The organism is Streptomyces sp. NPDC031418 (assembly GCF_055581605.1).
The window spans coordinates 1-48,072 of record NZ_JBVIJC010000039.1 but is presented as its reverse complement, the minus strand read 5'-3'; the positions used below and the strand labels follow the sequence as shown (position 1 = coordinate 48,072).

The following is a 48,072-nucleotide window of genomic DNA, read 5'->3' as shown; positions in this document are numbered from 1 at the left end:
ATTAGTGTGTTCGGAGCCCTTCTCGAGAACCCCCCCCCACCCTCCCCCCCCCCCCCCCCCCCCCCCCCCCACACCCCCCCCCCCCCCCCCCCCCCCCCCCCCCCCCCGCCCCCCGCCGCTGTTCACGCGCTCAACGTGGTGCGGTGACAGCAGGCTCCCCGGCCGGGGTGTCCTCCTGCGCCCGGCGCAGCCCCCGCCTGATCAGCAGGTGGCCCGCCTCGCCGATGAGCAGGCCGACGACGACGATCGCCGCGGACGGCACACCCAGGTAGCGCATGTCCACCACGTGATCGAGCAGGAATCCGCCGATCACCGGGGCGAGGGAGACACCGACGTAGTTCGCGGAGGAACTCAGCGAGATGGACATCTGGGCGACCGCCGGGTTCACCCCGGCGAGCCGGTGCTGGATCGGGACGAGCATCGCCCAGCCACAGGCACCCCACAGCATCACGGCGATGAAGGCGGTCACCAGGTGGCGGCTGGTCCACGGGGTCGTGGCGAAGACGGCGATCGCGATGACGCCGGCCGTGTTGATCACGACGCGGTTGCCGAACTTGTCGGTCAGCCGTCCGGACGTCATGTTTCCGACCACCGCCGCGACACCCCAGGCGAACAGCAACCAGGCCAGCCTCCTGCCGCTGCCGTCCGTGGCGGGCGCGAAGATCTGGCTGACGTAGGTGTACAGGATGAACAGGCCGCTGTAGCCGACCAGGACCAGCAGCAGCGTCAGAGCGATCCGCGGATCGGTGAGCGGCGACAGCCGCTGCTTGAGCGTGGCCGCCGGCGGGCTGGGCACGGAGGGCAGCGCCACGGAGATGGCGATCGCGGCCAGCACGCCGACCGCGGCGACGAAGACCATGGTGCCGCGCCAGTCGGTGAATCCGCTGATCGCGGTGCCGATGGGAGATCCGAGGGCAGTCGCGGCACTCAGGCCGCCGAACAGGATGGACAGGGCCGTGCCCCGCCGCTCCGGCCCGGCGAGCGCGACGACGACTCCGGCCGCGGTGGGAGTGAACATGGCACCGCCGAGCGCGGCCACCACCCGGAAGCCCATGGCCACCTCGAACGTGGGCGCGAGCCCGGTGCCGATGTTGCCCGCGATGAACACCAGCAGGCCGCTGATCAGCAGGAGCCTGCGGGGCACTCGGGCGGCGACGGCCGCCACGACGGGCGAGAGGATCGCGTAGGACAGCGCATACGCCGTGATCAGCTCCGCGCTCGTGGGCACGCCGACGTCCAGGTCCTTGGCCACGCTGGGCAGGATGCCCGCGACCACGAAGCTGTCCGTGCCGATGGCGAACATGCCGATGGCCAGCGTGATGAACCGCAAGATGAGGCCTTTGTCTGACTTTGCCATAAGAGATTCCCCTGGGGACGCGAAGCCGAGGCACCTAACGGTAAAGCATTGAATTCTCCGTTAGACATCATCAGACCTTACGCCATCCTCACGGGAAACCTCAAGTGTTACCGTTACGACATGGACGCTGCCGAAACCTCCACAGCGACGCCGCCGGCGCAGGTGCCGGGCGAGGAACACCACCACGCCCTGGCCCTGGTCAACACGGAGTTCAACCGCCCGAACGGCCCGTACGACGGGCTCCAGGACGGCCACGCAGCGCTCGCCTGGCTGGCCGAGCGCGACATGCCTCTCACCAGGGATGCGCTCAGCGAGCGCGAGACGGGGCGACTGCGCGAGCTGCGCCACTCCCTGAGGGAACTGCTCGACGCGCACGTCAAGGGCGCCCACCCCGATACGGCCGCCCTGTCCACGCTGAACAGCGCGCTCGCGGCGGCCCCGGCCGTGCGCGAGGTGCGCTGGGAGGACTCGGGGGCCGTGGTGGCGACGCGCCATCCGGCCGACGACCCCCTCGGCACGGCCATCACCGCCATCGCCGAGGACGGCGTGGATCTCCTCACCGGCCCGTCGAGCCGGCGCCTGGCCATGTGCGGGGCGCCCGGCTGCACCCGCCTCTTCATCCGCACCCACGGCGCCCGCCGCTGGTGCTCGGACCGCTGCGGCAACCGCGTCCGCGCGGCGCGCCACTATCTCGACCGCTCGGCCCGGCACAAGCGGTCGTCCTGACCGCAGAAAACGGCGAGGGCCCCGACCATCAGGTCGGGGCCCTCGCTTCCGTATCGCTACGGTATGTGTCCGAGGGGGGACTTGAACCCCCACGCCCGATAAAGGGCACTAGCACCTCAAGCTAGCGCGTCTGCCATTCCGCCACCCGGACTAGGTGTCTGCCGCCTTGCGGGGGCTGTTCCCCGCGGCGACATGGACAACAATACCAAGGTTTCGGAGTGCGTTTCACCTGCGTATCCGCGTGCACCGGGCGTGAGGGCGGGTGGCCGTCCGCTCAGGGGCACCGGACGACCTGGCCGGCGTACGACAGGTTCCCGCCGAAGCCGAAGAGCAGCACCGGGTCGCCGCTGGAGAGCGCTCCCTGTTCGAGGAGCTTGGAGAAGGCGAGCGGGATGCTCGCGGCGGAGGTGTTGCCGGACTCGGTGACATCGCGGGCGACGACGGCGTTGACCGCGCCCAGCTTCTGCGCGAGGGGTTCGATGATCCGCAGGTTGGCCTGGTGCAGGACGACCCCGGCGAGATCCTCGGGGGCCACGCCGGACCGCTCGCAGGCGCGGCGGGCGATGGCGGGCAGCTGGGTCGTCGCCCAGCGGTAGACGCTCTGGCCCTCCTGGGCGAACCGCGGCGGCGTGCCCTCGATGCGCACCGCGTGCCCCATCTCCGGCACCGACCCCCACAGCACCGGTCCGATGCCGGGCCGCTCCCCCGGCGGGCAGGCCTCGACGACGGCGGCGCCGGCCCCGTCGCCGACCAGCACACAGGTGGTGCGGTCGGTCCAATCGGTGACCTCGGACATCTTGTCGGCGCCGATGACCAGGGCCCGGGTGGCGGCGCCCGCCCGGACGGTGTGGTCGGCGGTGGCCAGCGCATGGGTGAATCCGGCGCACACGACGTTGACGTCCATCGCGGCGGGCTGCGGGATGCCGAGCCGGGCGGCGACCCGGGCGGCGGTGTTCGGCGAGCGGTCGATCGCCGTGGAGGTGGCGACGAGGACCAGGTCGACGTCGGCGGGGGTGAGGCCGGCCGCGGCGAGCGCCTTGGCGGCGGCATGGGCGGCCAGCTCGTCCACCGGCTCGTCGGGGCCGGCGATGTGCCGGGTGCGGATGCCCACCCGGCTGCGGATCCACTCGTCGCTCGTGTCGACCATGCCGGCCAGGTCCTCGTTGGTGAGCACCTTGGCGGGCTGGTAGTGACCGATGGCGGCGATGCGCGAGCCGTTCATGTCGGGGATCCCCCTCGTGGCCGTGGGTAGCGGGATCCACCAGTCTGTTCAGTGACTCACCGGTACGACGGCAGGTGAAGCCACAGGAATCGGGCGTCGGGATTGTCGGCTCCCGTCAGACACTCGGACATCCGTGCACCGGGGCACCCGGGGCGGGCTGCGCCCGGCCTCGCGGGTGCAGGACAATGTGTGCTGCTGCCAGCACACAGAGAACCGGGGCTGATCGGAACATGGGACGGGTCACGGAACGCCGCAGGGTCCTCCGCATCCGGGACGGGGCGGTCTCCTCCCGCGCGGACACGCTCGTCGCCGAGGAGCCGCTGGAGATCCGGCTGAACGGCAAGCCGCTCGCGATCACCATGCGGACGCCGGGTGACGACTTCGCGCTGGCCGCGGGGTTCCTGGTGAGCGAGGGCGTGCTGGCGACCGCGGCCGACCTCCAGAACATCGTCTACTGCGCGGGAGCGACCGCCGACGGGTCGAACACCTACAACGTGGTCGACGTCCGGACCGCCCCGGACGTGGTCCTGCCCGAGGTCACGCTGGAGCGCAACGTCTACACCACCTCCTCCTGCGGGCTGTGCGGCAAGGCGAGCCTGGACGCCGTACGGACCACCGCGCGCTGGCCGATCGCCGACACTCCCCCGGTGCGGGTCACCCCGGAGCTGCTGGCGGGCCTTCCGGACCGGTTGCGGGCGGCGCAGCGGGTCTTCGACCGGACCGGCGGTCTGCACGCGGCGGCCCTGTTCACCGAGGACGGGGAGCTGGTGGACGTACGGGAGGACGTGGGCCGGCACAACGCGGTCGACAAGCTGGTCGGCCGGGCTCTGCAAGACGGCGGTCTGCCGCTGTCCCGGACGCTGCTCCTGGTCTCCGGCCGGGCCTCCTTCGAGCTGGCGCAGAAGGCGGTGATGGCGGGGATCCCGCTGCTGGCGGCGGTGTCGGCGCCGTCGTCGCTGGCGGTGGACCTGGCGGCGGAGACCGGGCTGACGCTGGTGGGCTTTCTGCGGGGCGGGTCGATGAACGTGTACGCGGGCGAGGACCGTATCGCGCTGGAGGAGCACGCCGCCTCCGAGTGAGGGCGGCCCTCAGCCCTGCGTCTCGTCCGCTCCGGCCGCCGCCGCGGCCGCAGCCTCGGCGAACGCGGTGACCAGGGGTGAGGGGCGGCCGGCCGCCCAGGCGAGCAGGATCCGGTCGGGCTCGGCGTCGAGGACGGGGACGTAGGCGACGTCCGGGCGGGAGTACTGCTCGGCGACCGAGCGGGGGACGAGGGTGATGGCGGTGCCCGTCGCGATGCACTCGAACTTCTCCTCGACGGTCCGCAGCGGCAGGTCGTCCGGCCCCGGCGTGCGGTAGCTGAGCCAGGTCTCGTCGGCGAGGTCGGCGAGGGTGAGTTCCGGCTTTCCGGCGAAGCGGTGGGCGGCCGGCAGCATCACCACGCGCGGCTCGGTGTAGAGGGGCCGCAGTTCGAGGCCGTCCTCGCGGAGCGGGGCGCGTACGTAGGCGATGTCGACGGTGCCGTCGAGGACGGACGGTTCCTGGTCGTCCCATTCCAGGCGGCGGGCCCGGGTGTCGACGTCCGGGTGGGCGGCCCGGAAGGCGCGCAGGGCCGGGGTGACGACGATGCCGGCGCGGAAGCCGATGACGAGCCGCCGGCGCCCGCCCGCGGCACGCCGCACCCTGCGCTGCGCCCCCTCGGCGGCGACGAGCAAGTGCCGTGCCTCCGCGAGGAGTTGGTCTCCCGCGTCGGTCAGGGTCACACCGTGGCTGTCGCGGACGAACAGCTCGGCGCCCAACTCCTTCTCGAAGGCGCGGATCTGACGGCTGAGCACCGGCTGGGCGATGTGCAGCCGCTCGGCGGCCCGCCCGAAGTGCAGCAGTTCCGCCACGGCGGTGAAGTAGCGCAGCTTGCGCAGGTCCAGGTCCATGGCTGCTTCCCCGTGGGGTCGTACCGGCGGTGATGCCCTCAGGGTATCGCCGTGGCCGGAAGAGGTCTTGGACGACAGCACGCCCGTGGCCACAGGCTGGAGCGGCAGCCGGGAACCCGGCGGCGAGAACCAACGACGGGCAGGAGAACCGGTCATGGGGTTGCGGGGACAGCGTGTGGTCGTCATCGGCGGTACGTCGGGCATCGGGCTGGCGGTCGCCGAGGGCGCGGGACGGGAGGGCGCCGAGGTGGTCGTCGTCTCGCGCCGGCAGGAGAGTGTGGACGCGGCGCTGAAGCAGCTGCCGGAGGGCACCGAGGGACACGTGCTGGATGTGACGGACGAGGACGCGATCCGCGCGTTCTTCGCCCGGATCGGCGCGTTCGACCACCTGGTCTGTACGGCGGGTGAGCCGCTGCTGCTGGGCGGTGCGGCGGAGACGGACCTCGGGGAGGCCCGGCGGTTCCTCGACACGCGGCTGTGGGGTGCGTACGCGCTGGCGAAGCACGGCGCCGGGTCGGTGCGCGCGGGCGGTTCGGTGGTGCTCACGACCGGCACGGCGGGACGCCGGCCGGCCCCGGGCACGTCGGTGCTGGCGGCGCTGTGCGGGGCGGTGGAGTCGCTGACCCGGGCGCTGGCGCTGGAGCTGGCGCCGGTGCGGGTGAACGCGGTGGCGCCCGGCATGGTGCGCACCGAGCTGTGGCGCGAGCTGCCGGAGGAGCAGCGCGAGGGGCTGTACCGCGCTTCCGCCGAGTCGCTGCCGGTGGGCCGGGTCGGCGAGCCGGCGGACGTGGCGGAGGCGTACCTGTACCTGATGCGGGGTGCCTACAGCACCGGCTCGGTGGTGGTCGCGGACGGCGGCGGAACCCTGGTCTGACAGCAGCCCCCGGCCGCCGTACCCGCCCCGCGGTGCGGCGGCCACTGCGCTGAGCCCCGGGGGGACCGAGCGCCGCACCCACCCCGGAGAGCGCCGGCCGCCGCAGGAACCCCGAGGACGCCGGCGGCCGGGGCAATCGGCTACCCCCTGGGGGCGCGGGCCACCGCACCCAGCCCGGGGAGACCGGCGCCCTCGCCCAACCCGGGGAAGAACCGACCGCCACACCCACCCGGCGGGCCACCGGACACCGCCCCAGCCCCGGGGGGACCGACCGCCTCACCCACACCGCAGGATGCCGACCGCCGCGCCCAGCCCGGAGGGACCGGCTGCCGCACCCGCGGGTCGGCCGCCGCGCACAGCGCCGGATGCCGGCCGTCGCACCCGCCCGCGCGGCACCGCCACCCCACTGCACCCCAGGGAGCACCGACCCCGGCAGCGTCAGTCGCGCGCCAGGCGCAGTCGGTCCGCGGTGGTGACCGTGCCGAGGCGGGGGAAGTCGAGCCGTACCGAGGCCTCGTGTTCGGCGGCTGTGAGGGCGGTCAGGGCGTCCTCCGCGAAGACGAGGTCGTAGCCGTGGTCGGCGGCGGCGCGGGCGGTGGACTCGACGCCGAGGTTGGTGGCGATGCCGCCGAGCACCAGGGTGGTGACGCCCCGTTCCCGCAGCGCCGCGTCGAGCCCGGTGTCGTGGAACGCGCCGACGGTCCGCTTGACCACTTCGAGGTCGCCGTCCTGGCGCAGGCCCGGCACCAGACCGCTGCCGGGCGGCTGTTCCGGGACGCCGGGGCGTTCGACCCGGACGAGGACGACGAGCGCGCCGGCGGAGCGGAAGGAGGCCGCCAGCTCCTCGGCGACCGCGAGGACTTCGGCACCTTTGCGGGGTTCCAGCGGGAGCGCGACGATGCGTTCCATCAGGTCGACGAGGACGAGGGCGGTGCGCTGCGGGTCCAGTACGTGAGCTGCGGTCATGACGGAACGTTAGCCGCCGTCAGCCGTCCGCACCGGAAATGCGGGTCAACAGGCCCATGAACTGCTCGCGTTCGGCCGCCGACAGCGGGGCGAGGAGCGCGTCGTTGGCCGCGCGGGCCGCCCGCTCGCAGCGGTCGAGGAGGCGCGCGCCCTCGTCGGTGAGGGAGACCGCGTTCTTGCGCCGGTCGCGCGGGTCGGGGGCGCGCAGCACGAGGCCGGCGGACTGGAGGTCGTTGAGGATGCCGACCAGGTCCTTGGGGTCGAGTCCGATGCCGCGGCCGAGGTCGGCCTGGGCGACCGGGCCGAGGTCGCGGACGGCGGAGAGGGTCACGTGGTGCCACATCTTCATGCCCTCGGCGGCGAGGGCGTCGGCGACCAGGGCGCGGCCGCGGGCGGCGGCCCTGCCCAGCAGCCAGCTGGGCAGGGAGCGGATCGCGGGCAGGGGTGCTTCGGCCATGCCGGAAGCCTATCGAAGAATCGTTGGACTTCCCCATGAACTCCCGTTACCGTTGGGATTCCCAACGAATTTCGTGGGTGTTCCCAACGAATGTGAGGTGTCGGCCATGCGCCGTGTCCGGTACGAGTCCACCGGCGGCCCGCTCTTCACGGAGGAGGTCCCGGTCCCCGAGCCCGGCCCCGGCGAGTTGCTGGTGCGCTGCGCGGCGATCGGGGTCACCCTGCCCGTGGTCCGCAAGGTCACCGAGTCCGCCGAGCCCATCCCGCTGGGCGGCGAACTGGCCGGCGAGGTGGTCGCGGTGGGCGCGGGGGTGGCCCGGTTCACCGTGGGCGACCGGGTGACCGGGCTGTGCTTCGGGCACGGCTACGCCGACTTCGCCGTCCTGCACGAGGCCATGGCCTCCCCGGTCCCCGACGGGGCCGGCGCCGTCGACGCGGTGGCGCTCGTGCGCAGCGGGCTGGTCGCGTACGGCGCGCTGGAGTCGGCGCGCCCCGCCCCCGGCGAGTCGGTGCTGGTCACGGCGGCCGCCAGCGGGGTCGGGCATCTCGCGGTGCAGCTGGCGCGGGCGAAGGGCGCGGGCCGGGTGGTGGGCGCGGTGTCCGATCCGGCGAAGACGGATTTCGTGCGCTCGCTGGGCGCGGACGACTGCGTACGGTACGGCGACGACAGCTGGGGGGAGCCGGTGGACTGCGTCCTGGACGCGGTCGGCGGCGAGCTGCTCGCCCCCGCCCTCGCCGCCCTCGCCCCGCACGGCCGGCTGGTCGCCTACAGCTCGGGCGGCGGCACGATCCGGGCGTACGACCTGCTGGTGGGCGCCAAGTCGGTGATCGGCTTCCAGATGGCGCTCATCGCCCGCGGCCGGCCGGAGCTGTACGAGCAGTGGCGCCAGGAGCTGTGGCGGATGTTCACCGAGGGCGCCCTGAAGCCCGTCGTACACGCCGAGTTCGCGCTGGAGGACGCGGCGAGGGCGCACGCGGTGATCGAGGCACGGGCCAACCTCGGCAAGGTCGTACTGCGCCCGTGAGAGCCGCCTTCGATGAGGCGGGCACTCACCGACGACGAGCCGGCCGACCGGCAGGTGCTGGGCTCAGCGCAGGACACCGTTGTGCGGCTGCCCCTGGACCGGGTGGGCGACCGAGCCCCCCGGGGCCTGCCGGGGCTCCTCCTCCGGGTCGCGGGCCCGCCGCTTGGCGATCACCGCGCACACCATCAGCTGCATCTGGTGGAAGAGCATCAGCGGCAGTACGGCCAGGGAGGCATGGGCGCCGAACAGCACGCTCGCCATGGGCAGCCCGGAGGCGAGGGACTTCTTCGAGCCGGCGAACTGGATGGCGATCCGGTCCGCCCGGCCGAAGCCGAGCGCCTTGCCGCCGTACCAGGTCAGCAGGAGCATCACGGCCAGCAGGACGGCCTCGACGGCGAGCAGCGCGCCGAGCCGGCCGGGGCTGATCCGGTGCCAGATGCCGCGGGTCATGCCCTCGCTGAAGGCGGTGTACACGACCAGCAGGATCGAACCGCGGTCGACCAGTCCGAGGACCTTCTTGTGCCGGGTGACGAAGCCGCCGATCCAGCGGCGCAGCAGCTGCCCGGCCAGGAACGGCACCAGCAGTTGCAGCACGATCTTGAGCAGCGAGTCGGCGGAGAACCCGCCGCCGCTGTTGCCGAGCAGTCCGGCGGCCAGCAGCGGGGTGAGGACGATGCCGACGAGGGAGGAGAAGGAGCCCGCGCAGATCGCCGCGGGCACGTTTCCCCGGGCGATGGAGGTGAAGGCGATGGACGACTGGATCGTGGACGGGACCAGCGTCAGGAAGAGCAGGCCCTGGTAGAGCGGCTGGGTCAGCAGCATGGGCACCAGGGCGCGCGCCGCCAGCCCGAGCGCCGGGAAGACGAGGAAGGTGCAGGCCAGCACGGTGAGGTGGAGCCGCCAGTGACGCAGTCCGTCGAGCGCCTCCCGGGTGGACAGCCGGGCGCCGTAGAGGAAGAAGAGGAAGGCGATCGCGGCCGTGGAAGCGCCGGAGGCCACATCGGCGGCGGTGCCCTGGGCGGGCAGCAGCGCGGCCAGCCCCACGGTCCCGAGAAGCAGCACGATGTACGGGTCGATCGGCAGCCGACTCGGCCAGCGCAGGCGTTTCACGGTGCTCCGTTCGCTCAGATGTGATGTTCCGTCTCCGGGCCCACCAGGGCCACTTTCCATCGTCTCCTTCCGCCGACCGATCGGGAAACCTGCATACCACTCTGACTGTCATCACGCATCGCGATGACCGCGCTAGTCTGGTCCGGTGTACGACCCCACCCAGCTCCGCACCTTCCTCGCGGTCGCCCAGACGCTGAGCTTCACCCAGGCCGCGCGGCGGCTCGGGGTGCGCCAGTCCACGGTCAGCCAGCATGTGCGGCGGCTGGAGGACGCGGCCGGCCGGCAGCTGTTCTCGCGGGACACCCATTCGGTGGAGCTGACCGAGGACGGCGAGGCGATGCTCGGCTTCGCACGCCGGCTCCTGGAGGTGCACGAGCAGGCGACGGCGTTCTTCTCCGGCACCCGGGTGCGGGGCCGGCTGCGGTTCGGCGCCTCGGAGGACTTCGTGCTCACCCGGCTGCCGGAGATCCTGGAAAGCTTCCGCTACGACCATCCGGAGGTCGACCTCGAGCTGACGGTCGAGCTGTCCGGCACCCTCTACGAGCGGCTGGCCGCCGGAAAGCTGGACCTGGTGCTGGCCAAGCGGCGCCCCGAGGACCCGCGCGGCGCGCTGGTCTGGCGGGACGACCTGGTGTGGATCGGCGCCGAGCGGCTGCGGCTGGACCCGGACCGGCCGGTGCCGCTGATCGTCTATCCGCCGCCGGGCATCACCCGGGCCCGGGCGCTGGAGACGCTGGAGGGCGAGGGCCGGGAGTGGCGGATCGTCTGCACCAGCGGCAGCCTCAACGGGCTGATCGCCGCGGCCCGGGCCGGGCTCGGGGTGATGGCCCACGCCCGGCGGCTGATCCCTCCGGGCCTGTTCCGGCTGCCGGACCGGGCCGGGCTGCCGGAGCTGGGCAAGGTCGACTTCGTCCTGGTCCACGGCCGCCACCGGGGCCCTGCGGACAGCCCCGCGAACGCCCTCGCGGCAGCGATCCTGGCAGGCGGCGAACGCCTGCGCCGCCGAAGCAGTTGAGCGAGCGCGACCAGCGGGACACCGGCACACCGGCAAGTGCGTGCGGCCGTACCAGGGCGCCGGAGCCATACGGCAGAGTCCGACGCACCGGAGAAGCCTCATGGTCAGGCCGACGCGGAGTACTGCAACCCCGGGCCGGCATCAGCGGGGTATCGGGTACGTCAGCTGTTTGACCCGGCGCAGGAACGGTGTCGTCTCCACGTGCTGGACTCCCTCCAGCCGGCCGAGGGGGCCGCTGAGGTAGGCGTACAGGCCCGCCGTGCTGCGGGTCAGCGCGGTGACGACCAGGTTGGACGGGCCGGCCGTGGCCGAGACCCAGGCGGTCTCCGCGTGGGTGGCCAGGGCCTGGCCGACGGAGTGCAGCGCGGCGGGGGCGGCGGTGATCCAGAGCGTGGCGACGACGGGATGGCCGAGGTTCTCGGTCTGGTACTCGACGTCGATGTACACCGCTCCGGAGGCGCGGAGCGTGGCCAGCCGGCGTCTGACCGAGGACTCCGAGCGGCCCGTGGCGCGCTGGAGCTCGGGGTAGCCGGCCCGGCCGTCGCGCTCCAGCACGGCCAGCAGGGGTTCGTCCTCGGGTTCGATCCGGGGCGGCCCGGGGTCGGGGTCGACAGCGGGGCGCAGCGCGGCGATCTGCTCGTCGGTGAGCGCGTTCAGCTTGCGGATCCAGCCCTCCGCACCACCGCCGTAGAACCGGTGCAGCAGCTGATGGGCGCGGATCTCGACCACGCTGGGGGTGCGGGGCAGCCTGCCGAGCAGCAGCTCGTCGTGGTCGCCGGGGGTGCGCGGGCGGGTCAGGCACAGCACCTCGGTGCCGCCCGAGGCCAGGCCGATCCAGTAGGTGTCGGGGCGCCGGGCCAGGGCCTCGGCGATGGCCGCGGCGCTGTCCGGGGCGCAGCGGATCCGCAGCATCCACTGGTCCTGGCCGAGCCGGTAGGCGTCCCGCATGGCCACGACCCGCAGACCGGCCTCGGCGGCGAGGCGCCGGTAGCGGCGCGCGACGGTCTGGTCGGACACGCCGAGTACGGCGGCGATGCGGCTGAAGGGGGCGCGTGCGTCGATCTCCAGCGCGGACAGCAGCTGGATGTCGAGCTGGTCGAAGGTGTCGGATTCCATTTTCGGCACGGGTTCTCCTGTCGGGTTCCGTCGGATCCGCCTGGTCGAGCCGTCCGATCAGCCGCTGTGGGGCCATCGTACGGAGCAATGGGCGATCGGCCCAGGAGTCGGCAGGGAGTGGGGACATGCGGAGATGGGGGACGCTCACGGCCGTGTGCCTGGGCACGTTCATGTTGTTGCTGGACGTGACGATCGTGGTGGTGGCGCTGCCGGACATGGCCGGCTCGCTGCACGCCTCGCTCGGCGATCTCCAGTGGGTGGTGGACGGGTACGCGCTGGCGCTGGCCGCGCTGCTGCTCGGCGCGGGCGCGGCCGCCGATCTGCTGGGGCGCCGCCGGGTGCATGTGGCGGGTGTCGTGCTGTTCGCGGTGGCCTCGCTGCTGTGCGGGCTGGCCTCCGGGCCGGAGCTGCTGGTGGCGGCCCGGGCCTTGCAGGGGGTGGGCGCCGCGGCGATGTTCGCGACCACCCTGCCGCTGCTGGGCTCGGTCTACCAGGGCAGGCAGCGATCGGCGGCGCTCGGTGTGTGGGGCGCGGTGAGCGGTGGCGCCGCGGCGATCGGCCCGGTGCTGGGCGGTCTGATCACGGAGGGCCCCGGCTGGCGGTGGATCTTCTTCGTGAACCTGCCGGTGAGCGTGGTCGAGGTCTGGCTGACGCTGCGGGCGGTGCCGGAGTCCCGGGGGCCGCGCGGTATGCGGGTGGACTGGGCGGGCATGGTGTCCTTCGCCGGTTTCGGGGGCGGTCTGACCTACGCGGTGGTACGGGCCGGTGAGGACGGCTGGACGGCCCCGGCGGCGCTGCTGGCCTTCGGCTGCGCGGCGCTCGCGCTGGTGGTGTTCGTGCTGGTGGAGCGGCGGGCGGCGGATCCGCTGCTGGACCTGGCGCTGCTGCGGCGGCCGGCGTTCGCGGGCGTGCTGCTGGGCGCGTTCGCCTTCAACGGGGTGGCGTTCGGGGTGACGCCGTACCTGTCGATCTGGATGCAGACGCTGCTGGGGATGTCCCCGGTGCGCGGCGGGCTCACCCTGCTGCCGATGACGGTCGCGGCGATGATCGTCGCCGTGCTGGTGGGCCGGCTGCTGCACGGCGTACCCGCCCGGCTCACCATCGGCGGCGGGCTGCTGCTGATCGGCACCGGGAACCTGTGCCAGGCCGTGCTGGACGCGGGCGCCTCCTGGACCGCGCTGGTACCGGGGTTCGTGCTGGTCGGCATCGGCACCGGCTGTGTCAGCCCGACGGTCGCCGGGGCGGCACTGGCGGCGGTGCCGGCCGAGCGGGCCGGGATGGCGGGCGGCGCGGTGAACACGGTCCGCCAGCTCGGGTACGCGCTCGGCGTCGCCGTCTTCGGCACCCTCCTGACCTCGCGGATGACCGGCACGCTGGGGCACGACGCCGCGCACGCCCTGGCCGGCGGCGGGGCGGCGGGGCTGCGCGGCAGCGTCCCCGAGCACACGCTGCGCGCCGCGTTCGCCTCGGGCCTGGACACCGCGCTGGTGACCGCCGGCGTCGTCGGCCTGGTGGCGGGCGGGCTGGTGCTGTGGCTGGTGCGGACGGCAGGGCCGGGGGCGGGCGCGCCCGCGGGGCAGCCGCCGGCGCGGGAGCAGGCGATGGCGGTACGGCGCTGAGCCGTGCCTGGTGCGGGGCGGTCCGGGGAAGGCTCCCGGCCGCCCCGCGCGCACGCGTGCGCCGACCGGTGCGCCGTCACCGGTAATCGGCGCGTACAGATTCGGTGGAGATTACGGTACCGAAACTTACGGTACCGTCAGTTTTGTGTCCGGCCCTTCCCCATGTGCGGGCATTTTCCGCGTCCCGAGCGGGAAAAACGTGAGGTTTGCCCGGCTTCCCACCCCCTCCCGAACGGTGAACCGGTGGGGTAGCTTTCACGGCGCTGTGCCGCATCACGGCGTGACCAAACAGCGAGGACCGGGGAGCCAGGTTTGCGCGAGTTCACGAACCCGCCGTTGGCATCGCCGCCGCCGGTGGGCGGTCTGGCCGACGTCGTCTTCGAGCATGCCCGGACCGATCCCCTGCACATCGCCCTCGGCCGCAAGGACGCCTCCGGGCAGTGGCGGGACGTCACCGCCGCCGAGTTCCGCGACGAGGTCCTCGCCCTGGCCAAGGGGCTGCTGGCCAACGGCATCCGGTTCGGCGACCGGGTCGCGATCATGTCCCGTACCCGCTACGAGTGGACCCTGTTCGACTTCGCGCTGTGGGCGATCGGCGCGCAGGTGGTGCCCGTCTATCCGACCTCCTCGGCCGAGCAGTGCTTCTGGATGCTGTACGACGCCGAGGTGACGGCGGCGGTCGTGGAGCACGAGGACCACGCGATGACCATCGCCACCGTCATCGACCGGCTGCCGAACCTGCGGCGGCTGTGGCAGCTGGACGCCGGCTGTGTGCAGGAGCTGTACGACGCCGGGGCACATCTGGACGACGAGATGGTGCACCGGCACCGGCAGGCGGTCACCCCGGAGTCGGTCGCCACGATCATCTACACCTCGGGCACCACGGGCCGGCCCAAGGGCTGTGTCATCTCGCACGGCAACTTCATGTTCGAGGCGGACACCGTCATCCAGCGCTGGGAGCCGGTGTTCCACTCCAAGAAGGGCGACGAGGCGTCGACGCTGCTGTTCCTGCCGCTGGCGCATGTCTTCGGGCGGATGGTGCAGGTCGCCGCGATCCGCGGCCGGGTCCGCTTCGGCCACCAGCCGCAGCTGCACGCGGCCGCGCTGCTGCCCGACCTGGCCGCCTTCCGGCCGACGTTCATCCTCGCGGTGCCGTACATCTTCGAGAAGGTGTTCAACGCGGCCCGCCGCAAGGCGGAGAAGGACGGCAAGGCGGGGCCGTTCGAGAAGGCCGTCGAGATCGCGGTGAAGTACGCGGAGGCGGTGGAGGCGAAGGCCTGGGGCACCGGGCCGGGCCCGTCGGCGGGCCTGCGGATGCAGCACCAGCTGTTCGACAAGCTGGTGTACGCGAAGGTCCGCGCGGCGATGGGCGGCCGGATCCGGAACGCGATGTCCGGCGGCTCGGGGATGGACCGCCGGCTGGGGCTGTTCTTCGCGGGCGCGGGCGTGCAGATCTACGAGGGCTACGGGCTCACCGAGTCGACGGCCGCGGCGACCGCGAACCCGCCCGAGCGCACCCGCTACGGCACGGTCGGCCAGGCCATCCCCGGGGTGACCGTGCACATCGCCGACGACGGGGAGATCTGGCTGCACGGCGGCAATGTCTTCCAGGGCTATCTGAACAACCCGAAGGCCACCGACGAGACCCTGCACGACGGCTGGCTGGCCACCGGCGACCTGGGGACGCTGGACCAGGACGGCTATCTGACCATCACCGGCCGCAAGAAGGAGATCCTGGTGACCTCCGGCGGCAAGAGTGTCTCCCCCGGGGTGCTGGAGGAGCGGGTCCGGGACCATCCGCTGGTCAACCAGTGCATTGTGGTCGGCAACGACCGCCCGTACATCGCCGCCCTGGTCACCCTGGACCAGGAGGCCGTCGAGCACTGGCTGACGATGCGCAACAAGCCGCGGCTGACCCCGGCGGAGCTGGTGCGCGACCCGGATCTGGAGACGGAGGTGCGGCGGGCGGTGGTCGCCGCCAACACGCTCGTCTCGCAGGCCGAGTCGATCCGCACCTTCCGCATACTGGCGCAGCCGTTCACCGAGGAACACGGCCTGCTGACACCGTCGTTGAAGCTGAAGCGGAAGGCGATCGAGAAGGCGTACGAGCGCGAGGTCGAGGCACTTTACCGGACCTGATCCGCGGGTCTGGAATGCATCGCGGCGCCTGATCGTTGACCATGGAAGTACCACCTGTCGACAACCGAAGGATCAAGAGGCTCGTGAGCAGCAAGGTCCCCCCGATCATCCTCAACAACGGCATCGAGATGCCCCAGCTGGGCTACGGCGTCTGGCAGGTGCCCGACGACGAGGCCGAGCGGGCCGTCGCCACGGCGCTGGAGGCCGGGTACCGCAGCATCGACACAGCGGCGATCTACGGCAACGAGGAGGGCACCGGCAAGGCCATCGCCGCCTCCGGCCTGCCCCGCGACGACATCTTCGTCACCACCAAGCTCTGGAACAGCGACCAGGGGTACGACGCCACGCTGCGCGCCTTCGACGTGTCGCTGGCGAAGCTCGGGCTCGACCACGTCGACCTGTATCTGATCCACTGGCCGCTGCCGGCGCGCGACACCTACGTCGACACCTACAAGGCGCTGGAGAAGCTGTACACCGACGGCCGGGTCAAGGCCATCGGTGTCTCCAACTTCCTGCCCGAGCACCTGGAGCGGCTGATCTCCGAGACCTCCGTGATCCCGGCGGTCAACCAGATCGAGCTGCACCCGCATCTTCAGCAGCACGCCGCCCGCGAGTTCCACGCCGCGCAGGGCATCGCCACCGAGGCCTGGTCGCCGCTCGGCCAGGGCAAGGGGCTGCTGGAGGTGCCGGCGATCGTCGCGATCGCGCAGAAGCACGGCCGTACACCGGCGCAGATCGTGCTGCGCTGGCACCTCCAGCTGGGGAACATCGTGATCCCGAAGTCCGTGACGCCGTCGCGGATCAGGGAGAACATCGAGGTGTTCGACTTCAGCCTGGACGCGGAGGACCTCGGCGCGATCAGCGCGCTCAACGAGGACCGGCGGATCGGGCCCGACCCGGCCACGTTCGACCTGGCCTGAGCCCCGCACCGGGTCCCCGCCGCGCCGGAGCACCGGCGCGGCGGGATCCGCTAGAGGTGTCTGCCGTGCGCCCGGTCAGTCGAGGTGGGCGTCGGCGTGCACGACCTCGAACTCCTCCAGTCCGACGACGGTGACATGGGCCTTGGCCGAGGCCTCGTGCCGGGCCGCCGCCTGACCGGCCCGGGAGGCCACCAGCGACGCCCGGTCGAGGAAGAGGGCGCCGACGCTTCCCGTGCCCCGGTCCCGGTCGATGAGCAGGGACACCCGGGCCAGTCCGGGCAGGGCGTCCAGCCGCGGGACCACGGCGGCGCGGAAGGTGTCGCCGAGCAGGTCGGCGTCCAGCGGGTCGAACACGAGCCGGGTGTGCCGGAGTCCGCCGCCCACGCGCGGCGGCTGGACCGAGTGGACCACGACCGCCTCGTAGTTCTCCACCGCGTAGGTGCTCGCGAACGGCTCCAGCAGCATCGCCCGGCGCTCGCTCATGACCTCGTCGCTGTTGTGGCGTTCCGCCTCGGTGTCCCACCAGCTCGACACCAGCAGCTTGCCGATCTCGCGGTCCACGAACACACCGGATCCGCGATAACCGGGCCGTTCCTCGAGGAGCTCCCGCCCGGAGGTGTTCAGTGCCCGGACGGCGGTGTCGAGCTTCGCCGGATCGCCGGTCGCGTAGATGGTGCGTACGAACATCGCAAATCGCCTCCCTGTCCGACACGACCAGTGTTCTCCCGGGAGGAGACGGCTGCCACCGCGCACACCAACGGTGAGGAATCCTCGCTGACAGCAGCCGCCGGACGGCCGTGCGTCAGTTCGACTCCGCTCGAGCAGGGGGCACCCCCATGACCCCGCTCGGGTCGGCCAGAAAGCGCCGGCATCGCAGCCGACCTGATCCGAAAGAAAGGCCCTAGCCGTCCCAGAACGGGGTCTCCACCCGGCCGGGAGCGACCAGGGTCACGCCGATCCCGAACTCCGTGACCTGGTTGGTGAACGCCGGGCAGTCCATCACTGCGAGCGCATTCCAAGTCAACCCCGGCCAGCGGGGGTTGTTCACGCCACCGGCCGCACCGCGGTGTGCACCGTGTGGGCCGCCAGGACGAACACGTCGGGCCGGTGGTGCACGCTCGCCGGGTCGGACGGGTCCAGCAGCCGGTCCAGGGTGGCCAGGTCCTCGGCGTCCAGCCCGTCGCCGACGCCCTCGCGCAGCCGGGACAGGGACGCGGCGACATACGCACGGGCGCGGTCGCTGACCGGCGCGGGCAGGTCGAGCAGGAAGCTGCGGGTGCGGGTGTGTCCGAGGCCGGCGACGGTCAGCAGGGCCGGCCAGTCCTCGGTCTCCGGGACCGAGCCGGGCAGGTCCGCCCGCATCCGCGTGAACCACTCCGACTCCAGGGCGTCGAGCCGGGCCTGGAGTCCGGGTCGGCCGATGCCGATGTCCCGGGGCAGGAAACGCATGGGCAGGCCCCCTTCGAGGAGCGCCAGGGTGCCGCCGGGGGCCAGCCGCCGGGCGAACGCGGCGAGCGCGGCCCGCTGGTCGCCGAGGTGGTGCAGACTGCGGCTGGCCCACAGCAGGTCCGCCGGATAGTCCAGCCCGTCCAGTACCTCGGGCAGTTCCCCGGCGAGGGTGTCGAAGCGGTCGGCGACGCCCTGCTTCTCGGCCCGGGTGCGGGCGCGTTCCAGCAGCGGCGGAGTGCCGTCGACGGCGACGACCCGGGCGCCGGGGAACGTCTCGGCGAAGAGGCAGGAGACGACGCCGGGGCCGCTGCCCGCGTCCACGATCAGCCCCGGCTCGGTCACCTCCCGCGCGAGCCAGGCCAGGGCCCGCTCGTAGAGCGGGGTGAACAGCTCCGCCTGGGACTCCAGCAGGGGGCCCAGCTCGTTCCAGTCGATGTCGGTGGTGTCGTGCCCGTGTCCGTGCCCGTGCCGGTGCTCGTGGGTGTGGTGGTCGTGCGCCATGGTGGTCAGCCTCTCGTCCGGAGGCGGCCAGCGTGCGACGGCGCACCGGCCGGGGGCCAGCCGTCTTGCCGGTACCGCAAAAAACAGATGCGTCACGGCAACGGATCCGACGAGGATGACGCTATGGATCATGACGTGGTGAAACGCTTCCTCGCCGACGGATTCGTCAAGATCGAGGCGGCGTTCCCGCCTCGCGTCGCCGAGGACTGCGCACGGCTGCTGTGGCGGGAGACGGGGTACGACCCGCAGGACCCCGGCACCTGGAAGGAACCGGTGGTGCGGGTGGGAGGGATGGCGCAGGGCCCGTTCGCGGCGGCGGTCAACACCCCTGTCCTGCACGAGGCGTTCGACCAGTTGGTCGGTGCGGGCCGCTGGGAGCCGCGCTATTCCCTCGGCACCTTCCCGCTGCGCTTCCCGCACCCCTCTGACCCGGGCGACGCGGGCTGGCACATCGAGGGCAGCTACGCCGTGGAGGGCGAGACCTGGCCCTTCACCAATGTGCGTTCACGGGACCGCGCGCTGCTGATGCTGTTCCTGTTCAGCGAGGTGACCGAGGAGGACGCGCCCACCCGGATCCGGGTCGGCTCGCATCTGGACGTACCGCGGCTGCTGGAGCCGTACGGCGAGGCCGGTGTGTCGGTGCTGGAGATCGCCCCGCGGGTGGAGGCGGCCACGGAACATCGGCCGCTCGCGTACGCCACCGGCCGCCCCGGTGATGTCTACCTGTGCCATCCGTTCCTGGTGCACGCGGCGCAGCTGCACCACGGCACCCGGCCGCGTTTCATGGCCCAGCCGCCGCTGTCCCCGGCGGTGCCGTACGAGCTGCACCGGCCGGACGGCGGCTATTCGCCGGTGGAGCGCACGATCCGCCGGGGTCTGGGCCTCGACGAGGCCTGACCCCGGCGGATCTGCCGGCTCAGTGGGTCACGGCAGCGGCGGGTAGGCGTTCTGCATCAGCTGCTGGAACTGGGCGGAGAACCAGTGCCCGGCCAGCGGCGCGTTCGGCAGGGCGCCTGACATGCTGTTCCCGTTGCGTGCGTTGCCGGTGTAGGTCGGGTCGCACATCTGGTCGAAGCCCTTGCCCTCGTCGTTGGCGATGGGGGAGCTGGCTCCGTCCGACTGCCCCGGCGGCTTGGCCCACACATAGGCGTCGATACCGGCGGCCGGCGCGGCGGTGGGCCGTTCACCGAGCCCGGCGCCGCTCTGGTTGCACCAGTTGCCGACGTGGATACGGCGGTCCACCCGGCCCCCGTTGACATAGGCGTCGACGGAGGTCTGCGGGCCGGCCCCGGTGGGCCGGGCGGTACCGCCCCAGCCGTTGCGGGAGGTGTCGATCAGCATGCCGATGCCGGGGTCGAACCCGAGGGAGACGAGCTTGTCCCGCAGGCCGAGGGCGTACGACTGCTCGTCCACGTACTGGTTCCAGTCGATCCACTTCGACTGGCGCACGGTCGTGCCGTTCACCGAGTCGGTTACCTTGACGTACGGCTCCTTCAGGGCGCTGTAGTTGGCCGTGTTGACGATGAACCCGGCGACGTCGTTCACGCTGGCGCCGTTGGAGGTGGCGACCTTGTAGAACTCCTGCGCGGAGGGACCGAGGTTGGTGTCCCAGCCGAGCCAGCCGTGGTGTCCGGCGTCGATGTAGTTGTAGACGTTGGAGAGGGCGCCGAGCTTCTGGAGGGCGTAGCTGACGCCCTTCTCGTAGTTGCCGTTCGCCTTCATGGTCTCGCAGGCGGTGGTGCTGGTGGAGGTGCCGCCGCCGTTGGTGACCAGGTTGGGCAGCGAGTCCGGCTCGATGACGGTGGCGATCCGCAGCCCCGCGTACTTCGGGTCGGACAGGATCGAGGCGATCGGGTCGATGTAGTCGGTCTTGTACTTGTCGATGTCGTCGGGGCCGAGTTCGCCGTTGGAGGCGAGGGCGGCGCAGTCGCGGCCGGGCAGGTCGTAGATGACCAGCTGGACGACGAGGTCGCCGGAGCCCTTCTGGGTGAGGGCCGCGTTCAGGTGGTCGCGCAGGCCCATACCTCCGTTGGCGCCGTTGATGGTGGCGATCCGGTCGAGCCAGACCGCGGTGGGCTGGTTGGAGATGCGGCTGCCGCCCGGTTCGGCGGCGGCGTGCGCGGACCACTCGGGGTCCACGTACACCTTGGCGCCGGCGTAGGGGTTGTCCACCCGGCCGCCGGTGCCGCCGCCGGTGCCGCCGCCCGTGCTGCCACCGGTGCCGCCGCCCGTGCTGCCACCGGTGCCGCCGCCGGTACTGCCACCGGTACCGCCGCCCGTGCTGCCACCGGTACCGCCGCCGGTACTGCCACCGGTGCCGCCGCCCGTTCCGCCGCTGTCGACGTTGCAGGTGACGCCGTCCAGGGTGAAGGTGGCGGGTACGGCGTTGGAGCCGCTGTAGCTGCCGTTGAAGCCGAAGCTCACCGAACTGCCGGTGCCCAGCGTGCCGTTGTAGCCGGCGTTGGTGGCGGTGACGTCGGCGCCGCTCTGGCTGACCGTCGCGTTCCAGGCGTTGGTGACCTTCTGGTTGCCGGCGTACGACCACTTCAGCGACCAGCTCGACTTGGCGGCCGCGTTGTTGGTGACGGTGACGGCGGCGGTGAAGCCGGTGTCCCACTGGTTCTGCACGGTGTAGGCCACGGTGCAGGGGATGGAGGAGGTGGCGGCTCCGGCCGGGGCCGTGAGCAGCGCCGTGCCGGAGGTCCCGGCGACCAGCGCCAGGGCCGCGAGCAGGGATGTTCTGGTGCGACTCATCAGTGCGGGTTCCTTCTTCCGGGGTTGCGTCGGGAGGAGTTGAGGGATGGGGGTTACGGGTTGAGGGCGCGCAGATGGTCGCGCAGCCCGGCGCCGTACGCGGTGGGTGTGCCGTCGTACGACGAGATCAGGGAGGGGCCGCTGGAGCAGTCCCAGGTGTTCCAGGTCCAGCCCAGGTAGGACAGTCCGTGGTCGTCGAACCACTTCATGACCTGGTCGGTGAAGGAGTGCGCGCAGGTGTTCTCGCCGACCTCGCCGGCGATCAGCGGGACCTGTGCCGCGACCGGGGCGAGGGTGGAGTCCCAGCAGCTCGCCGAGGAACAGCTGTTGAAGTTGTAGACGTGGTAGGAGGCGGCGAGATTGCCGGCCGGGTCGGTGGGCTTGTAGGTCAGCCACTGGCTGAGGTCGTTGGAGTACGCCAGCCCGCCGGCCATGATGACGTTCTTGGCGCCGGCGCCCCGGACGCTGTCCACGAGGTCCTGCATGCCGGCGACCTCGTAGGAGATGCCGGGGCAGGTCCCGCCGTCCCGCCAGCACTTCCAGGCGTCCGTGACACTGCTGGTGGCACGGTCCGGGTAGGGCTCGTTGAACAGGTCGAACACCGGTGCGGGGTCGTCCTTGAAGGTGCCGGCGACCGACGCCCAGAAGGACGGGCTGTACTGGGCGTCGGGCATCGGCTTCTGGCAGGTGGCGTGGACGTCGGAGCAGCCCGCCGAGTTGCCGGTGTACTGGCCGTAGGTCCAGTGCAGATCGAGGATCGGGGTCAGGCCGTGCGCCTCGACGCGGGCCACCAGGTCCTTGACGGCGGCGATGTAGTTCGCGCCGGCGTACTCGGGCTTGACGTTGGACAGGCCGAGCCAGCACTCCTCGTTGAGCGGGATGCGGACGGCATTGGCCTTCCAGTCGGCGATCGCCTGGATGGCGGCGTCGTCGACGGGACCGTCCCAGATGCCGTAGCCCTGCACACACTTGAACTCGCCGCCGGAGCGGTTCACGCCGAGCAGCCGGTGGGGCGTACCGCCGGCGTCCACGAGCCTGGCGCCGGAGACATGCAGGGCGGGGGCGCCGGTGCCGGTCGGGGGTGGGGTCGGTTCGCTGTCGACGTTGCAGGTGGTGCCGTTGAGCTTGAACGCGGTCGGTACGGTGTTGCGGCCCGACCAGGACCCGAGGAAGCCGGCGCTGACGCTCGCCCCGGTGCCGAGCGAGCCGTTCCAGCTCTCGCTCGTGGCGGTCACGGTCGTACCGGACTGGGACCACTCCGCGTTCCAGCCCTGGGTGACCTTCTGGCCGTCGGCGAAGTCGAAGCCGAGCTTCCAGGTGCTGAGCGCGGCCTGGTTGTTGGTGATCCTGACTGATCCCTGGAAGCCGCTGTCCCACTGGCCGGTGACGGAGTAGTCCACCGTGCAGGCGGGCGCGGCGCCCTGTGCGCTGGCCACCGGGACGACGGCGCCGAGAACGAGTGCGGCGGCGCCGGCGGCGGCTAAAAGTACTGAACGCGGGGGGTGTCGCATGAGCGACTCCTCACAGCTGGACGCGCCGTGACGGACGCGTCGACTGAATGGAATCGCTCCCACTGGTGCGAAGGAAGGTAGCGCCCGGCGGGCGGCTTGCCTAGCAGAGGCGCTGACTTTTCCTCAACCAAAAGCGTCGAATCTTTTCGACTCTTCGAGCGTCTTGACCGTTCACATGGCGGTCATCACTATGGGAGCGCTCCCACTGGTTCAAGCCTTGACTTCCCGACCGAGCCGCAATGCCGCAAGGAGGAACCAGCACATGGATCCCGGACGCAGACGCGCAGCCGTGCGGCGACTGTGGACCGCCGTGGCGGCCGCGTTCGCCCTGCCCCTGACGATGCTCGCCACCGGCACCCCGGCCGCGCACGCGGCGACCGTGCAGTGCAGCGTCGACTACAAGACCAATGACTGGGGTTCCGGCTTCACCGCCGACCTCACCGTCACCAACCGCGGCACCGACGCCATCGACGGCTGGACGCTCACCTACTCGTATACGGGCAACCAGAAGCTGTCCAACGGATGGAACGGCACCTGGTCGCAGTCCGGCCAGACCGTCACCGTCAAGAACGCCTCGTACAACGCGACCATCGCCGCGGGTTCCGCCGTCAGCACCGGTGCCCAGTTCAGCTACAGCGGCACCAACGCGGCGCCCACCGCGTTCGCGGTCAACGGCACCACCTGCGCCGGCGCCCACCAGCCGCCGGTCACGGTGCTGACCAGCCCGAGCGCGGGCGCGGTGTACACCCAGGGCGACGCGATCCCGCTGGCCGCGACCGCGGCGGCGGCCGACAACGCCACGATCAGCAAGGTGGAGTTCTACGACGACACCACGCTGCTCGGCACCGACACGAGCGCGCCGTACACGCTCTCCGTCTCCGATTTGACCGTGGGCAGTCATTCGTTGGTGGCGAAGGCGTACGACAGCCTGGGCGCGTCCGCCGAGTCGACACCGGTCGGCGTCACCGTCGCGTCCGGACCCGCCGTCGTCGCCTCCCCGTCCCAGCTGGGCGTCCAGCAGGGCAAGTCGGGCACCTTCGCGGTGAAGCTGTCGACCAAGCCGAGCGCGAACGTGACGGTGGGCGTGGCCCGCACCGCCGGCAACACGGGCCTGTCGGTGACGGGCGGGTCGTCCCTGACCTTCACCCCGGCCAACTGGGACACCGCGCAGAACGTGACCGTCACGGCGGACTCCTCCGGCACCGGCAGCGCGACCTTCACCGCCTCGGCCACGGGCTACACCAAGGCCACGGTGACGGTGACCGAGCTGGCCCCCACCAAGACGTACGACACCCGCTTCCTGGACCTCTACGGGAAGATCACCGACCCGGCGAACGGCTACTTCTCCCCGCAGGGCATCCCCTACCACTCGGTGGAGACGCTGATCGTCGAGGCGCCGGACTACGGCCACGAGACCACGTCCGAGGCCTACAGCTATCTGCTGTGGCTCCAGGCGATGTACGGCAAGGTCACCGGCGACTGGTCGAAGTTCAACGGGGCGTGGGCCCTCATGGAGAAGTACATGATCCCCACGCACGCCGACCAGCCCACCAACTCCTTCTACAACGCCTCCAAGCCGGCGACCTACGCCCCCGAGGAGGACACCCCCGACCAGTACCCGGCGAAGCTGGACACCTCCGTGTCCGTGGGCTCGGACCCGATCGCCGCCGAGCTGAAGAGCGCCTACGGCACCGACGACGTCTACGGCATGCACTGGATCGAGGACGTCGACAACGTCTACGGCTACGGCGACACCCCGGGCGGCACCTGCGAGGGCGGCCCGACGGCGAGCGGCCCGTCGTATCTGAACACCTTCCAGCGCGGCCCGCAGGAGTCGGTGTGGGAGACCATCCCGCAGCCGACCTGCGACGCCTTCAAGTACGGCGGCAAGAACGGCTACCTGGACCTGTTCACCGGCGACAACTCCTACTCCAAGCAGTGGAAGTACACCGACGCCCCGGACGCCGACGCGCGTGCGGTGCAGGCGGCGTACTGGGCGGACGTGTGGGCCAAGCAGCAGGGCAAGGGCAGCGACGTGTCCGCGACGGTGGCCAAGGCCGCGAAGATGGGCGACTACCTGCGGTACGCGATGTACGACAAGTACTTCAAGAAGATCGGCAACTGTGTGGGTGCCTCCACCTGCGCGGCCGGCACCGGCAAGGACGCCTCGCACTACCTGCTGTCCTGGTACTACGCCTGGGGCGGCGCCACCGACACCAACTCCGGCTGGGCATGGCGGATCGGCTCCAGCCATGTGCACGGCGGCTACCAGAACCCCCTCGCCGCCTACGCGCTGAGCAGCTATGCCGACCTGGAGCCCAAGTCGGCCACCGGCGTTGCCGACTGGTCCAAGTCCCTCCAGCGGCAGCTGGAGTTCTACCGGTGGCTCCAGTCGTCCGAGGGCGCCATCGCGGGCGGTGCGACCAACAGCTGGCAGGGCCGGTACGCCAGCCCGCCCGCCGGTACCTCCACCTTCTACGGCATGTACTACGACTGGCAGCCGGTCTACCACGACCCGCCGTCCAACCAGTGGTTCGGCTTCCAGGCCTGGTCGATGGAGCGGGTCGCCGAGTACTACCAGCAGACCGGGAACGCCACGGCGAAGGCGATCCTCGACAAGTGGGTGAAGTGGGCGCTGTCCAAGACCACGATCAACCCGGACGGCACCTACCAGATCCCGGCGACCCTCCAGTGGTCGGGCCAGCCCGACACCTGGAACCCGTCGAGTCCCGGAACGAACAGCGGACTCCATGTCACCGTCGCCGACTACACCAACGACGTCGGCGTGGCGGCGGCGTACGCCAAGACCCTGACGTACTACGGCGCCAAGTCCGGTGACGCGACCGCGAAGTCGACGGCGAAGGCGCTGCTGGACGGCATGTGGAACAACTACCAGGACAGCCTGGGCATCGCCGCCCCGGAGACCCGCAGCGACTACAGCCGGTTCGGTGACAGCGTGTCCGTGCCGAGCGGCTGGACCGGCACCATGCCGAACGGCGACGCGATCAACTCCTCGTCCACCTTCAGCTCGATCCGTTCCTTCTACAAGAACGACCCGGCCTGGTCGAAGATCGAGGCCTACCTCAAGGGTGGCGCCGCGCCCACCTTCACGTACCACCGGTTCTGGGCCGAGGCGGACATCGCCATGGCCATGGGCTCGTACGCGGAGCTCCTCGAATAGTCCCCGCTGACGCTCCGCGTGCACGACCCCGTCACAGGAAGACGGGGTCACCCGGGCGGCCCCCACATGCACAGGGGGCCGCCCGGTTCCATACCCGCGCACCTCCCTCCCCTCCCCCACGGAAGGACTCCGATCGTGCGCAGAACCCGCATCCTGACCGCCGTGCTGGCGCTGGCCGCCGGCCTGCTCGCCGGCACCCCGCCCGCGCTGGCCTCGGGCCCCGCCCCACGGGCGACGCTCGCGGCGGACACGTACACCTGGCACAACGCCCGGATCGACGGCGGCGGTTTCGTCCCCGGGATCGTCTTCAACCGCTCCGAGAGGAACCTGGTCTACGCCCGCACCGACATCGGCGGCGCCTACCGCTGGCAGCAGTCGACCAAGACCTGGACGCCGCTGCTGGACTCGGTCGGCTGGACGGACTGGGGACACATGGGCGTGGCCGGCCTGGCGTCCGACTCCGTGAACCCCGACAAGGTGTACGCGGCGGTGGGCACGTACACCAACAGCTGGGACCCGACGAACGGGGCGGTGCTGCGCTCCTCGGACCGGGGGGCGACCTGGCAGAAGGCGGACCTGCCGTTCAAGCTGGGCGGCAACATGCCCGGACGGGGCATGGGCGAGCGGCTCGCGATCGACCCGAACAAGGACAGCGTGCTCTATCTGGGCGCGCCGAGCGGCAAGGGCCTGTGGCGGTCCACGGACTCCGGAGTGACCTGGTCGCAGGTGACGGGCTTCCCGAACCCCGGGAACTACCAGCAGGACCCGACGGACACCACCGGTTACGCCAGTGACAACCAGGGGATCGTCTGGGTCACCTTCGACGAGTCGACCGGGACGGCGGGCAGCGCCACCAGGACCATCTATGTCGGGGTCGCCGACAAGGACAACGCGGTGTACCGCTCGACGGACGCGGGCGCCACCTGGACCCGGCTGGCCGGGCAGCCGACGGGCTATCTGCCGCACAAGGGCGTGCTGGACGCCGCGAACGGCTATCTGTACGTCGCCTACAGCGACAAGGGCGGCCCGTACGACGGAGGCAAGGGCCGGCTGTTTCGGTATGCGACGGCGACCGGAGCCTGGACGGACATCAGCCCGGTCGCGGAGTCGGACACCTCCTACGGGTTCAGCGGGGTGACCGTCGACCGTCAGCACCCGTCCACCCTCATGGCCACCGCGTACAGCTCCTGGTGGCCGGACACCCAGATCTTCCGCTCCACCGACAGCGGGGCCACCTGGACCAAGGCCTGGGACTACACGTCGTACCCCACCCGCTCGAACCGGTACACCCTCGATGTGTCCTCCTCCCCCTGGCTGAGCTTCGGCGCGCACCCGTCCCCGCCCGAGCAGACGCCGAAGCTGGGCTGGATGACGGAGTCACTGGAGATCGACCCGTTCGACTCGGACCGGATGATGTACGGCACGGGTGCGACGCTGTTCGGCACCGAGAACCTGACCCGGTGGGACAGCGGCGGCACATTCACGGTGAAGCCCATGGTGCAGGGGCTGGAGGAGACCGCGGTGAACGACCTGGCGTCCCCGCCGTCCGGCGACGCCCGGCTGTTCAGCGCGCTCGGTGACATCGGCGGCTTCCGGCACACGGACCTGACGAAGGTGCCGTCGCTGATGTACACCTCGCCGACCTTCACCACGACCACCAGCCTGGACTTCGCGGAGAGCAACCCCGACATCGTGGTCCGCGTCGGCGATCTCGACTCCGGCCCGCACATCGCGTTCTCGACCGACAACGGCGCCAACTGGTCCGGCGGCACGGATCCTTCCGGGGTCGGCGGCGGCGGCACGGTGGCGGCGGCCGCCGACGGCAGCCGGTTCGTGTGGAGCCCCGCCGGCACGGGGGTGCGGTACACGACGGACCTCGGCTCGTCCTGGTCGGCGTCCAGCGGCATCCCGGCCGGCGCCACCGTCGCGTCGGACCGCGTCGACCCCAGGACGTTCTACGGCTTCAAGTCCGGCACGTTCTACGTCAGCACGGACGGCGGCGCGACCTTCACCGCCTCTGCGGCATCCGGCCTGCCGAGCGGCGACAGCGTCCGCTTCAAGGCGCTGCCGGGCACCAAGGGCGATGTGTGGCTGGCGGGCGGCGCGGCGGACGGCGCGTACGGCCTGTGGCACTCCACCGACGGCGGTGCGAGCTTCACCAGGCTGCCGAACGTCGAGCAGGCCGACACCATCGGCTTCGGCAAGGCGGCGCCGGGAGCCTCGTACCGGACGCTCTTCACCAGCGCGCGGATCGGCGGTGTGCGCGGCATCTTCCGCTCCACCGACAAGGGCGCGACCTGGACCCGGATCAACGACGACGCCCACCAGTGGGGCTGGACGGGCACCGCGATCACCGGTGACCCGCGGGTGTACGGCCGCGTGTACGTGTCCACCAACGGCCGGGGGGTCATCTACGGCGACACCTCCGACACGGGTGGCGGCGACGGCGGGGGTACGACTCCGCCCTCGTCCGGCGGCTGCGCGGTGGCGTACAAGGTCACCAACCAGTGGTCGGGCGGCTTCCAGGCCGATGTGCGGGTGACCGACACCGGCCCGGACGCGTGGTCCGGCTGGACGCTGAACTGGTCCTTCGCCGACGGCCAGAAGATCACCCAACTGTGGAACGCCGACTACACACAGTCGGGCGCGACGGTGAGCGCGAAGAACCTGAGCTGGAACGGCACCGTGGCGGCAGGCTCCTCGGTGGCCTTCGGCTTCACCGGAAGCTGGTCGTCCGCCAACTCCGGCCCGACGTCGTTCACCCTCAACGGCCGGACCTGCACGGTCGGTTGACGCTCACGGCAAAGGCGCCCCGCAGCTCGCGGTGGCCTCACTCAGCCATCGGCTTGCGGAACGCTCGCAGGGCGAAGACCGGGTCGGGGCGGGGGCGGTCCTGGTCCGGGAGGCGGGACAGGCGGGCCGCGAACTCCTCCGTGTCCGGCTCCCCCGGCGGCAGCAGGGTGAACCAGCCCCGGCGCAGGTCGGCGATGGTGCTGCGGGGGCTGCGGCCCTGGCCGATGCCCGGGAAGGAGGTGTGTCCGGCCGGCCGGAGCCCGTGCCGGGCGGCGTGCGCGGTGACCGCGGCGGTGGCGTCCTGGGCGGGGCGGCGCGGCCGGGGGGCGAGGACGGCGTCGATGTCGCTGCCGACGTCATGGGCGGCGGCCTTGTCGACGGTGGTGACATAGACACCGCCGGGCCGCAGCAGCCGGGCGCACTCGGCGACGACCGCGCCCACGTCGGCGCCGGACAGCAGATGCAGCAGCCAGATGCTGGTGACCACGTCGAAGGTGCCGCTGCGGAAGGGCAGCCGGCGGCTGTCGGCCCGCAGGATCGCGCCGGGCACCCGGGCCGCCGCCATCCGGGTCATCGCCGGGGCGAGGTCGGTGCCGGTCACCCGCAGCCCGGGCCGGGCGGCCGCGAGCCGGCGGGTGACGATACCGGTGCCGCAGCCGGCGTCGAGGAGCCGGCCGGGCCCCTCGGGGATCAGCGAGAGCACCGCTCGGGCGGCCGCTTCGGCGCGGGCCTCGCCGCCCCGGGACGCGTCGTAGACGTCGGCTTCCTTGTCGTAGTCCAGCACGCCCCTCAGTGTGCGCCGTGAGCCGGCGCGACGTCCTCCACCTTGCGGGCGAGACCGAAGTCCTTCGCGGTGAGGGCGCCGCCCGCGCTGTGCGTGTGCACGGTGAGCGAGACGGTGTTGTAGCCGAGGGTGAGGTCGGAGTGGTGGTTCAGCTCGTTCTGGATGCCGGCGATGTGCATGACCAGCGCCGCCGCGGCGATGTGCGAGTCGAGCCGGTAGGTGCGGGTGAGCCGGTCGCCGTCCACCGACCAGCCGGGCAGTTCGGCGAGCCGGTCCTCGATCTCCTTCTGCGACAGCGGTTCGACGGCCATGGGCTGTCTCCCTTCCTGGCGGGCGGTCGGGCGTATGTGTTCAGCCTGCCACGCCCGCAACCCGGGTGCGCAGGCCCGGGTCCGGACGGGCTCGTCCCGGCGCCCGCCGCTCGGCTAGGGTCGGCGGCATGACGACCGCCGCGTCCGCTCCCGCCCCGTCCGCCGCCGGCACCGGCAAGGGTGTGGGCCCGCTGCTGCGCGCCTGGCGCGAACGGCGCCGCGTCTCCCAGCTGGAACTGGCGCTCCGCGCGGACTCCTCGGCCCGGCACATCTCCTTCGTGGAGACCGGCCGGTCCCGGCCCAGCGAGGAGATGGTGCTGCGGCTGGCGGAGCATCTGGACGTGCCGGTGCGCGAGCGCAACGCGCTGCTGCTGGCGGCCGGTTACGCCCCGCACTATCCGGAGACGCCGCTGGACGACCCGGCGCTGGACGCGCTGCGCGACGGCATGGAACGCCTCATCCAGGGCTACGAGCCGTACCCGGCGCTGGTGGTGGACGCCACGTACACGGTCGTCGCCGCGAACCGGGGCATCGCGATGCTGCTGGAGGGCGTGCCGGAGCGGCTGATGTCCCCTACGCCGAATGCGATGCGGCTGACCCTGCACCCCGAGGGGCTGGCGCCGCGCATCCGGAACCTGCCGGAGTGGCGCGGCCATCTGCTGGCCCAGATGGAGCGTCAGCTCGCCCTGCACCGCTCGGAGCCGCTGCGCGCCCTGTACGAGGAGGTCGCCGCCTACCCGGTGCCCGACCCGGCGCCCGGCGGCGAACCCGAGGCGCCGGTGCCGTACTTCGCGCTGCCCCTGCGGATCGAGCACGACGGCCGGATCCTGTCGTTCGTGTCGTCGATCTCCACCTTCAACACGCCGATGGACGTCACGGTCGCCGAGCTGGCCATCGAGACCTTCCTGCCCGCGGACCCGGCGACGAGCAAATACCTGCACACACTGGCCGGTTGAGGACAGCGCGGCCCTCCGGGCGGCCGGCACCGGTGTGCGGAACGCGATCACATGACAGACTGCCCGGGTACGGCGGCGCATGGGGAGGGCGTGGCGTGAGCGAACGGCGGGCTGCGCCCACCGTGGGCCAGGTGGTGCTCGGCAAGCGGTTGCAGGAGCTGCGGGAGGCGGCGGGGCTCGGCCGGGACGAGGCCGCCCGGGTCCTGCGGGTGGCGTCGGCGACCGTGCGGCGCATGGAAATGGCCGAGGTCGCCCTCAAGATCCCCTACGTGCAGGTGCTGCTGGCCACCTACGGGGTGCCCGAGGAGGAGGCGGCCGCGTTCGTCCGGCTGGCCGAGGAGGCGAACCAGCCGGGCTGGTGGCAGCGGTTCCACGATGTGCTGCCGGACTGGTTCAGCCTGTACGTCAGCCTGGAGGGCGCCGCCCGGATCATCCGCTCCTACGAGCCGCACTTCGTGCCGGGCCTGCTCCAGACGGAGGAGTACGCCCGGGCCGTGCTGGAGGCCGGGACCATCGGGCAGTCGCGGCCGGACAGCATAGAGCGCCATGTGTCGCTGCGGATGGAGCGGCAGCGGCTGCTGGAGCGGGACGACCCGCCCCACCTGTGGGTGATCATGGACGAGACGGTGCTCCGGCGCCCGGTGAGCGCACGCCCCGAGGTGATGCGGGACCAGCTGGACCGGCTGCTGGAGTGCGCCCGGCGGGACCGGATCACGCTCCAGATAGCCGAGTTCTCCGCGGGCCCGCATCCGGGGACGTACGCGCCGTTCACGCTGTTCCGGTTCGCCGAGCCGGAGCTGCCGGACATGGTGTTCACCGAGTACCTGACCGGCGCCCTGTATCTGGACGCGCGCCGGGAGGTCGGCGCGCATCTGGAGGTGCTGGACCATATGACGGCCCGCGCCGCGTCCGCCCAGCGCACCCTGAAGCTGCTGGAGGAGTTCCGCGACGCCTGCTGAGGCCCGCCGCCGACCTGCGTCGGGGGGTCAGGCGGCGCCTCCCTTGGCATCCCGGTCCTCGTCGACGATCTCGGCGTCGACCACGCCCTCCTCGTCGGGGGCCGTGCTCTGTTCCGTGGCCGGGCCGGAGCTGCCCTGCGCGGCGGCGGACTCGTACATCGCCTGGCCCATCCGCTGGCTGACGGTGGCGAGTCGCTCGACGCCGGAGCGCAGGGCGGCCGTGTCGGCGTTCTGTTCCAGCAGGGTCTTCAGCGCGCCGACGGCCTCCTCGACCTCGCCGCGGGTGGCGTCGGGCACGCGGTCGTGGTTGTCGCGGAGGAACTTCTCGGTCTGGTACACGAGTTGCTCGGCCTGGTTGCGGGTCTCCGCGGTCTCGCGGCGCCGCCGGTCCTCCTCGGCGTACTGCTCCGCCTCCCGCATCATGCGGTCGATGTCGTCCTTGGGCAGCGCGGAGCCGCCGGTGACGGTCATCTTCTGTTCGCGGCCGGTGGCGAGGTCCTTGGCGGAGACGTGCATGATCCCGTTGGCGTCGATGTCGAACGCGACCTCGATCTGCGGGACGCCGCGCGGGGCGGGCGGCAGCCCGGTGAGGTCGAAGACGCCGAGCTTCTTGTTGTAGGCGGCGATCTCGCGTTCGCCCTGGTAGACCTGGATGGCGACGGAGGGCTGGTTGTCCTCGGCGGTGGTGAAGATCTCCGAGCGGCGGGTGGGGATCGTGGTGTTGCGCTCGATCAGCTTGGTCATGATGCCGCCCTTGGTCTCGATGCCCAGGGACAGCGGGGTGACGTCCAGCAGCAGGACGTCCTTGACGTCGCCGCGCAGCACGCCCGCCTGGAGGGCGGCGCCGACGGCGACGACCTCGTCGGGGTTGACGCCCTTGTGCGGGTCCTTGCCGGTGAGGTCGCGGACCAGGTCGGTGACGGCGGGCATCCGGGTGGAGCCACCGACCAGGATGACGTGGTCGATCGCGGACAGCTGCACCCCGGCGTCCCGGACCGCCTGGTGGAAGGGGGTCGTGCAGCGCTCCAGCAGGTCGGCGGTCAGCTCCTGGAACTGGGCGCGGGTGAGCTTCTCGTCCAGGTGCAGCGGGCCCTCGGCGGACGCGGTGATGTAGGGCAGGTTGATCGAGGTCTCGGTGGACGAGGACAGCTCGATCTTGGCCTTCTCGGCGGCCTCCCGCAGCCGCTGCACCGCCATCTTGTCGGCGGCGAGATCGATGCCGTACTGCCCCTTGAACCGCTGCACCAGGTGCTCCACGATCCGCTGGTCCCAGTCGTCGCCGCCCAGATGGGTGTCGCCGTTGGTGGCCTTGACCTCGATGACGCCCTCGCCGATCTCCAGCAGGGACACGTCGAAGGTGCCGCCGCCCAGGTCGAAGACGAGGACCGTCTGCTCCTCGCCGCGGTCCAGGCCGTAGGCGAGGGCGGCGGCGGTCGGCTCGTTGATGATCCGCAGCACCTTCAGGCCCGCGATCTCGCCGGCCTCCTTGGTCGCCTGCCGCTGGGTGTCGTCGAAGTACGCCGGTACGGTGATCACCGCGTCCGTGACGTCCTCGCCGAGGTAGGCCTCCGCGTCCCGCTTCAGCTTCTGCAACACCCGCGCGGACAGCTCCTGGGCGCGGAACCGGGTGCCGTCCACCGAGCCCTGCTCGGGGAAGCGCCAGGCCGCGTCGCCCATGTGCCGTTTCACCGAGCGGGCGGTGCGCTCCACGTTGGTCACGGCCTGCCGCTTGGCGACCTCGCCGACCAGTACCTCGCCGTTCTTCGCGAACGCCACCACGGAGGGGGTGGTGCGCGCGCCCTCGGCGTTGGCGACGACCGTGGGCTCGCCGCCCTCCAGGACGGCCACCACCGAGTTCGTCGTCCCGAGATCGATCCCGACCGCTCGTGCCATGATCCGTCCCCTTCCACCCGGGCGCACCTCCAGCACAGGACGTGCGTACGGCCTTGTCAATGCACGGGTGCCCAGGAACGGCGATGCCGCGCCCCCCGGCGGGAACGCGGCATCCGGCGGCGCGCGGGCGTCAGGCCAGCTCGGCCGTCAGGGTGATGGTCGTACCGGCCAGGGCCTGGCTGACCGGGCAGTTCTTCTTGGCGTCCTCGGCGGCCGAGGCGAAGCCCTCCGCGTCCAGGCCGGGCACCTCGCCGCGCACGGTGAGGTGGATGCCGGTGATGCCCTCACCGGGCTGGAAGGTGACGTCGGCCTTGGTCTCCAGCCGGGTGGGCGGGGTGCCGGCGCCGGCCAGGCCGTGGGAGAGGGCCATGGAGAAGCAGCTGGAGTGGGCGGCGGCGATCAGCTCCTCCGGGCTGGTCTTGCCATTCGCCTGCTCGGCGCGCGACGGCCACGACACCGGCTGCGAGCCGATGCCGGAGGAGTCGAAGGTGACGACGCCGTTCCCCTCGAGCAGGTTGCCTTCCCATTCGGTGTGCGCGGTGCGCGTGGTGGCCACGTTGGTTCCTTTCACGTGAAGTCGCGTTGTGCGGGTCTTCCGTGCCCTATCCGATCACATCCGCGCTCCGCGCAGGCCGAAGACCGTCACTCCGCGCGGTGAACGGCGCGCGAAGCGGCCCGGCTTCAGGCGGCCCGTTCCTCCTCGGCGGCCGTGCCGAGCGGGACCTGGGGGCCGTTCAGCTCGGCCAGCCAGCGGCGCAGGATGCGGTGCACCGCCTCGGCGCCGACCGGTTCCGCCCCGTCGTCGGCCGGTGCGGACAGTGTCAGCGGGGACAGCAGGAACGGCCGGGACTGGGCGCCGCCGAGCCCGCCGTGGGAGCCGATCTGCTCCTCGAAGGCGAGGACTTCGCCGTCGGCGGGGTCGAAGGCGGAGTTGACCATGATGTCGGCGGTGTGCGGGAAGCTGTGGCTGCGGCGGACGGCGTCGGCCGCACCGGGGCCGAAGCGGGCCAGCGGGCCGGGGTCGGTGTCGAGGTCGGCCAGCGGGATCTGGACGCCGTGCGCGCCGAGCACCAGGCCGTCGTGCTCGGCGCTGCGCACCAGCAGGAAGCCGATGCCCGGGTGGTCGGCGAGGGTGCCGAGCAGGGCGGGATGGCGGGCGTCGATCTCCTCCTTGGTCATGCGGTGGGGCACGTCCGGGAAGGCGACCAGTCCGAGGTTGCCGGAGGCGAGCACGATCGGCTCGGTGCCGCGGGCGGGCCGGTGCTGCTCGCGGTGCTCCTCCACGGGCCGGCCCAGGGCGGCCCGGACGGCGGCCCGGGCCTCGGCGCCGCTGTGTGTGCGTTCCGCCCGGCGCGGTACGGGCAGTCCGCAGCCGGCCCGGACGAGGTCGCCGAGGGTGAGGCCGTAGCGGGAGCGGAAGGTTTCGCCGAGGCTCTGCCCGTGGTCGGAGAGGACCACGATCCGGTAGGGGCGCGGGGCGTGTTCGGCGACCCGTTCGAGGAGGGCGAGGGACCGGTCGAGGCGCTGGAGGACCTTCTCGGCGTCGCGGCTGTGCGGGCCGGAGTGGTGGGCCACCTCGTCGTAGGCGACGAGGTCGGCGTAGACGGCGGTACGGCCGGCGAGCATGTCGCCCATCACCGCGGCGACGACGACATCGCGTTCCACGACGGTGGCGAAGGCGCGGATCAGGGGGTAGAGGCCGCCGCGGCTCACCCGTGGGCGCTGCCGGCAAAGGCGGGCGCGGACGGACTGGCCGATCTCCCGGGCCACCTCGGCGACGAAGGACAGGGCGGTGCGGACGGCGTTGGCCGGGTCGGAGAAGTAGGCGAAGTAACCGGCGCGGGAACGGTTCTCCCGGTCTCGGCGGCGGACCGCGATGGACAGCACGAGGGCCTGTTCGCCGGCGCCGCCGCTGAACAGGTTGCCGCGGCTGGCGCCGTCGACGGCGAGCAGTCCGCCGTCACCGGTGCGCAGCACGGCGCGGCGCTGCAACTCGATGGCGCTCGCGGGCCGGTTGCACACCATCACCTCGCCCCGGTCCTTCTCGTACCAGCGGAAGGCCGGCACGTCGAAGGTGCTGCCGTGCAGGATGCCGAGCTGGCTGGCGCCGGTCTGGCTGGACCAGTCGGTGCGCCAGGGGGTGAGGAGGTGCGTCGGCGGGGTGCGGTCGGCGGCCGCCCGCGCACCGTCCTCGGTGTCCGGCTGCTCCGCCGCCAGCCAGCGGGCGACCGTGGGCATCAGCCCCGTGCGGACGGCCCCGGTGAGGACGTCGTGACCGACCCCGTCGAGCTGGACGACGAGCAGGCCGGGCGTCGCGGGGCAGCCCGGGCCCGGTCTGCGGCGGCGGGCGGCGAGGCGGTGCAGCCGGCGCCGGTAGGCCTCGTCGTCCCGGACGGCGAGGGCGGCGCCGGTGGCCGAGGCGACGGCGGACATCACGGCGGCCACGATGACGGCGGTCTCCGGGGCGGCCGCGCCCCGGCCGGAGGGGTTGATGCGCAGGGCGAGCAGCAGCAGGGAGCCGTTGAGGAAGAAGACCAGCAGGCCGAGGACGAGGGCCGGGACGAGCAGCAGCAGCCGCACCAGCAGCGGCCACACCACGGCCGACAGGACGCCGAACGCCCCCGCGCCGCAGGCGGCCGTGACGGCGATGCGGGTGGCGCTGTCACCGTCGGCGGACTGGAGCTGGAAGTCGGGCAGGGCCGCGGCGAGGACCAGCATGGTGAGGGTGGACACCGCCCATACGGCGACACTGCGCCCGACCTGACCGACGACCCGCCGCCATCGCACACCCCGCACGCCCCGCACCCCTCGCATCCCGGCCCCGCTCGACCGATTCGGGGCCGCCCCCCACCTTGTCACACGGCCGGAACCGCGGGCCGGGCCCCCGGGTCAGCGTCCGTCGTACCCGGCCGTCGGCATGGACAGGCGGCGGTGCACCCGCGCCTTCATCTGGGCGTCGTACGACGGTTCGGCCCGCCCCACCGTCTCCACGCGCACCCCGCGCCGTGCGCACTCGGCGGTGAACGCCTCCACCGAGGACAGGGCGCGCTCGAGCACCCGCAGGCTGGGCGCGACGAACACGTCCACCCCGGGCCGCACCCCTTCCCACAGTGCGCAATGGTCGTAACGCAGCCCGCCGAGGAGAAGTTCCCGGGCGACGACATAGCCGTGTTCGGCCGCCCAGCGGGCGCACATGGCGTGCTGGCTGCGGGAGTCCACCAGGAAGGGGTCGGCCTCCAGCTGCTCCAGCGGGGTGAGGCTGGCGATGGTGGTGATCCGTACCGGCGTGCGCACGCCGAAGGCACCCCGTGGCTGTCCCATGGCGTCCCCCTCACCTCCGGGTTTCGCCGCCGACCCTACTCCTGCCCGTAGGCTTCGGGGAGTCGCGCGAAGGGGGCGAAGAGGGTGCCGGTGGAGATCACCTGGTGGGGCCATGCCACCTGCACGGTGGAGGACGCGAACACACGGGTGCTCACCGATCCGCTGTTCGCCCGCCGGCTGGCGCATCTGCGCCGCCGCCGCGGTGCCGTGCCGCCCGCCGAGGCCCGCCGCGCGGACCTGGTGCTCGTCTCCCATCTGCACGCCGACCATCTGCATCCGCCGTCGCTGGCGGCGCTGGCCCCGGGCACGCGCCTGCTCGTGCCCCGGGGCGCACCACGGGCGGTCCCGGGCCTGCGCCGGCTGCGGCACCTGCGCCTGACCGAGGTGGTCCCCGGGGACGAGGTGCGGGCCGGCGGGGTGTCGGTGCGGGTGGTGCCGGCCCTGCACGACGGGCGGCGGCTGCCGGTGGGCCCGCGCCGCTCCCCCGCGCTCGGTTACGTGGTGACGGGCGAGGCCCGGACCTACTTCGCCGGGGACACCGGGCTGTTCGACGCGATGGCCGAGCGGGTCGGGCCGGTGGACGTGGCGCTGCTGCCGGTGGGCGGCTGGGGGCCGTATCTCGGCGAGGGGCATCTGGACGCGGGGCGGGCGGCGCGGGCGCTGGCCCGGCTGGCGCCGCGGGCCGCGGTACCGGTGCACTACGGGACGTACTGGCCCCTCGGCATGGACGCGGTCCGGCCGCACGAGTTCCATGCGCCGGGTGACGAGTTCGTGCGGCTGGCGGCGGTGGCCGCGCCGTCGGTGGCGGTGCACCGGCTCGGGCACGGGGAGAGCGTACGGCTGGAGTTCGCCCGGTGAGCTGGCTGTCCGCGATAGCCCTGGCCGCGGGTGAGGCCCGGCCGGTGCCGCCGGAGTCGACGCAACAGGCGCTCGGCTATCCGTCGTTGTTCCTGCTGGTGCTGATCGGCGCGCTGGTGCCGGTGGTGCCGACGGGGGCGCTGGTGAGTTCGGCGGCGGTGGTGGCGTTCCATCAGACGGCGCCGTTCTCGCTGGCGTTGGTCTTCGTGACGGCGTCGCTGGCCGCCTTCCTGGGCGACGCGGCGCTGTACTGGCTGGGGCGGCGGGGGCTGCGGTCGAGGAACGGTTCGCGGTGGCTGGAGGCGATCCGGTCGCGGGCGCCTGAGGAGCGGCTGGACCAGGCGCGGACCAGGCTGGCCGAGCACGGGGTCGCGGTGCTGGTGCTGTCCCGGCTGGTGCCCGCCGGGCGGGTGCCGGTGATGCTGGCCTGTCTGCTGGCGGAGTGGCCGCTGCGGCGGTTCTCCCGGGGCAACGCGGTCGCCTGTCTGGCGTGGGCGGCCACCTATCAGGTGATCGGGGTTCTGGGCGGTTCGCTGTTCCCGGAACCCTGGGAGGGCGTGGTGGTGGCGGTGGGGCTGACCGTGCTGTTCAGTGCGGCGCCGGGTGTGGTGCGCCGGTTGCGGTAGCGCCTCACTCGAGCACCCCGGAGGCTCCCACCGGCAGATCCCACAGGTTCTCCCGGTCGAGTCCCGCCTTCTCCCAGGCCGTCCGCACCCTGGTGAGGGGTTCCAGGACCGGCTCGGCCGAGAGGATGAAGGTGCCCCAGTGCATGGGGGCCATCCGGCGGGCGCCCAGGTCGAGGGTGGCCCGGACCGCCTCCTCCGGGTCGCAGTGGACGTCGCTGAGCCACCACCGGGGGTCGTAGGCGCCGATGGGCATCAGGGCGAGGTCGATGCCGGGGTAGCGGCGGCCGATGCGGGAGAACCAGTGGCCGTATCCGGTGTCGCCGGCGAAGTAGAGGCGCTGTCCCTCCGCCGAGGTGAGCACCCAGCCGCCCCAGAGGCTGTGGCAGGTGTCGGTCAGGGTGCGCTTGGACCAGTGGTGGGCGGGGACGAAGTCGAAGCGGACCCCGGACAGTTCGGCCCCCTCCCACCAGTCCAGCTCGGTGACGCAGCCGAACCGGCGGCGCAGGAACCAGCGGCCGAGGCCGGCCGGGACGAACACGGGCGTGTCGCGCGGGAGCCGGCGCAGGGTGGGGGCGTCCAGGTGGTCGTAGTGGTTGTGGCTGATGACCACGGCGTCGACCCGGGGCAGGGTGTCCCAGGGCACGCCCACGGGGGTGATACGGGCGGGGGTGCCGAGGATCCGACGGGACCAGACGGGGTCGGTGAGCACGGTGAGCCCGCCGATGCGCACGATCCAGCTGGCGTGTCCGGCCCAGGTCACGGCGAGGCCGCGGGTGCCGACGCGGGGCAGCGCGGCGGGGGCGTACGGCAGCCGGGAGATGTCGGCGAGGCCGTCGGGGCGGGGGCGTACGGCGCCCTCGCGGGCGAACCGGGCCAGGGCCTTCAGGCCGGGCAGGGGGGCGGTGAGCCGGTCGTGGAAGGTGCGGGGCCACACGCGGTGTTCGCCGAGCGGGCGGGGTTCGGCCAGCGGGGGGAAGGGGGCCGCCAGGGGAGCCGGCGCGCCGGGCAGGGAGGCGGTGGGAGCCGTCCGGGCCGGTCCGGGCTCTTGCGTCTGCTGCGTCATCGAGGAGGCTCCCATCGCTTAAGCGTCGTCGCGGAGATCGTCGAAGACAGACCTCAAGGAGATCAATGCGCGGTGCACATGGGGCAGTTCCAACGGCTCGGGTGACGTGAGGCATTCCGCGCGTTCCTCGTCCGTGCCGCCCAGCAGGGGCCCGGTGGCGAGGCGTACGCGCAGCGCGCCGAGGTCGTCGCCGAAGCGGTGGCCGCCGGGCGCGGGCATGCCCAGCCGGGCGGTGAGGAGGTCCTCCAGCTCCTGTGCGTCGCCGACGCCGCGGTCCGCGAGCACCTCGCGCAGCGGGCCGAGGTCGGCGTAGAGGTGGCGCCCGGCCTGCGGCGGCCGGGCGAGCGCCCCGCCGGCCACGACCGCGGCGTGCGCGGCGGCGGCCACCCGCGCGTGCAGCCGTACGGTGGCCTCGCGGCGGGCGAAGAGGGGTTCGGGTTCGTCGAGGGCGTAGCCGGCGGCCGCGGCGAGCGGGGCGGCGATCCGTGCGCCGAGCGCGGTGAGGATGTCGAGCACGCGCGCGTGGAGGTGCCGTCCGGTGTCGGTGGCGGGGAAGCGGGCCACGGCGGCGGGCCAGCCGGGCGGCAGCAGGGCGCCGGCCAGGTCGGTGACGACGACGACCCGGTCGGGCCGCATCTCGGCGGGGCTGAGCAGCACGGTCTCGCGGGGGGCGTGCACGGTGTCCCGCCAGGTCTCGTCGCTGACCAGGTACAGGCCCTCGTCCGCGGCGGCCTCGACGGTCTCGTGCAGCAGTTCGGGCGGGGCGACGGTGGCGGTGGGGTCGTCGGCGACCGACAGCACCAGCAGCCGCGGGTCACCGCCCTCCGCGCGGACCCGGCGGACGGTCTCCAGCAGGGCGTACGGGTCGGGGACGCCGCCGCTCTCGGCGGGCGTGGGCACATGGAAGACGGGCCGGCCGAGGAGCCTGGCGTAGGGAGCCCACCAGGCGGCGCAGGGGCGGGGCACGAGGACGTCGGCGCCGTCGCCGGCGAGTGCGGCGGTCAGCGCGAGCAGCAGCGCCGGGGCGCCGGGGCCGGCGGCCACCTGGTCGGGGATGCTGGGCAGGCCGCGCCGGGTCCAGTAGCCGCAGGCCGCCTCCAGCAGGGCGGGGGCGCCGCCGACGGGCTGGGCGTCGGTGCGGTGCGCGGCCGCGGCGAGGACGGCGGAGAGTTCGGGGAGCACGGGGAGGCCGTCGCCGGGCAGGGGTGGGCCGTAGCGGACGGGTCCGTGGTCCTCGGGGTCCGTCCGCCGCATGTCCGCCTCCGCGCAGTCCGTGTTGCTCTACCGTCTACCGCCTACCGTTCGGTGTATTCCGTGTTCCGCGTAGTGCGTTCCGTGTTCTGTGTTCCGCGGTCCGTGTTCTGCGGTTGGTGTGATGCGGTTTTCCGTGGGCGGTCCGGCGTGTGCCGCGGTGCGTGGTCCGTGGTCCGCCGGGTCATGCCCGCCCCGGCCCGCCGGTGCGCCGCAGGCGGCCCCGCAGCCGGTAGGCGGCTCCCGCGCCGGCCCCGGCGACGAGGATGCCGCCGGCCACCAGCGCGGGGACCGAGCCGCCGAGGCTGCCTCCGGTTCCGGCCCCGACTCCGTGCTGCACCGCGGCCGGGGCGCAGCCGTCGTCGGTGCGCGGCTCACGGCAGCCGTGGTCGTCGTACTCGGGGAGGAGGGGGCGGGTGTCCCCGTGGGGGTCGGCATGGGTGTCGGCATGGGTGTCACCGTGAGTGTCACCAGGGGTGTCGCCGTGAGCGTTCCCCGGGGCGTCGCCGTGGCCGGATGGTTCGGGGCGGGCGCTCCAGGGCTGGGCGGCCTTGCCGGGGGCGGCGGGGCAGGCGCCGTCGACGCCGGACGCGGTGTCCGGGCCGCCGCCCGCCGGGTCGCCCACGGAATCGCAGGTGAGGGAGATAGCGCCGGGGCCGGCCTCGGCGGCAAGGTCCGCACCGGCGGCGGGCCCGGCTATGGCGAGCGAGGCGCCCACGGCGAGGGCGACGGACAGGGCGCGGGCGGTGCTGCGCATCGGCGGGCTCCTCGGCGAGCGGTGACGGACAACGAGGGGCGGACGGCGGTACGGCGGTTGCGCGGCGCGTGTGTGCCCTCGCTGCCATCACAGCCCGGCGGACGGCGTACCGCGCGCGGCCGGAGCCCATTCGCGGGACAGACGCGGCCGGCCGGGTGACAGCGGGACCGCCCGCCGCCTCCCGGAGGTTTTCCGGCCGCCGCCCAGGTGACTCGGTATCCGCTGACCGGATCGTCCGTTCCGCATGCACGGGGAGGTCCCCTCGATGAGCACCAAGGTCTCCGACCACATTCTGGAGCGGCTGCGCGCCTGGGGCGTGGAGCAGGTCTTCGGCTATCCCGGCGACGGCATCAACGGGCTGCTCGCCGCCTGGGGCCGGGCCGAGGACAAGCCCCGGTTCATCCAGTCCCGGCACGAGGAGATGTCCGCCTTCGAGGCGGTCGGGTTCGCGAAGTTCAGCGGCCGTATCGGGGTGTGCGCGGCGACCTCAGGGCCGGGCGCCATCCATCTGCTGAACGGGCTGTACGACGCCAAGCTGGACCATGTGCCGGTGCTGGCGATCGTCGGCCAGACGAACCGGACCGCGATGGGCGGCTCCTACCAGCAGGAAGTCGACCTGCACACGCTGTACAAGGACGTCGCCTCGGACTTCGTGGAGACCGTGACGGTGCCCGAGCAGCTGCCGAACGTGCTGGACCGGGCGATCCGCACGGCCTACGCGCGGCGCTCCCCGACGGCGCTGATCATCCCGGGCGATGTGCAGGAGCTGGACTACTCGCCGCCGACGCACGCGTTCAAGATGGTGCCCTCCAGCCTGGGCATGAGCGAGTACACGGCCACGCCGACGGACGATGCGCTGCGCCGCGCGGCGGACGTGCTGAACGCGGGCGACAAGGTGGCGATCCTCGTCGGGCAGGGCGCGGCCGGCGCGGTCGCGGAGGTGCAGGAGATCGCCGAGCTGCTCGGCGCGGGCGTCGCGAAGGCGCTGCTCGGCAAGGACGTGCTCAGTGACGAGCTGCCGTACGTCACCGGGCCCATCGGACTGCTGGGCAGCCGGCCGTCGTACGAGCTGATGCGGGACTGCGACACCCTGCTGACCATCGGTTCGTCCTTCCCGTACACGCAGTTCATGCCGGAGTTCGGCAAGGCGCGCGGGGTGCAGATCGACATCGACCCGCACATGATCGGCATGCGGTATCCGTACGAGGTGAACCTGGTCGGCGACGCCCGGGCGACGCTGCGGCGGCTGATCCCGCTGCTGAACGCCGACCGGGGCGGGCGCGAGTGGTACGACACGGTGTGCGCGAACGTACGGCGCTGGCACGAGACGATGGAGCGGCGGGCCGGGCTGTCCGCGGACCCGATCAACCCGGAGTACGTCGCCCGGGCGCTGGACCCGCTGCTGCCGGACGACGCGATCCTGACCTCGGACTCGGGCTCGGTGGCGAACTGGTACGCCCGGCACATCACCATGCGGCCCGGCATGCGCGGTTCGCTGTCGGGGACGCTGGCCACGATGGGGCCGGGGGTGCCGTACGCGATCGGGGCGAAGTTCGCGCACCCGGACCGTCCGGTGGTCGCGCTGGTCGGCGATGGCGCGATGCAGATGAACGGGCTGGCGGAGATGATCACCGCGGCGAAGTACCAGGACCGCTGGTCGGATCCGCGGCTGGTGGTGGGCGTGTGGAACAACCGCGATCTGAACCAGGTGACCTGGGAGATGCGGGCGATGGAGGGTGCTCCCTCCTTCCTGCCCTCGCAGGAGATCCCGGACGTGCAGTACGCGGCCTTCGCGCGGTCGCTGGGGCTGACCGGGGTGCGGGTGGAGAAGCCCGAGGACGTCGAGGCGGGCTGGCGGGCGGCGCTGGCCGCCGACGGGCCGGCCGTGATCGAGTTCCTCACCGATCCCGCCGTACCCCCGATTCCGCCGCACGCCACCTGGGAGCAGATGGAGGCGACGGCCGCGTCCATCCTGAAGGGCGACGCGGACCGTGGCTCGGTCATCAAGCAGGGGCTGAAGGCGAAGATGCAGGAGTTCCTGCCGGGCCGCGACAAGCACTAGCGCGTGGCGCTCGTACACCACGCGGCACCGGCAGGAACCCGGGCGGAGACCCTAGCCGCGACGGCCGGGGAGCGTCAGGGCGGTCAGGCCGAGGGCGAGGACGGCCAGCCCGCACCAGGAGGCGGCGGGCAGGGTCTCGCCGAGGACGGTGACGCCCAGGACCGCGGCCACGGCGGGCTCGGCCAGGGTCAGTGTCGTCGCGACCGACGCCGGGGTGCGGCGCAGCCCGTGTCCGAAGAGCCGGTAGGCGAGGAAGCCGCTGAACAGGGCCAGGTAGCCCGCCACCGCGGCGCCCCGGACGGTGCCGAGCCAGTGCGGGCCGGCGGCCAGGACGAGCGGGACGCAGAGCAGCCCGGCCGCACCGAAGAGCACGCCCATGACCGCGCCGGACGGGTGTCCGCGGGTGATGAGGGTGCCGGCGATCAGCGAGTAGCCGGCGTAGGACAGCCCGGCGCCCGCGGCGAGCGCGATGCCGACGAGGTCCGTCGGGGCTGTGGCACCGCTGAGGGTGGGGCCCAGCACCAGAAGGGTGCAGCCGAGGACGGCGGCCGCGGTGGCGCCGGTCCAGCGTGCGGTCGGCCGGGACCGGCCGGTGAGCCAGCACAGCAGGCCGGTGAAGACCGGTGCGCTGCCCAGTGCGATCACGGTGGCCACGGCCACCCCGGTGCGGGCGACCGCCGGGTAGAAGGTGACGGGATACCCGGCCACCGCGAGGGCGCCCACGACGAGCAGCCGGCGCTCGGCGCGGGTGCAGGCGGCCGGCAGCGAGCGGGCGCCGCGGGCGGTGAGGAGCAGCAGCAGCCCGCTGAGCGCGAGCCCGGCGCAGCCGATGGCCGCGGCCGGTGCGCCGGCCGGCGCCAGGGAGCCCGCGGTCCCGGTCGTGCCCCACAGCACGGCCGAGGCGAGGATCGGTGCGGGTCCGCCGAGGAGGCGGGTACGGGAACGGCGCGGGCGCGTTGCGGCGGGCGCGGCAGGAGCAGGAGTGGTGGTGCGGTTCGGCACGGTCACGGTCGTGGCCTTCTGTCGTCACGGCGTTTCGGGACTTCGCGTCGAAACGGGCGCACGACAGGAACCCCTGACCGCCCGGTGGGGCCGGTCGGGGCCGGGAGCCGGTCGTCGCTGCCTGCGCCCTCAGGCGCCGAGCGGCGGAAGGGCGATGTGCCAGTAGGTGTTCACCCGCGCATCGTAGCTGCTCGCAGCCGGTGCGCGGGCTCCCGTATCCGCGCCCGGCACTCGTCGGGGACGGGCTGTTATGCGGCTGTCTGGACGGGTACGCGTGTGCGCACCGAGCCGATCGGTGGCCACGATGCGGATCTTCGACCCTCTTGGAGGAGGACATGCAGCGAGGCAGTGACCGGTTGAACGTCCACCGGGACGACGAGATGAAGCACGAGCTGCGGGGCATGCTGCGGTCCGGGCATCCGACGCGGGTCGAGGAGTGGCACGACGTGGAGCCGGCCGCCGACGACGACCCGGAGGTGACCAGCGGACCGGTGGGCGGACTGGGCGCACCGGCGTCGCTGGAGCGGACGCGACTGGAGCTGGCCCGGCACCTGAGCCGGCACGCGTTCCCGGCCCGGGCCGGGGATCTGGCCCGGTCGCTGCGCCGGGGCAACGCGCCCGGCGCCCTGGTCGACGGGGTGGCCCGGCTGCCGCACGGGGACCGCTTCGACACGGTGAGCCAGCTGGCCGAGGCGCTGGTGGGCGGCGCATGAGCCGAGACCAGGCGGCGGACATCGCGCGCGGCACGACCATGGACGTCGGTGATGTCACCACGCGGTTTCTGCTCTACGGGCTGCTGCCCGGCTGGTTCGTGCCGGGGCTCGCCGACTGGGCGATGCACCGGCGCACCCGGATCGAGGACACGGCGGGGACGAAGGAGTCCCTGATCCACTCGCTGATGATGGCGGAGGTCGGCCTGCCCATCGTGCTGACCCTGCGCTACGAGGTGAACCCGCTGCTGCTGGCCGTGCAGCTCGGCGCGGCCGCGGTGCACGAGGCGACCGCGCTGTGGGACGTACGCACGGCCGTGGACAGCGACCGCGCGGTGCGGCCGGTCGAGCAGCACATCCACAGCTTTCTGGAGTCGCTGCCGTTCGGCGGGCTGGCCTCGCTGATGTGCCTGCACTCCGACCAGGTGCGGTCGCTGCTGCGGGGCGGGCGCGGCGACCCGGACGCGTGGCGTCTGGTCCGCCGCCGGCGGCCGCTGTCCCCCGGCTATCTGGCGGGGATCGGCCTGGCGATCGGCGCGTGTGTGCTGCTGCCGTACGGCGAGGAGCTGCTGCGCTGCCGGCGGGCGGCGCGGGCGAGGAAACGGAACCGGTGAAAGGAGGCGGAGAATCGTGCGTATCGCGTTTCTGGTGGCGCCCGAGGGCGTCGAGCAGGTGGAGCTGACCGAGCCGTGGAAGGCGGCCTCCGACGCCGGGCACGAACCGGTGCTGGTGTCGACGAAGGCCGGGGAGATCCAGGCGTTCGACCATCTGGACAAGGCGGACACGTTCCCCGTGGACGAGGTGGTGGGCGAGACCTCGGCGGGCTCGTTCGGCGGGCTGGTGCTGCCGGGCGGGGTGGCCAATCCGGACTTCCTGCGGATGGACGAGAAGGCCGTCGCCTTCGTCCGGGACTTCTTCGAGGGAGGCCGGCCGGTCGCGGCGATCTGCCACGCCCCGTGGACGCTGGTGGAGGCGGACGTCGTACGGGGCCGGGTGCTGACCTCGTGGCCCAGCCTGCGCACGGACATCCGCAACGCGGGCGGCACCTGGGTGGACGAGCGGGTCAAGATCTGCGACCACGGCTCCAACCAGCTGGTGACCAGCCGTAAGCCGGACGATCTGAAGGCGTTCTGCGACGCGTTCCTGCATGTCTTCGCCGGGGAGCCCGGCTGACGGACCTACCGCGCGTCAGGGGCCGGCCCGCTCGGGCCGGCCCCTGGCGCCTGTCCGGGCGCCGGTCAGGTACCGGAGGTGCCCGGAGCCGCCGCCTCTGCGCAGCCGCGCTCCCGGGCGCCCTCGCGGGTGCGGCCCGCGCTGACCAGGCGGCGCGGGTTGCGGCGCAGGTACTCGCCCTCCAGCTGGGCCATGCGCTCGTTGTGGGCGCGCAGCGCGTCGTTCGAGCCATAGAGGAGGGTGTCGTGGCGTGTGCGGTGGATCGTCTCCAGCTCCTTCATGAGCTGCTGGTCGTCCAGTCGGCTGGGCTCGACTCCGGTCATGGTGTTCCCCGCTCGTCGTGTTCGTGTCTGCGGTCCGGGTACCCGCCCGGCATGCAATGCCTCCGAGCGATGTCCGGGAGGAATCCATGGAGCTAGGGTTCTTGAATCCACTGTACGAACATCCGGGGTCGTGGGCCTCCGCATATGTGGACACCTCCCTGCACACCGAGGACCAGCAGCAGCGGCGCCATCTGATCGCCCAGTCGGTGGCCCGGGAGCTGGCCGCGCAGGGAGCGGACGAGGCCACCTGCCGGGCGGTGTTCGAGGCCGCCGAGCGGCTGCGGCACGCGCCCGAGCCGTACGGCAGGGCCGTGTTCGCCCGGGACGGCGAGGTGGTCCTGGAGGTGCCGCTGACCTCGGGACCGCAGGACAGTGAGGCGTACTGGGGCACGCTGCCCCGGGTGACGCCGCTGCTGGACCTGGCCGGTGAGGATCCGGTGTCGCTGGTGGCCTACATCGACCGCACGGGCGCGGTCCTCGAGCTGCGCAGCGCGCTGCTGCACGAGCAGGCCGGGCAGGTGACCGGTCGGCAGTGGCCGATGCACCGGTCGAAGGCGTCCGACTGGTCGGAGCGGCACTTCCAGCTGAAGGTCGAGAACACCTGGGAGCACAACGCCCGCGAGATCGCCGGGGCGCTGGCGGCCTGTCAGGAGGAGACCGGCGCCGATCTGCTGATCCTCTGCGGGGAGGAGCGGGAGTGCCGCTCGGTGCACGAGCAGCTGCCCCAGCAGCTCCAGGACCGTGCCGTCGAAACGGCGCACGGCATGGGCAGCCGCCTGCTGCCCGAGGAGGTCGCGGAGATCCGCGCCCGGCATGTGCGGGAGCGGCTGCTGGCCGAGGTGGAGCGGTACCGGGCGGCCCGGGCGCCGAAGGCGCAGGCGCGAGCGGCGGCCGTGGAGGGCGTGCCGGGGCTGATCGAGGCGGCGCGGGAGCACCGGCTCGCGGAGCTGCTGATCCGCCCGGACGCGCCGGACGCCGGCCGTGAGGTGTGGATCGGTGAGGATCCGGACCAGCTGGCCGCCCGGCGCAGCGAGTTGCGGAACCTCGGTGAGCGGCAGGCGTGGCCGGCCCGCGCCGATGACGCGCTGGTCCGGTCGGCCGTGGTGACGGGCGCTCCGGTGGTGTCGCTGACGCCGGTGCTGGACGAGACCGGGGACGAGGTGCCGGCCGGCGGGCTGGGTGCGCTGCTGCGCTGGAAGTGAGGCGCCGGGAGCGGGGGGGGGGGGGGGGGGGGGGGGGGGGGGGTCCCCCCCCCCTCCCTCCCCTCCCCCCCCCCCCCCCCCTGAAAGGGGAAATAACAACAGGATGAAGAAAGCCTCCCCGCCCTCGGGCGAACAAGACGTTGCGTCCTGGGGAAACTA

The 48,072-nt window shown here is 72.6% G+C and carries 40 protein-coding genes, 1 tRNA gene and 2 pseudogenes; 20 read left to right on the top strand and 23 right to left on the bottom strand.

Annotated elements, in window-relative coordinates; all coding sequences use genetic code 11:
* Positions 1–130 precede the first annotated feature (130 nt).
* Complete coding sequence (locus tag ACZ5CZ_RS37765; protein WP_450786143.1) at positions 131–1,357, bottom strand: MFS transporter; 1,227 nt, start codon at positions 1,355–1,357, stop codon at positions 131–133.
* Positions 1,358–1,477: 120 nt separating this feature from the next.
* Here ACZ5CZ_RS37765 and ACZ5CZ_RS37760 point away from each other — a divergent pair, with 120 nt between their 5' ends.
* Entirely contained in the window at positions 1,478–2,083 is a 606-nt protein-coding gene (locus tag ACZ5CZ_RS37760; protein WP_468949326.1) for a CGNR zinc finger domain-containing protein, read from the top strand.
* A gap of 66 nt (positions 2,084–2,149) precedes the next feature.
* Here ACZ5CZ_RS37760 and ACZ5CZ_RS37755 read toward each other — a convergent pair.
* Together ACZ5CZ_RS37755 and ACZ5CZ_RS37750 are read right to left on the bottom strand one after the other, a co-directional pair.
* A tRNA-Leu gene (locus ACZ5CZ_RS37755) sits at positions 2,150–2,234 on the bottom strand.
* A 123-nt stretch (positions 2,235–2,357) separates the two neighbouring features.
* Positions 2,358–3,305, bottom strand: a complete 948-nt coding sequence (locus tag ACZ5CZ_RS37750; RefSeq protein ID WP_468949324.1) for a beta-ketoacyl-ACP synthase III — start codon at positions 3,303–3,305, stop codon at positions 2,358–2,360.
* A 230-nt stretch (positions 3,306–3,535) separates the two neighbouring features.
* Between ACZ5CZ_RS37750 and fdhD the strand changes: the two genes are divergently transcribed.
* Positions 3,536–4,384 (top strand): formate dehydrogenase accessory sulfurtransferase FdhD, encoded by an 849-nt coding sequence (fdhD, locus tag ACZ5CZ_RS37745; protein WP_468949322.1) that lies wholly within the window; start codon positions 3,536–3,538, stop codon positions 4,382–4,384.
* 9 nt (positions 4,385–4,393) lie between these two features.
* Here the strand turns inward: fdhD and ACZ5CZ_RS37740 are convergent, their stop codons facing one another.
* Positions 4,394–5,233, bottom strand: coding sequence for a LysR family transcriptional regulator (locus ACZ5CZ_RS37740; protein ID WP_468949320.1), 840 nt, complete (start codon positions 5,231–5,233; stop codon positions 4,394–4,396).
* A gap of 154 nt (positions 5,234–5,387) precedes the next feature.
* Between ACZ5CZ_RS37740 and ACZ5CZ_RS37735 the strand changes: the two genes are divergently transcribed.
* On the top strand, positions 5,388–6,107 hold the full coding sequence (locus ACZ5CZ_RS37735; RefSeq protein WP_385842867.1) for an SDR family oxidoreductase: 720 nt from the start codon (positions 5,388–5,390) through the stop codon (positions 6,105–6,107).
* 438 nt (positions 6,108–6,545) lie between these two features.
* On the opposite strand, the gene ACZ5CZ_RS37730 is transcribed toward ACZ5CZ_RS37735, so the two are convergent.
* Entirely contained in the window at positions 6,546–7,073 is a 528-nt protein-coding gene (locus tag ACZ5CZ_RS37730; protein WP_468949318.1) for an isochorismatase family protein, read from the bottom strand.
* A 19-nt stretch (positions 7,074–7,092) separates the two neighbouring features.
* Complete coding sequence (locus ACZ5CZ_RS37725) at positions 7,093–7,530, bottom strand: MarR family winged helix-turn-helix transcriptional regulator (protein ID WP_468949316.1); 438 nt, start codon at positions 7,528–7,530, stop codon at positions 7,093–7,095.
* A 106-nt stretch (positions 7,531–7,636) separates the two neighbouring features.
* On the opposite strand from ACZ5CZ_RS37725, the gene ACZ5CZ_RS37720 reads away from it, so the two are divergent.
* Entirely contained in the window at positions 7,637–8,554 is a 918-nt protein-coding gene (locus tag ACZ5CZ_RS37720) for a quinone oxidoreductase family protein (RefSeq protein ID WP_468949314.1), read from the top strand.
* Between the two features lie 63 nt (positions 8,555–8,617).
* Here the strand turns inward: ACZ5CZ_RS37720 and ACZ5CZ_RS37715 are convergent, their stop codons facing one another.
* Positions 8,618–9,664, bottom strand: coding sequence for a bile acid:sodium symporter family protein (locus tag ACZ5CZ_RS37715; RefSeq protein WP_468949312.1), 1,047 nt, complete (start codon positions 9,662–9,664; stop codon positions 8,618–8,620).
* Positions 9,665–9,809: 145 nt separating this feature from the next.
* On the opposite strand from ACZ5CZ_RS37715, the gene ACZ5CZ_RS37710 reads away from it, so the two are divergent.
* The gene (locus tag ACZ5CZ_RS37710; protein ID WP_385842872.1) at positions 9,810–10,679 is read left to right on the top strand and encodes a LysR substrate-binding domain-containing protein; all 870 of its coding nucleotides are present in this window, start codon (positions 9,810–9,812) and stop codon (positions 10,677–10,679) included.
* Between the two features lie 141 nt (positions 10,680–10,820).
* Here ACZ5CZ_RS37710 and ACZ5CZ_RS37705 read toward each other — a convergent pair whose 3' ends face one another.
* Positions 10,821–11,795 (bottom strand): Lrp/AsnC family transcriptional regulator, encoded by a 975-nt coding sequence (locus tag ACZ5CZ_RS37705; protein WP_468949329.1) that lies wholly within the window; start codon positions 11,793–11,795, stop codon positions 10,821–10,823.
* Between the two features lie 125 nt (positions 11,796–11,920).
* Between ACZ5CZ_RS37705 and ACZ5CZ_RS37700 the strand changes: the two genes are divergently transcribed.
* From ACZ5CZ_RS37700 to ACZ5CZ_RS37690, 3 genes are all read left to right on the top strand, one after another.
* Positions 11,921–13,414 carry an MFS transporter gene (locus ACZ5CZ_RS37700; protein ID WP_385842873.1) on the top strand — a complete coding sequence of 498 codons (1,494 nt, stop codon included), beginning with the start codon at positions 11,921–11,923 and terminating at the stop codon, positions 13,412–13,414.
* Between the two features lie 312 nt (positions 13,415–13,726).
* Positions 13,727–15,553 carry an AMP-dependent synthetase/ligase gene (locus ACZ5CZ_RS37695; RefSeq protein WP_385842874.1) on the top strand — a complete coding sequence of 609 codons (1,827 nt, stop codon included), beginning with the start codon at positions 13,727–13,729 and terminating at the stop codon, positions 15,551–15,553.
* Between the two features lie 83 nt (positions 15,554–15,636).
* Positions 15,637–16,473 carry an aldo/keto reductase gene (locus ACZ5CZ_RS37690; RefSeq protein WP_385842875.1) on the top strand — a complete coding sequence of 279 codons (837 nt, stop codon included), beginning with the start codon at positions 15,637–15,639 and terminating at the stop codon, positions 16,471–16,473.
* 75 nt (positions 16,474–16,548) lie between these two features.
* Here the strand turns inward: ACZ5CZ_RS37690 and ACZ5CZ_RS37685 are convergent, their stop codons facing one another.
* Together ACZ5CZ_RS37685 and ACZ5CZ_RS37680 are read right to left on the bottom strand one after the other, a co-directional pair.
* Positions 16,549–17,160 carry a hypothetical protein gene (locus tag ACZ5CZ_RS37685; RefSeq protein WP_385842876.1) on the bottom strand — a complete coding sequence of 204 codons (612 nt, stop codon included), beginning with the start codon at positions 17,158–17,160 and terminating at the stop codon, positions 16,549–16,551.
* 357 nt (positions 17,161–17,517) lie between these two features.
* Entirely contained in the window at positions 17,518–18,423 is a 906-nt protein-coding gene (locus tag ACZ5CZ_RS37680) for a class I SAM-dependent methyltransferase (RefSeq protein WP_468949309.1), read from the bottom strand.
* A gap of 123 nt (positions 18,424–18,546) precedes the next feature.
* Here ACZ5CZ_RS37680 and ACZ5CZ_RS37675 point away from each other — a divergent pair, with 123 nt between their 5' ends.
* On the top strand, positions 18,547–19,320 hold the full coding sequence (locus ACZ5CZ_RS37675; protein ID WP_468949307.1) for a phytanoyl-CoA dioxygenase family protein: 774 nt from the start codon (positions 18,547–18,549) through the stop codon (positions 19,318–19,320).
* Between the two features lie 27 nt (positions 19,321–19,347).
* Here ACZ5CZ_RS37675 and ACZ5CZ_RS37670 read toward each other — a convergent pair whose 3' ends face one another.
* Positions 19,348–21,177, bottom strand: a complete 1,830-nt coding sequence (locus ACZ5CZ_RS37670) for a glycoside hydrolase family 6 protein (RefSeq protein ID WP_468949305.1) — start codon at positions 21,175–21,177, stop codon at positions 19,348–19,350.
* 53 nt (positions 21,178–21,230) lie between these two features.
* On the bottom strand, positions 21,231–22,688 hold the full coding sequence (locus ACZ5CZ_RS37665; protein ID WP_468949303.1) for a cellulase family glycosylhydrolase: 1,458 nt from the start codon (positions 22,686–22,688) through the stop codon (positions 21,231–21,233).
* Between the two features lie 262 nt (positions 22,689–22,950).
* On the opposite strand from ACZ5CZ_RS37665, the gene ACZ5CZ_RS37660 reads away from it, so the two are divergent.
* Together ACZ5CZ_RS37660 and ACZ5CZ_RS37655 are read left to right on the top strand one after the other, a co-directional pair.
* A complete protein-coding gene (locus ACZ5CZ_RS37660) occupies positions 22,951–25,869 on the top strand; it encodes a glycoside hydrolase family 48 protein (RefSeq protein WP_385842881.1) in 2,919 nt (972 codons plus the stop codon).
* Positions 25,870–26,004: 135 nt separating this feature from the next.
* Positions 26,005–28,662 carry a cellulose binding domain-containing protein gene (locus ACZ5CZ_RS37655; RefSeq protein WP_468949300.1) on the top strand — a complete coding sequence of 886 codons (2,658 nt, stop codon included), beginning with the start codon at positions 26,005–26,007 and terminating at the stop codon, positions 28,660–28,662.
* Between the two features lie 37 nt (positions 28,663–28,699).
* Here the strand turns inward: ACZ5CZ_RS37655 and ACZ5CZ_RS37650 are convergent, their stop codons facing one another.
* Together ACZ5CZ_RS37650 and ACZ5CZ_RS37645 are read right to left on the bottom strand one after the other, a co-directional pair.
* Positions 28,700–29,446: a class I SAM-dependent methyltransferase gene (locus ACZ5CZ_RS37650; RefSeq protein WP_468949298.1), complete on the bottom strand. Its 747-nt coding sequence runs from the start codon at positions 29,444–29,446 to the stop codon at positions 28,700–28,702.
* Positions 29,447–29,451: 5 nt separating this feature from the next.
* Positions 29,452–29,757, bottom strand: a complete 306-nt coding sequence (locus tag ACZ5CZ_RS37645; RefSeq protein ID WP_385842884.1) for a 4a-hydroxytetrahydrobiopterin dehydratase — start codon at positions 29,755–29,757, stop codon at positions 29,452–29,454.
* A 128-nt stretch (positions 29,758–29,885) separates the two neighbouring features.
* Between ACZ5CZ_RS37645 and ACZ5CZ_RS37640 the strand changes: the two genes are divergently transcribed.
* Together ACZ5CZ_RS37640 and ACZ5CZ_RS37635 are read left to right on the top strand one after the other, a co-directional pair.
* Positions 29,886–30,713, top strand: a complete 828-nt coding sequence (locus ACZ5CZ_RS37640) for a helix-turn-helix domain-containing protein (RefSeq protein WP_468949296.1) — start codon at positions 29,886–29,888, stop codon at positions 30,711–30,713.
* 95 nt (positions 30,714–30,808) lie between these two features.
* Positions 30,809–31,672 carry a helix-turn-helix domain-containing protein gene (locus ACZ5CZ_RS37635; RefSeq protein WP_468949294.1) on the top strand — a complete coding sequence of 288 codons (864 nt, stop codon included), beginning with the start codon at positions 30,809–30,811 and terminating at the stop codon, positions 31,670–31,672.
* Positions 31,673–31,699: 27 nt separating this feature from the next.
* On the opposite strand, the gene dnaK is transcribed toward ACZ5CZ_RS37635, so the two are convergent.
* The 4 genes from dnaK to ACZ5CZ_RS37615 form a co-directional block, all read right to left on the bottom strand.
* Positions 31,700–33,565 (bottom strand): molecular chaperone DnaK, encoded by a 1,866-nt coding sequence (gene dnaK, locus ACZ5CZ_RS37630; protein WP_385842887.1) that lies wholly within the window; start codon positions 33,563–33,565, stop codon positions 31,700–31,702.
* 130 nt (positions 33,566–33,695) lie between these two features.
* Positions 33,696–34,121, bottom strand: coding sequence for an OsmC family protein (locus tag ACZ5CZ_RS37625; RefSeq protein ID WP_385842888.1), 426 nt, complete (start codon positions 34,119–34,121; stop codon positions 33,696–33,698).
* Positions 34,122–34,246: 125 nt separating this feature from the next.
* Positions 34,247–36,361 (bottom strand): phage holin family protein, encoded by a 2,115-nt coding sequence (locus ACZ5CZ_RS37620; RefSeq protein ID WP_468949292.1) that lies wholly within the window; start codon positions 36,359–36,361, stop codon positions 34,247–34,249.
* Between the two features lie 93 nt (positions 36,362–36,454).
* Positions 36,455–36,886 (bottom strand): hypothetical protein, encoded by a 432-nt coding sequence (locus ACZ5CZ_RS37615; protein WP_385842890.1) that lies wholly within the window; start codon positions 36,884–36,886, stop codon positions 36,455–36,457.
* 84 nt (positions 36,887–36,970) lie between these two features.
* Between ACZ5CZ_RS37615 and ACZ5CZ_RS37610 the strand changes: the two genes are divergently transcribed.
* Positions 36,971–37,744 carry an MBL fold metallo-hydrolase gene (locus tag ACZ5CZ_RS37610; RefSeq protein ID WP_385842891.1) on the top strand — a complete coding sequence of 258 codons (774 nt, stop codon included), beginning with the start codon at positions 36,971–36,973 and terminating at the stop codon, positions 37,742–37,744.
* A gap of 5 nt (positions 37,745–37,749) precedes the next feature.
* A complete protein-coding gene (locus ACZ5CZ_RS37605) occupies positions 37,750–38,370 on the top strand; it encodes a DedA family protein (protein WP_385843022.1) in 621 nt (206 codons plus the stop codon).
* A 4-nt stretch (positions 38,371–38,374) separates the two neighbouring features.
* On the opposite strand, the gene ACZ5CZ_RS37600 is transcribed toward ACZ5CZ_RS37605, so the two are convergent.
* The 3 genes and pseudogenes from ACZ5CZ_RS37600 to ACZ5CZ_RS37590 form a co-directional block, all read right to left on the bottom strand.
* Positions 38,375–39,433 carry an MBL fold metallo-hydrolase gene (locus tag ACZ5CZ_RS37600; RefSeq protein WP_468949289.1) on the bottom strand — a complete coding sequence of 353 codons (1,059 nt, stop codon included), beginning with the start codon at positions 39,431–39,433 and terminating at the stop codon, positions 38,375–38,377.
* Positions 39,430–40,687: pseudogene (locus ACZ5CZ_RS37595) on the bottom strand (aminotransferase class I/II-fold pyridoxal phosphate-dependent enzyme). Before ACZ5CZ_RS37595 ends, ACZ5CZ_RS37600 begins: the two are co-directional and overlap by 4 nt.
* A gap of 181 nt (positions 40,688–40,868) precedes the next feature.
* Complete coding sequence (locus ACZ5CZ_RS37590) at positions 40,869–41,441, bottom strand: hypothetical protein (protein WP_468949287.1); 573 nt, start codon at positions 41,439–41,441, stop codon at positions 40,869–40,871.
* A 265-nt stretch (positions 41,442–41,706) separates the two neighbouring features.
* On the opposite strand from ACZ5CZ_RS37590, the gene ACZ5CZ_RS37585 reads away from it, so the two are divergent.
* Positions 41,707–43,503 (top strand): thiamine pyrophosphate-requiring protein, encoded by a 1,797-nt coding sequence (locus tag ACZ5CZ_RS37585; protein WP_385842894.1) that lies wholly within the window; start codon positions 41,707–41,709, stop codon positions 43,501–43,503.
* Positions 43,504–43,554: 51 nt separating this feature from the next.
* Here ACZ5CZ_RS37585 and ACZ5CZ_RS37580 read toward each other — a convergent pair whose 3' ends face one another.
* Positions 43,555–44,511 (bottom strand): EamA family transporter, encoded by a 957-nt coding sequence (locus ACZ5CZ_RS37580; protein WP_468949285.1) that lies wholly within the window; start codon positions 44,509–44,511, stop codon positions 43,555–43,557.
* Between the two features lie 329 nt (positions 44,512–44,840).
* Here ACZ5CZ_RS37580 and ACZ5CZ_RS37575 point away from each other — a divergent pair, with 329 nt between their 5' ends.
* From ACZ5CZ_RS37575 to ACZ5CZ_RS37565, 3 genes are read left to right on the top strand one after another with little or no spacing between them, the layout of a single operon-like run.
* The gene (locus ACZ5CZ_RS37575; protein ID WP_385842895.1) at positions 44,841–45,218 is read left to right on the top strand and encodes a DUF2795 domain-containing protein; all 378 of its coding nucleotides are present in this window, start codon (positions 44,841–44,843) and stop codon (positions 45,216–45,218) included.
* Complete coding sequence (locus ACZ5CZ_RS37570; protein ID WP_468949283.1) at positions 45,215–45,829, top strand: diguanylate cyclase; 615 nt, start codon at positions 45,215–45,217, stop codon at positions 45,827–45,829. Before ACZ5CZ_RS37575 ends, ACZ5CZ_RS37570 begins: the two co-directional genes overlap by 4 nt.
* Positions 45,830–45,845: 16 nt before the next feature.
* Entirely contained in the window at positions 45,846–46,388 is a 543-nt protein-coding gene (locus ACZ5CZ_RS37565; protein WP_385842897.1) for a type 1 glutamine amidotransferase domain-containing protein, read from the top strand.
* Positions 46,389–46,453: 65 nt separating this feature from the next.
* On the opposite strand, the pseudogene ACZ5CZ_RS37560 reads toward ACZ5CZ_RS37565, so the two are convergent.
* Positions 46,454–46,764 (bottom strand): annotated as a pseudogene (locus ACZ5CZ_RS37560) (DUF6158 family protein).
* Between the two features lie 33 nt (positions 46,765–46,797).
* Between ACZ5CZ_RS37560 and ACZ5CZ_RS37555 the strand changes: the two are divergent.
* Complete coding sequence (locus ACZ5CZ_RS37555; RefSeq protein ID WP_468949281.1) at positions 46,798–47,913, top strand: baeRF2 domain-containing protein; 1,116 nt, start codon at positions 46,798–46,800, stop codon at positions 47,911–47,913.
* Positions 47,914–48,072: the final 159 nt, after the last annotated feature.

Excerpts from the sequence above, each read along its gene's own strand:
- ACZ5CZ_RS37735 (WP_385842867.1), top strand. The coding sequence starts at position 5,388 with ATGGGGTTGCGGGGACAGCGTGTGGTCGTCATCGGCGGTACGTCGGGC.
- ACZ5CZ_RS37585 (WP_385842894.1), top strand. The coding sequence starts at position 41,707 with ATGAGCACCAAGGTCTCCGACCACATTCTGGAGCGGCTGCGCGCCTGG.
- ACZ5CZ_RS37600 (WP_468949289.1), bottom strand. The coding sequence starts at position 39,433 with ATGACGCAGCAGACGCAAGAGCCCGGACCGGCCCGGACGGCTCCCACC.
- ACZ5CZ_RS37685 (WP_385842876.1), bottom strand. The coding sequence starts at position 17,160 with ATGTTCGTACGCACCATCTACGCGACCGGCGATCCGGCGAAGCTCGAC.
- dnaK (WP_385842887.1), bottom strand. The coding sequence starts at position 33,565 with ATGGCACGAGCGGTCGGGATCGATCTCGGGACGACGAACTCGGTGGTG.
- ACZ5CZ_RS37720 (WP_468949314.1), top strand. The coding sequence starts at position 7,637 with ATGCGCCGTGTCCGGTACGAGTCCACCGGCGGCCCGCTCTTCACGGAG.
- ACZ5CZ_RS37730 (WP_468949318.1), bottom strand. The coding sequence starts at position 7,073 with ATGACCGCAGCTCACGTACTGGACCCGCAGCGCACCGCCCTCGTCCTC.
- ACZ5CZ_RS37570 (WP_468949283.1), top strand. The coding sequence starts at position 45,215 with ATGAGCCGAGACCAGGCGGCGGACATCGCGCGCGGCACGACCATGGAC.
- fdhD (WP_468949322.1), top strand. The coding sequence starts at position 3,536 with ATGGGACGGGTCACGGAACGCCGCAGGGTCCTCCGCATCCGGGACGGG.
- ACZ5CZ_RS37725 (WP_468949316.1), bottom strand. The coding sequence starts at position 7,530 with ATGGCCGAAGCACCCCTGCCCGCGATCCGCTCCCTGCCCAGCTGGCTG.
- ACZ5CZ_RS37665 (WP_468949303.1), bottom strand. The coding sequence starts at position 22,688 with ATGCGACACCCCCCGCGTTCAGTACTTTTAGCCGCCGCCGGCGCCGCC.
- ACZ5CZ_RS37615 (WP_385842890.1), bottom strand. The coding sequence starts at position 36,886 with ATGGGACAGCCACGGGGTGCCTTCGGCGTGCGCACGCCGGTACGGATC.
- ACZ5CZ_RS37640 (WP_468949296.1), top strand. The coding sequence starts at position 29,886 with ATGACGACCGCCGCGTCCGCTCCCGCCCCGTCCGCCGCCGGCACCGGC.
- ACZ5CZ_RS37670 (WP_468949305.1), bottom strand. The coding sequence starts at position 21,177 with ATGAGTCGCACCAGAACATCCCTGCTCGCGGCCCTGGCGCTGGTCGCC.
- ACZ5CZ_RS37590 (WP_468949287.1), bottom strand. The coding sequence starts at position 41,441 with ATGCGCAGCACCGCCCGCGCCCTGTCCGTCGCCCTCGCCGTGGGCGCC.
- ACZ5CZ_RS37575 (WP_385842895.1), top strand. The coding sequence starts at position 44,841 with ATGCAGCGAGGCAGTGACCGGTTGAACGTCCACCGGGACGACGAGATG.
- ACZ5CZ_RS37765 (WP_450786143.1), bottom strand. The coding sequence starts at position 1,357 with ATGGCAAAGTCAGACAAAGGCCTCATCTTGCGGTTCATCACGCTGGCC.
- ACZ5CZ_RS37680 (WP_468949309.1), bottom strand. The coding sequence starts at position 18,423 with ATGGCGCACGACCACCACACCCACGAGCACCGGCACGGGCACGGACAC.
- ACZ5CZ_RS37660 (WP_385842881.1), top strand. The coding sequence starts at position 22,951 with ATGGATCCCGGACGCAGACGCGCAGCCGTGCGGCGACTGTGGACCGCC.
- ACZ5CZ_RS37750 (WP_468949324.1), bottom strand. The coding sequence starts at position 3,305 with ATGAACGGCTCGCGCATCGCCGCCATCGGTCACTACCAGCCCGCCAAG.
- ACZ5CZ_RS37760 (WP_468949326.1), top strand. The coding sequence starts at position 1,478 with ATGGACGCTGCCGAAACCTCCACAGCGACGCCGCCGGCGCAGGTGCCG.
- ACZ5CZ_RS37740 (WP_468949320.1), bottom strand. The coding sequence starts at position 5,233 with ATGGACCTGGACCTGCGCAAGCTGCGCTACTTCACCGCCGTGGCGGAA.
- ACZ5CZ_RS37555 (WP_468949281.1), top strand. The coding sequence starts at position 46,798 with ATGGAGCTAGGGTTCTTGAATCCACTGTACGAACATCCGGGGTCGTGG.
- ACZ5CZ_RS37675 (WP_468949307.1), top strand. The coding sequence starts at position 18,547 with ATGGATCATGACGTGGTGAAACGCTTCCTCGCCGACGGATTCGTCAAG.
- ACZ5CZ_RS37705 (WP_468949329.1), bottom strand. The coding sequence starts at position 11,795 with ATGGAATCCGACACCTTCGACCAGCTCGACATCCAGCTGCTGTCCGCG.
- ACZ5CZ_RS37645 (WP_385842884.1), bottom strand. The coding sequence starts at position 29,757 with ATGGCCGTCGAACCGCTGTCGCAGAAGGAGATCGAGGACCGGCTCGCC.
- ACZ5CZ_RS37700 (WP_385842873.1), top strand. The coding sequence starts at position 11,921 with ATGCGGAGATGGGGGACGCTCACGGCCGTGTGCCTGGGCACGTTCATG.